46 protein-coding genes, 1 tRNA gene and 1 pseudogene (1 of these 48 running past the window's edge) are annotated in these 57,671 nt (G+C 61.1%); 26 read left to right on the forward strand and 22 right to left on the reverse strand.

Translation table 11 applies throughout. The features are described from left to right. Positions 1-366: 366 nt before the first annotated feature. From ATY76_RS19240 to ATY76_RS19270, 7 genes and pseudogenes are all read right to left on the reverse strand, one after another. A pseudogene (locus ATY76_RS19240) lies at positions 367-3,738 on the reverse strand (AAA domain-containing protein). Between the two features lie 129 nt (positions 3,739-3,867). Next, positions 3,868-5,565: a GNAT family N-acetyltransferase gene (locus ATY76_RS19245; RefSeq protein WP_190233697.1), complete on the reverse strand. Its 1,698-nt coding sequence runs from the start codon at positions 5,563-5,565 to the stop codon at positions 3,868-3,870. Between the two features lie 159 nt (positions 5,566-5,724). Further along, the gene (locus tag ATY76_RS19250) at positions 5,725-6,216 is read right to left on the reverse strand and encodes a hypothetical protein (protein ID WP_088676339.1); all 492 of its coding nucleotides are present in this window, start codon (positions 6,214-6,216) and stop codon (positions 5,725-5,727) included. Positions 6,217-6,329: 113 nt separating this feature from the next. Further along, positions 6,330-7,679, reverse strand: a complete 1,350-nt coding sequence (locus ATY76_RS19255) for an HlyD family type I secretion periplasmic adaptor subunit (protein WP_088676340.1) — start codon at positions 7,677-7,679, stop codon at positions 6,330-6,332. A 5-nt stretch (positions 7,680-7,684) separates the two neighbouring features. Then, entirely contained in the window at positions 7,685-9,979 is a 2,295-nt protein-coding gene (locus ATY76_RS19260) for a type I secretion system permease/ATPase (RefSeq protein ID WP_088676935.1), read from the reverse strand. A 27-nt stretch (positions 9,980-10,006) separates the two neighbouring features. Next, complete coding sequence (locus tag ATY76_RS19265) at positions 10,007-12,028, reverse strand: hypothetical protein (protein ID WP_088676341.1); 2,022 nt, start codon at positions 12,026-12,028, stop codon at positions 10,007-10,009. 144 nt (positions 12,029-12,172) lie between these two features. Beyond that, complete coding sequence (locus tag ATY76_RS19270) at positions 12,173-13,093, reverse strand: fibrinogen-binding protein (protein ID WP_088676342.1); 921 nt, start codon at positions 13,091-13,093, stop codon at positions 12,173-12,175. Positions 13,094-13,929: 836 nt separating this feature from the next. Between ATY76_RS19270 and ATY76_RS19275 the strand changes: the two genes are divergently transcribed. Beyond that, a complete protein-coding gene (locus tag ATY76_RS19275; RefSeq protein WP_088676343.1) occupies positions 13,930-14,712 on the forward strand; it encodes a response regulator transcription factor in 783 nt (260 codons plus the stop codon). An 82-nt stretch (positions 14,713-14,794) separates the two neighbouring features. Here the strand turns inward: ATY76_RS19275 and ATY76_RS19280 are convergent, their stop codons facing one another. Next, entirely contained in the window at positions 14,795-15,109 is a 315-nt protein-coding gene (locus tag ATY76_RS19280; RefSeq protein ID WP_088676936.1) for a hypothetical protein, read from the reverse strand. Positions 15,110-15,475: 366 nt separating this feature from the next. Here ATY76_RS19280 and ATY76_RS19285 point away from each other — a divergent pair, with 366 nt between their 5' ends. The 5 genes from ATY76_RS19285 to ATY76_RS19305 are packed head-to-tail and all read left to right on the forward strand — an operon-like array spanning position 15,476 to position 20,882. Then, positions 15,476-16,498: a UDP-glucuronic acid decarboxylase family protein gene (locus tag ATY76_RS19285; RefSeq protein WP_088676344.1), complete on the forward strand. Its 1,023-nt coding sequence runs from the start codon at positions 15,476-15,478 to the stop codon at positions 16,496-16,498. A 1-nt stretch (position 16,499) separates the two neighbouring features. Then, positions 16,500-17,483: a UDP-glucose 4-epimerase GalE gene (gene galE / locus ATY76_RS19290; protein ID WP_088676345.1), complete on the forward strand. Its 984-nt coding sequence runs from the start codon at positions 16,500-16,502 to the stop codon at positions 17,481-17,483. Further along, positions 17,480-19,348 carry a cellulose synthase catalytic subunit gene (locus ATY76_RS19295; protein ID WP_088676346.1) on the forward strand — a complete coding sequence of 623 codons (1,869 nt, stop codon included), beginning with the start codon at positions 17,480-17,482 and terminating at the stop codon, positions 19,346-19,348. Before galE ends, ATY76_RS19295 begins: the two co-directional genes overlap by 4 nt. Positions 19,349-19,385: 37 nt before the next feature. After that, a complete protein-coding gene (locus tag ATY76_RS19300) occupies positions 19,386-19,910 on the forward strand; it encodes a DUF995 domain-containing protein (protein ID WP_088676347.1) in 525 nt (174 codons plus the stop codon). Positions 19,911-19,913: 3 nt separating this feature from the next. After that, entirely contained in the window at positions 19,914-20,882 is a 969-nt protein-coding gene (locus ATY76_RS19305) for a glycosyl hydrolase (protein ID WP_088676348.1), read from the forward strand. Positions 20,883-20,970: 88 nt separating this feature from the next. Here ATY76_RS19305 and ATY76_RS19310 read toward each other — a convergent pair whose 3' ends face one another. Further along, the gene (locus tag ATY76_RS19310; protein WP_088676349.1) at positions 20,971-22,257 is read right to left on the reverse strand and encodes an ABC transporter substrate-binding protein; all 1,287 of its coding nucleotides are present in this window, start codon (positions 22,255-22,257) and stop codon (positions 20,971-20,973) included. A gap of 146 nt (positions 22,258-22,403) precedes the next feature. Between ATY76_RS19310 and ATY76_RS19315 the strand changes: the two genes are divergently transcribed. The 3 genes from ATY76_RS19315 to ATY76_RS19325 are packed head-to-tail and all read left to right on the forward strand — an operon-like array spanning position 22,404 to position 26,303. Next, on the forward strand, positions 22,404-23,450 hold the full coding sequence (locus ATY76_RS19315; RefSeq protein WP_088676350.1) for a LacI family DNA-binding transcriptional regulator: 1,047 nt from the start codon (positions 22,404-22,406) through the stop codon (positions 23,448-23,450). Then, positions 23,440-25,296, forward strand: coding sequence for a DUF2264 domain-containing protein (locus ATY76_RS19320; protein WP_088676937.1), 1,857 nt, complete (start codon positions 23,440-23,442; stop codon positions 25,294-25,296). Before ATY76_RS19315 ends, ATY76_RS19320 begins: the two co-directional genes overlap by 11 nt. Further along, a complete protein-coding gene (locus ATY76_RS19325) occupies positions 25,293-26,303 on the forward strand; it encodes a hydroxyacid dehydrogenase (protein WP_088676351.1) in 1,011 nt (336 codons plus the stop codon). Before ATY76_RS19320 ends, ATY76_RS19325 begins: the two co-directional genes overlap by 4 nt. A 25-nt stretch (positions 26,304-26,328) precedes the next feature. Here ATY76_RS19325 and ATY76_RS19330 read toward each other — a convergent pair whose 3' ends face one another. The 5 genes from ATY76_RS19330 to ATY76_RS19350 all read right to left on the reverse strand — a co-directional run bounded on the left by ATY76_RS19330 (position 26,329) and on the right by ATY76_RS19350 (position 31,634). Continuing rightward, positions 26,329-27,606: a Gfo/Idh/MocA family oxidoreductase gene (locus ATY76_RS19330; RefSeq protein ID WP_088676352.1), complete on the reverse strand. Its 1,278-nt coding sequence runs from the start codon at positions 27,604-27,606 to the stop codon at positions 26,329-26,331. A 42-nt stretch (positions 27,607-27,648) separates the two neighbouring features. Beyond that, a complete protein-coding gene (locus ATY76_RS19335) occupies positions 27,649-28,479 on the reverse strand; it encodes a sugar phosphate isomerase/epimerase family protein (RefSeq protein ID WP_088676353.1) in 831 nt (276 codons plus the stop codon). Positions 28,480-28,509: 30 nt separating this feature from the next. After that, a complete protein-coding gene (locus ATY76_RS19340; RefSeq protein WP_088676354.1) occupies positions 28,510-29,673 on the reverse strand; it encodes a dihydrodipicolinate synthase family protein in 1,164 nt (387 codons plus the stop codon). 3 nt (positions 29,674-29,676) lie between these two features. Beyond that, positions 29,677-30,825 (reverse strand): Gfo/Idh/MocA family oxidoreductase, encoded by a 1,149-nt coding sequence (locus ATY76_RS19345; RefSeq protein WP_088676355.1) that lies wholly within the window; start codon positions 30,823-30,825, stop codon positions 29,677-29,679. A 131-nt stretch (positions 30,826-30,956) separates the two neighbouring features. Next, complete coding sequence (locus ATY76_RS19350) at positions 30,957-31,634, reverse strand: TetR/AcrR family transcriptional regulator (protein WP_088676356.1); 678 nt, start codon at positions 31,632-31,634, stop codon at positions 30,957-30,959. Positions 31,635-31,898: 264 nt separating this feature from the next. Between ATY76_RS19350 and ATY76_RS19355 the strand changes: the two genes are divergently transcribed. From ATY76_RS19355 to ATY76_RS19385, 7 genes are all read left to right on the forward strand, one after another. After that, positions 31,899-33,185, forward strand: a complete 1,287-nt coding sequence (locus tag ATY76_RS19355) for an ABC transporter substrate-binding protein (protein ID WP_088676357.1) — start codon at positions 31,899-31,901, stop codon at positions 33,183-33,185. A 6-nt stretch (positions 33,186-33,191) separates the two neighbouring features. Beyond that, the gene (locus ATY76_RS19360) at positions 33,192-34,151 is read left to right on the forward strand and encodes a sugar ABC transporter permease (RefSeq protein ID WP_088676358.1); all 960 of its coding nucleotides are present in this window, start codon (positions 33,192-33,194) and stop codon (positions 34,149-34,151) included. A gap of 1 nt (position 34,152) precedes the next feature. Then, positions 34,153-35,031: a carbohydrate ABC transporter permease gene (locus ATY76_RS19365; protein ID WP_176539009.1), complete on the forward strand. Its 879-nt coding sequence runs from the start codon at positions 34,153-34,155 to the stop codon at positions 35,029-35,031. Next, on the forward strand, positions 35,031-36,128 hold the full coding sequence (locus tag ATY76_RS19370) for a Gfo/Idh/MocA family oxidoreductase (protein ID WP_190233698.1): 1,098 nt from the start codon (positions 35,031-35,033) through the stop codon (positions 36,126-36,128). Before ATY76_RS19365 ends, ATY76_RS19370 begins: the two co-directional genes overlap by 1 nt. A gap of 48 nt (positions 36,129-36,176) precedes the next feature. Continuing rightward, entirely contained in the window at positions 36,177-37,253 is a 1,077-nt protein-coding gene (gene ugpC, locus ATY76_RS19375; RefSeq protein WP_088676361.1) for a sn-glycerol-3-phosphate ABC transporter ATP-binding protein UgpC, read from the forward strand. Between the two features lie 94 nt (positions 37,254-37,347). Continuing rightward, positions 37,348-38,223 (forward strand): choline kinase family protein, encoded by an 876-nt coding sequence (locus tag ATY76_RS19380; protein ID WP_088676362.1) that lies wholly within the window; start codon positions 37,348-37,350, stop codon positions 38,221-38,223. After that, complete coding sequence (locus tag ATY76_RS19385; protein WP_088676363.1) at positions 38,224-40,674, forward strand: FAD-dependent oxidoreductase; 2,451 nt, start codon at positions 38,224-38,226, stop codon at positions 40,672-40,674. Positions 40,675-40,884: 210 nt separating this feature from the next. On the opposite strand, the gene ATY76_RS19390 is transcribed toward ATY76_RS19385, so the two are convergent. Together ATY76_RS19390 and uxaC are read right to left on the reverse strand one after the other, a co-directional pair. After that, positions 40,885-42,342 carry a mannitol dehydrogenase family protein gene (locus ATY76_RS19390; protein WP_088676364.1) on the reverse strand — a complete coding sequence of 486 codons (1,458 nt, stop codon included), beginning with the start codon at positions 42,340-42,342 and terminating at the stop codon, positions 40,885-40,887. Further along, complete coding sequence (gene uxaC, locus ATY76_RS19395) at positions 42,339-43,754, reverse strand: glucuronate isomerase (protein WP_088676365.1); 1,416 nt, start codon at positions 43,752-43,754, stop codon at positions 42,339-42,341. The genes ATY76_RS19390 and uxaC overlap by 4 nt, the downstream gene beginning before the upstream one ends. A 182-nt stretch (positions 43,755-43,936) precedes the next feature. Here uxaC and ATY76_RS19400 point away from each other — a divergent pair, with 182 nt between their 5' ends. The 3 genes from ATY76_RS19400 to ATY76_RS19410 all read left to right on the forward strand — a co-directional run bounded on the left by ATY76_RS19400 (position 43,937) and on the right by ATY76_RS19410 (position 46,743). After that, positions 43,937-44,146, forward strand: coding sequence for a SlyX family protein (locus ATY76_RS19400; RefSeq protein ID WP_088676366.1), 210 nt, complete (start codon positions 43,937-43,939; stop codon positions 44,144-44,146). 202 nt (positions 44,147-44,348) lie between these two features. Then, positions 44,349-44,975: a ribonuclease D gene (locus ATY76_RS19405; protein WP_088676367.1), complete on the forward strand. Its 627-nt coding sequence runs from the start codon at positions 44,349-44,351 to the stop codon at positions 44,973-44,975. 223 nt (positions 44,976-45,198) lie between these two features. Next, positions 45,199-46,743 (forward strand): hypothetical protein, encoded by a 1,545-nt coding sequence (locus ATY76_RS19410; RefSeq protein ID WP_088676368.1) that lies wholly within the window; start codon positions 45,199-45,201, stop codon positions 46,741-46,743. A gap of 77 nt (positions 46,744-46,820) precedes the next feature. Here ATY76_RS19410 and rpsA read toward each other — a convergent pair whose 3' ends face one another. Together rpsA and cmk are read right to left on the reverse strand one after the other, a co-directional pair. Next, complete coding sequence (gene rpsA / locus ATY76_RS19415; RefSeq protein ID WP_088676369.1) at positions 46,821-48,524, reverse strand: 30S ribosomal protein S1; 1,704 nt, start codon at positions 48,522-48,524, stop codon at positions 46,821-46,823. Positions 48,525-48,700: 176 nt separating this feature from the next. Continuing rightward, entirely contained in the window at positions 48,701-49,348 is a 648-nt protein-coding gene (gene cmk / locus ATY76_RS19420; RefSeq protein WP_088676938.1) for a (d)CMP kinase, read from the reverse strand. A 423-nt stretch (positions 49,349-49,771) separates the two neighbouring features. Here cmk and ATY76_RS19425 point away from each other — a divergent pair, with 423 nt between their 5' ends. From ATY76_RS19425 to ATY76_RS19435, 3 genes are all read left to right on the forward strand, one after another. Continuing rightward, positions 49,772-50,152, forward strand: a complete 381-nt coding sequence (locus ATY76_RS19425; RefSeq protein WP_088676939.1) for a TIGR02300 family protein — start codon at positions 49,772-49,774, stop codon at positions 50,150-50,152. Positions 50,153-50,302: 150 nt separating this feature from the next. Beyond that, positions 50,303-50,378, forward strand: a tRNA-Ala gene (locus tag ATY76_RS19430). A gap of 101 nt (positions 50,379-50,479) precedes the next feature. Further along, on the forward strand, positions 50,480-50,773 hold the full coding sequence (locus tag ATY76_RS19435; RefSeq protein WP_088676370.1) for a GIY-YIG nuclease family protein: 294 nt from the start codon (positions 50,480-50,482) through the stop codon (positions 50,771-50,773). Positions 50,774-50,905: 132 nt separating this feature from the next. On the opposite strand, the gene ATY76_RS19440 is transcribed toward ATY76_RS19435, so the two are convergent. Further along, positions 50,906-52,699: a hypothetical protein gene (locus ATY76_RS19440; protein ID WP_088676371.1), complete on the reverse strand. Its 1,794-nt coding sequence runs from the start codon at positions 52,697-52,699 to the stop codon at positions 50,906-50,908. A 258-nt stretch (positions 52,700-52,957) separates the two neighbouring features. Between ATY76_RS19440 and ATY76_RS19445 the strand changes: the two genes are divergently transcribed. Then, positions 52,958-53,425: a hypothetical protein gene (locus tag ATY76_RS19445; RefSeq protein WP_088676372.1), complete on the forward strand. Its 468-nt coding sequence runs from the start codon at positions 52,958-52,960 to the stop codon at positions 53,423-53,425. 31 nt (positions 53,426-53,456) lie between these two features. Then, positions 53,457-53,960, forward strand: a complete 504-nt coding sequence (locus tag ATY76_RS19450; RefSeq protein WP_088676373.1) for a CYTH domain-containing protein — start codon at positions 53,457-53,459, stop codon at positions 53,958-53,960. Between the two features lie 59 nt (positions 53,961-54,019). Here ATY76_RS19450 and ATY76_RS19455 read toward each other — a convergent pair whose 3' ends face one another. Genes ATY76_RS19455 through ATY76_RS19465 form a run of 3 tightly spaced genes read right to left on the reverse strand, consistent with a single transcriptional unit; the run spans position 54,020 to position 56,724 of the window. Continuing rightward, complete coding sequence (locus tag ATY76_RS19455; RefSeq protein WP_088676374.1) at positions 54,020-54,961, reverse strand: DUF2950 family protein; 942 nt, start codon at positions 54,959-54,961, stop codon at positions 54,020-54,022. A gap of 29 nt (positions 54,962-54,990) precedes the next feature. Further along, positions 54,991-56,367: a DUF3300 domain-containing protein gene (locus tag ATY76_RS19460; protein WP_088676375.1), complete on the reverse strand. Its 1,377-nt coding sequence runs from the start codon at positions 56,365-56,367 to the stop codon at positions 54,991-54,993. A 42-nt stretch (positions 56,368-56,409) separates the two neighbouring features. Further along, positions 56,410-56,724 (reverse strand): hypothetical protein, encoded by a 315-nt coding sequence (locus tag ATY76_RS19465; RefSeq protein WP_088676376.1) that lies wholly within the window; start codon positions 56,722-56,724, stop codon positions 56,410-56,412. 271 nt (positions 56,725-56,995) lie between these two features. Here ATY76_RS19465 and ATY76_RS19470 point away from each other — a divergent pair, with 271 nt between their 5' ends. Further along, the gene (locus ATY76_RS19470) at positions 56,996-57,343 is read left to right on the forward strand and encodes a DUF3302 domain-containing protein (RefSeq protein ID WP_088676377.1); all 348 of its coding nucleotides are present in this window, start codon (positions 56,996-56,998) and stop codon (positions 57,341-57,343) included. Continuing rightward, positions 57,343-57,671, forward strand: partial view of an HlyD family secretion protein gene (locus ATY76_RS19475; RefSeq protein ID WP_088676378.1) — the 5' portion only. It continues 829 nt past the right edge of the window; the window shows 329 of its 1,158 coding nt (coding positions 1-329); its start codon is at positions 57,343-57,345; its stop codon lies off the right edge, out of view. Before ATY76_RS19470 ends, ATY76_RS19475 begins: the two co-directional genes overlap by 1 nt.

Raw genomic sequence — 57,671 nt, forward strand, 5'->3', positions numbered from 1 at the left:
ATCTTCCCGAAATACCAAGACCAGTGATCGCGGGCGCGAAGACTTCATCTTCGCTGGCGATGGTAGCTCCTCGTCCTGCGGACCATAACCTCAAGGCCGAAGGTTCAAATCCTGCCCCCGCAACCAAACAAATAGCCCGCCTCGTGCGGGCTTTTTGTTTGGTAACGGGTCGAGGAGTTAACGCCTCCTCAGGGGCCCCAAGGAGGCAAAGCCGACGAAGCGGCACAGAAAACCTCCAAATCCTGAACCAGAAACCAATCTAGAACAAAAAGAACTTTAAAGCCCGCGCCAAGCGGGCTTTTGGCGTTCTTGAACGCTGAATCGGTTTTGGATCAGGATCCCGTCTTGAAGAGCGAGTTCAACACCTCAATCCAATCCATTCCGGGCGAGGAATTCCGCCACCTTGATAGTATCCAGGGCACTCGCTGTCTCCCTGAAGTAAGGCAGCGCCTCCCAGAGGCTGCGATCGCCGACGACATAAAAGCGGCGTTTGGCGCGCGTCAGCGCAACGTTCAGCAGATTCGGCTTCGAAGCGGCCCAGCTGGCCGCCCCCCGGTGGTCGGCGTCGGCGCCGAGCACCATGAAGACGATGTCTTCTTCCTTGCCCTGGAACGTATGCACCGTGCCTATGCGCTCCTGCAGCCACTTCGACAGTTTTAGTGGCGAGCGGCTGTTGCCGTCCGGATCGATCCACGCTGCACGGGCCAGGGCCTGCTTCAGGCTGTTTTTGATCTCCTTGAACGGCGAGATGATATAAAGATCCGGAAGAGCGTCGTCGCGGCGATAGGTGGCGGTGAGGATATCGACGATGAAGTCCGTCTGTTCCTGAACGTTTTGTTTGCCTGATACCCTGCCCTTGACGTCGATCCAGGCGCTGTCGCCGTAAAATGGCGATGTATCGCCGGCCGGCCGGCGCTCTTTGAGCCCGAAGACCATCTTGTTCTGATAGGCGATCCGGTTGGCAAGGCTGAACATCGGATCGATGCAGCGCCGATGCACCCTGAGAGGGCTGCCGATCCAGAGCCCGTCCGCTTCCTCGCCAGGGATGATCGTTCCATAGCGGTTGGCGGCATCGGCGAGCATCTGCACGGACGTCCTGTTCGGCGAATATTCCCCGGTCGCCGTATGAGGCGAAAGAGCCGCGGCGGCGGTGATGAGCGCGCTCGGAAGCGTGAAGACCGGTTCGATCTGCTGGGGATCGCCGATCACCATGGCGCGGCGTGCCCGCGACAAGGCTCCGACCGCCGCCTGCGGCACCGCCTGACCGGCTTCATCGATGAAGACTCAGCCGATTGAAGCGGCGCCGAGTCCGCGGAACTGCCGGGCGAAGGATGCGAAGGTGGTCGAGACGACCGGAACGATCATGAAGAGGCTCTGCCAGATCGGCGCGATATGTCCGCCATCGACGGGAATGTTGTTGGATAGCAGCTTGCTGATCGCGACGATGTTTCCGCCAAAACCCCCGCCCTTCCTGCCAACCTCCGCAAGCCATGCCTCGTGCAGCGTCAAGGCCGCTTCGAACAATGCCGAACGCAGGCCGGCCAGTTCGTCCTGATGCCACAGCCCGTCGATCTGAAACCGATCGGTCTCAAGATCGGCGAGGCGCTGGGGCAGAGCGGGATGGCCGAGAGCTTCTCCCAGGCGACCGAGCTCTTCTCTCTTCCTGAACCAGATCTCACGTTGCGATCGCAGCGTCTGCTCGGCCTGTTCTTGCTTCCGCAACGCCTTTTCCCATGCAGGCCGATGATTTCGGGCAAGTTGGCTTTCGCACGCGGCGAGGGCCTTGCGCAGTTCCAGCTGCCTGCGGGCATTGCCGACGACATTCTGCCGATGCAGCCGGGCAGGTCCGGTCGACAGCAACCTCTCCCACCACGCCGGGGCACTGCGGTCGAGCAGCTGTTCCTCCTCCTTCAGCTGGGACAATCCGTCCTTGGCCTCGCGCATTTCGGCTGCGAGCCCGTCGCATCGCTCCTGTGCCGGTCGAATTTCGGCTGCGGCGGCTTCGACCGCCATAAGCGCCTTGCGGCAGAATGCATCCTGCGAAACGAATGCGATTTCGCCATAAAGAGCGCCGTAGCGTTCAAATTGGCCGATCTTGTCGCGAACCGCGCTATCGGCGGTACGAAACGCCGCCGATGCTTCGGTGAATGCCGGTCCGTCATAGCTCTTCAGCCATTCCCAGATGGTTTGCGGCTTTTCGGCGCCGGACCAGCCGGGCCTTGGCCCGTCGGCGATTTCCATAAAGGCGAAACGTTCCTTGAAAGCCCTGCGATTCCGCGAGTTGCCGAGCGCACAGGCGATCAGCCCCCATGGGCGGTCATCCTCGGAAAGTTTGAGGGCGGAGCCATTGTCCTTCTGGCAGGCGATTTTGTGCGCGACCGTCTGTAGATACCGGAACGAAGAACTCTTCGCGATCGAGCTTCGCTTCGGAAGATCGCGGGAGATATTTTCGACGGCGGCGTTATTGGACGAGGCGACGACCATTTCGAATCCCGCAAGGGCCGGGATCAGCGTCGATATCGAAGCGGTACTCCGGTCTGTGAAGATGACGCGGCGCGGCGGTCCGTCGAAGGCGTCGCGCGCCGTCTTCAAGGAAGCGAGGACACGGGCGCGCCGAACGATATTATCCGCAAACATATCACGCAGCAGCGTCGTCTTCCCCGTGCCGGGCGGGCCGTTGACCGAGAAGAGGCCGGTTTCCGATAGCTCGCCGATCGCCGAATTGATCGCGAACTGCTGCATCAGGCTCATCGCATGATGAGGCTCGCTCAGCCGTCGTCCGCGGTTGAGATTGCCGGGATGCAGAGCGCGGACAATGGCGCGGCGCCCCTCCTCCGAATAGAGGTCGATCCGCTTCTCCTGCGCAACCGGCGCGAGATAACGCCGGAGCGGCTCAGGGATATCGCCCTGTTTGACGCTCGCCATCGCTTGCTCGATGTCCTCGATGAAGAAGCTGTTCAGGATACCGATCTCTTCCTCAGCGCTTGCAATCTCCTCCTCCTCGGCGGCATCCAGCGCATTGCTGTCCTGCGGCGCCGGCAAGGCGATCACTTCGGGTTTTTCCAGCTTGTCCCGGTAGCGTATTTCGACGGCGGCGATGGGCTTTTCCTGCTGCGCTGCAAAGCCAGTCCAATCGCAGAGCATTTGATGGAGCGTCAGGATCTCGCCGGCCTCGATCGGCTGATCGGGCATGTCTTCGGAAGAGGAACTCAGCCGGCGCTGGGCTCGAAAGTTTTGAAGCAGCTCCAGGAGCTGCCGCTTGCCGTCGGCAAAGGCTTCGGAGCTGAGCGAGGAAAGGCCGGATTTCCGCACCCGCCCCAAAGCCCAGGGAAGCGTGGAAATGCAGAATGTTTCGAAAATCGGCTGGCCGGCCGGGTTGAGCTGCAGGCTGGCAAAGCAGGTGTCCCCATCGAGATCGCTGCGTTCGGCGTCCTCATATTCGCTGATATCGTCTGCAACGCTGTCGAAGTATCTGCGCGCTCCGGCAATCTCGGATTTGCTGAAAACGCCGAGGAACAGGGTAAAGCCCGCAATCTGCTTTTCCTCTGGGATCACCGGACGCCTGAGCGCTGCGCCGTCATCCTCGAGCGTGCCGGCATGCAGCCAGAAAACGCTCTTGCCTTCGCTGGAGACGATACGACTGGAGAGATCGTAGGGAATGAAGAATTCGATCTTGTGCCAGAAATCGAGAATGGCCAGAAGCCGTTCCTTTTCGGCGCCATCAATATTCACCGGCATCGCTTCTCGCTGAGCAGTTGCAAAAATAGGCTCACGCCCCTTTTAACAACGATCGCAGCGCAAAATCAAAGACCATGGGAAAATGCGTCCGTAACTGCCCGAGCGCAGCTAGGCAACAGACGAACTTCTTCAATGCAGGCGCGGCCGGCGCTTTTCGGTGAAATGGCGACCTCGATTCCAGCGCACGATGGATTGCGGCAGGATATCCGTCTTCTGCGTGGCGGGCTCGGCGGCCGCGCGAATGCGTTCGAGCGCAGCGCTCGCCTTGGCGGCGTAGTCGAGGGCGGTCGGGTCGTCCGAATGCACCTCGCAGATCGCAGCCAAGACCGTTTCCGCTTCCTCCAGCCGTTTGTCGGCAGCCAGGGCGATCCCGCGCTTGTAATGCGCCTCGACGAGATGCGGTCCCGTCTCGACGATCTGCCGGAACGTCTCTGCGGCCTGGTCGTATTGATGCAGGGCAAGCTGCGTGTCGCCAAGCCGCATCCGGATCGGCGTCGGATCGGACGCCCGCTCGACGAGCGCCTTGTAGGCGCTCAGCGCCTCCGTCAGCCTGCCCCGGTCGAACAGCAGGTTGGCAATCCCGAATTCCGCTCCGGCATGGCCGGGAGAGGATTGCAGCACTTGGTTGAAGGCGATCTCCGCCTTGCCTCGGGCTCCGTTGCGATACATCTCAAGCGCCTGCCCGTAGACGAAACGGATGCTGCGCGGGTTGAGCACGCCGTGCAGGTTCAGGCCGTTGCGGGTGCGGAACAGGGTGCAGCTGATCCGTCTTTCCTCCGCGCCGAACATATATTTATAGGGTTCGTTTCCGCGCAGGAAGTCATAGGTCTTGAAGCCGCCTTCAATCGCTCGCCGGATGCAGTAGCCGTGCAGGATGAGACCGGGGGACGGCGTCTTCCAGTTTTCGTCGCGTCCGGTGATGTAAAACAGGATGACCTTCTTCTGCCGGTCGACGATATTTGCCAGCGCACCGAGCGGCTGGTCGCCATGCCAGAGGACCGGCACGTCGAGATTGCCGCTGTTGAAGCAGTCCATCAGCATTTCGCGCGTGGTGATGATCAGCCGCTCGGTCCGCTCGGCGCCTTTGCGGGCGCTCCATTTGATCCGCCAGAGATTGAAGAGGATGTCGAGATCCCGGTCGATGGTTTCAGCGGTCGCCACCGTGATCCGATAGATATCGTCCCCTTCGATCTTGCGTAGGAACCGCCGCAGCTTCTGGCGCGTCTGGCTGCTCATGCGCTGCTCGAGATAGTCGTCGAAGCTTGCCGGCAGGCAAACGACGGGGCAGATCGTGTTGTCGATATTCTCGCTGTTCTTGGGCGAACTGTCGCGGAAGGTCACCTCCGGCCCCTGCAGCGCCTGGATCATCTTCTCGCGCCGGCCGGCAGGGCCGCTGAAATATTCGAGTTTCAGCTCGGTCCAGTTCTGATGTTTGAGGAATGAGGCAAAGCCGGCAATGGCATGATGCTCGTAATCCGGCCGGGCGATGAAGCCGGTATAATCGGCCGAAAAATTCCCGGCCATTATAATCTCGTCGTAGAAGAGCCCCGTCTTCTCGTTCAGATGCGTGATGAGCCGCAGCGGAAAGAATGCGACATAGGGTGCGTCAGGCTCGCGCTCGCGCAGCGCCAGGATGAACCAGCGGCGCCGGCGCGAGAGATAATTCTTGAGCCAGGTCCAGGAAAGGAAATGCTGCGCATCGGGATCGTCCATGAAGACCTGATCCCAATTGTCGCGTATCGCCTCGAAACCGGCGATGGTGTCGATGATATCTATGCGCAAGCTGCCCCCTCCCAATACCGCATACGACACTCGGGAAGGTTTCATTCTAGTGGGAAACACCGATCTTCAAATAAACCCTCCGGGTGATTTGCATCGCTCAAATAGGATTATTCCTTAGCCGGCGCATAAACCGGAAATCCGGAACTTGGGTCGGGGAAGATCACCTGCGGAATCAAGGCGATAACGGATCTGCGCATACCGTCTTCAAAGGTCTCCCGATAACCGCGTGCTCGCATGAATGAAGGCCCAGAGCGCCCGGCTGATGGCGACGATTTCGGCGATCGACTTTTCCAGAAGTTCGATCTCGCGCTCGTCCATCTGCTCGATCTTGCCGTAGCGGATCTCCTTGTCGTCCTCGACGAGCCGCATCAGCTGCGTGCTCGATATGTCTCCCCGCTCGTCGAAGGAATAGATGCAGTGATTGTATTTGTTGCGCGTCTTGGATTCCTTCTTCAGCCGCGACATGGCCGAAAGGATCGTTTTTCGGTCGCCTGGGGAGGTCGAAGCGAGCTTGGCAAGCCGCTCGACCAGATCTATCCGGGCGCGCGTCGTATTGAGCGTCAGAAACACGACGATGGCCGCATCCTTCTCGACCTTGAGAAGATGGGCGATGATATAGATCAGCAGGCTTTCGGTGTTCGTCCAGACATAGTTCAGGCGGCCGACCCGCAACAGGACATCGGACATCGCCGCCATGCTCGACCTTTCTCCCCGTAGGGGGACGACCCATCCCGACAGGGATGCTGCCGCCATTATATCAGAACCGCCGATGGTCCGTGAGATTTTCGGACCGCTCGGGTGAAGCACGGTCAGCGTTCCTTGAAAGCCCGGGACATGCTGTCGGTGATGGGTTTGCTCAGATATTCGAAGAAGGTGCGTTCCGAGGTCTGGATCAGCACTTCGGCCGGCATGCCGGGAACGGGATGGAAATTATGCACCCGCGCAATCTCGGAATCCGGTATTTCGACGCGCACGATATAGACGTCCTTGACCGACATCCCCGCATTCTCCTCGATCGAATCGGCCGAGACGTAGAACACCTTGCCTTCCAGAACCGGCGTCGTGCGCCGGTTGAGCGCCGTCAGGCGGATCGAGGCGGTTTCGCCTTCGCGCAACTGATCGATGGAAGTGCGCAGTACCTGTGCTTCCAAGATCAGCGGCACATGCGCCGGCAGGATTTCCATGATCGGCTTGCCTGTGGTGATGACGCCGCCGGCGGTATGGAAATAGGAGCGCACCACCGTGCCGGATACCGGCGAGCGGATAATGGTGCGCTCGAGCACGCCGGCGGCTTCGCGCATCTGCTCGCGTACGCTGTCCAGATCGGATTCGGCGGTTTCGAGCGCATCGAGTGCGGCCTGCTTGTTGGAGTTGACGGCGATGACGGCTTCCTGGCGGAATTTGGCGATCTCAGCCTCGCTCTCGTTGATCTCGCCGTTGAGACGCGAAATGTCGCCCATCGCATCGGCGATCGCCCGCTCGATCGCCAAGAGATCCGTCTTGCGCATATAGCCGACCTTGACCAGCCGGGCCTTGGCATCGCGTTCCTCGGTCAGCAGCGCCAGCTGCCTTTCGAAGGATTCCCGCTGGCCCTTATAGCCTTCGAAGCGATATTCCAGCGACTTGATGTTCTTCTCGATCAGGTTGAGCTGCTCTTCGAGCTTGATCTGCTTGCTGTGAAAGACGACGTTCTGGCTCTGGATGATTGCGTAGATATCGGGATCGCTCGATTCCTTCATGACGATGTCGGGAATGTGGAACTGCTTGATACCCTGCGCTTCGGCGCGCAGACGCGCGACGACAGCCTCGAGGCGCAGGCGGCGGAGCTGCAGCATCCGCTCGTTCGAGTGCGATGCGGTCGGATCGAGGGTCAGCAGGATATCGCCTTCCCTAACCGTGTCGCCTTCGCTGACGCGCATCTCCTTGATGATGCCGCCCTCCAGATGCTGGACGATCTTGTTGTTGCCGGTCGCGACGAAGCTTCCCTGCGCGATGATCGCCGAGGCGAGCGGCGCGGTCGCGGCCCAGAAGCCGAAACCTCCGAACGAGGTGAAGAGAACCGTCAGGCCGACGATGCTGTGCAGGCGGATCGAACGCGGCACGTCGCTATACCATTCGAGCTGCGACGAACCTGCCGTCTCCTGTTTTTTCCGTCCCATATCGTTCATCCCTCGATGCGCGGCACCGGCTGGCCGTTATTGCTGTTGTTTTTGGAAAGCGCCTGCAGCACCTCGATCCGTTCGCCGAACATGGCGACCGTCCCGTCCTTGAGCACGAGGATCTTGTCGACGCATTGGAGAAGGGCGGGGCGCTGGGTGATCGTCACGCTGGTGATGCCCTGCTTCTTGGCATGGAGCAGCGCCTTGGCAAGCGCTGCCTCGCCCTGGGTATCGAGGTTTGAGTTCGGCTCGTCGAGAACGACGAATTTCGGGTTGCCGAAGAAGGCGCGCGCCAGCGCGATACGCTGCTTCTGGCCGCCGGAAAGCGGAGCGCCGTCGGCCGCAACCATGGTCTCGTAGCCCTGCGGGAAGCTGGCGATGAGCTCGTGCACGTCGGCAAGCACGGCGGCCTCGTAGATCTGGTGGTCTTCGACGTCGTCGCGCATGCGGCAGATATTCGCCTTGATCGTTCCGGGGAAGAGCTGCACGTCCTGTGGCAGATAGCCGATGCTTTCGCCGAATTGACGCTGGTCCCAGTTGCGCAGGTCCATCAGGTCCAGGCGCACATTCCCCGATGTCGGGACGATGGAGCCGACGAGCATCTTGCCGAGCGTCGTCTTGCCGGAACCGGAATTGCCGATGATCGCCAGCGATTCCCCCTTCTTGAGCGAAAAGGAGATGCCGTTGAGAATGACCTTCTTCTGCGGCGGCGGCACGAAGAGAATGCGTTCGACATCGAGCCGGCCTTCGGGATTGGGAAGCCGCAGGCGTGGGAAGTTCAACGGCGAGTTCAGCAGCAGGCTTTTGATTCTGGCATAGGCGGCGGCCGATTTGTTGAACTGGTGCCAGCCTTCGATCGCGCCCTCGATCGGCGCCAGCGCCCGTCCCGAGATGATCGAGGCCGCGATGACCATGCCGCCGGTCAGTTCGCCGGAGAGCGACAGATGCGCGCCCCAACCGAGCAATGTCACCTGCGTCACCATGCGGCAGGCCTTCGAGATGCCGGAAAAGATGATGTTGCGATCCTGCGCTTCGACCTGCGATTTCAGCGATCCCGCCGTCTCCCGGCCCCACATCTTCACCGCCTCGGGGATCATCGCCATGGCATTGATGATCTGCGAATTGCGCGACATGGAATCGAGATGGAAATTCGCGCGGCTGAGATAGCCGTTGGATTCGGCGAATTGCCGGGCGGTGAACTTCTGGTTCAGATAGGCGATGAGGAAAAGCACCGCGCAGCAGGTCAAGATGATGATGCCGAGATGCGGGTGGACGAAATAGACGACGACCACGAAAAACGGCATCAGCGGCGCGTCGAGAAAGGCGATCAGCGTGCCGGACGTCACGAATCCGCGCAGCAGCTGCAGATCCTGCAGCGTCTGGTAGTCCTTGCCGCTGCCATGGAGCGATGCTCTTGCCGCGGCGCTGAGGATCGGCGCGCCGAGCTGCACTTCGAGCTCCACGGCGGTGCGCATCAGGATGAAGCGCCGCACGGAATCCATGAAGGCCTGCAGCAATACGGCGCCGAGCACGGCGACCGAGAGCATGACGAGAGTATCGATGGATCGGCTGGTCAACACCCGGTCGGATATCTGGAAGAGATAAAGCGGGATCGCCAGCAGCAGCACGTTGATGGCGATCGTGAACGTCATCACGATCGCCATGTTCTTTCGGACTGCCGCGATGCCGCGCGCGAGGCTGGCGGCGAAATTCACAGGCTCGCTGCGCTTGTGAAATCCGCCGCCACTGCCTCCTCCCCCGCCGCCCCCGCCGAGATCGGTATCCTTGCCGTTTCCGCCGCCCCCCGCCCGGACGCGTCGGTCGTTTTTGCCGACAGGGCCGCTCTCGCCTTCGATGGTTTTGCCGAACGGCATCGCCGGGCTCGATTTGAGCTCGGTATTCTCTCTCGGCAGTTCGGGTGCCGCTCTCGCTTCATTCTGTGACTGGGCGCGTGCTTCCAGCGGTTCCGCCGCCGGCGTCTGTACTGCCGGAGCGGGGCGCGCCGTTTCCACAGCCGATGCTGCCGGCGCCACGGTCTTTTGCGGGATGGACGTCTGCGCCGTGCCTGGCTGTTCGCTATCGGCTGTCTCGCCTGCCGCAATTTCTGCCGTCTTTTTGCTGCGGTCGGCCGGCGGAGAGCCGGCACCGCTCAGCCTGCGGAGATTCTCGACCGCCTCATTGATCGCGGAGAGACACAGGTCGGTCTTCGCCTCGTCCGAAGGAGCAGCGGAGGGAATATTGCCGGACCTCAGATCCAACGCGCTGCCCGTCGCAAAGACTTGTTTCGAAATCTGATTCATCATCATTCCTTCGCAATACTCTTAAGGTCAGGCGACCATGGCCTGCATGACGTCGGCCGGGTGCGCCGACGACCATGAGAGGTCATTGCCTGCATTGATCACTGCATCGTCGGAACTCGACGGATCGTCGTCGTCGAGGAAGGCGATGACTTCGTTGGCGAGCCTGTCGTCGATCGGTTGTGGCTGCGTCGTGTCATGCTCCACCAGCCCGCCTTGAATGAGGATGGCGTCCGAATAGAGCTGCCCCGCCAGGTAGGTCGTCTGGCCGAAACTGTCGTAGTCGACGATCTCGGCGATGTTGACGAGTGCATTGCTGCCTGTGTCGATCGTAATCGTTGCATCGGGACTGTTGTGGAGAATCGTCGACGCCGCCTGAGTGACATCGTCGGAATCGCCGAGAATGCTCACCTGCTTGATAATGGTCATGTCATAGAGATTGCCGGTGATGTAGAGCACGTTGAGCCCGGCATATCCCTGGAAGTTGGCATCGAACGGCAATCCTTCCGGCATGTTTGGATCGCGGTCGTCGATCGCCTTCTGCGCCTCGTACATGTAGTCGGGCATGACCTCGAACGGCGCTCCCGTTCCGACATTGTGGATCGAGGCGAAATTCCAGATGAGGTTGTTGCCCGTCTGTATGTCGGCGCCCGGATCGAGGTCGTCCTCCGCCCGCACCCAGTCATTGTCGTAAAGCAGCGAGATCTGCGTGATGCTGTTGATGTCGAGCACATTGCCGCCGATGATCACCAGATCGTATTGCAGACCCATCTGGAAAAAGGAGGAGAAGTTGATCGCGGTATTGCCGCCGGTCAGAACCGTGGCTTCCGACCCGGAGGTGGTGACCGTCATCGTATCGTTGTCGGTGACGAACTGATATTGCTCGATCCACTGCACGAAGGAGACGTCGCCGTCGATGACGCTGACGCGCCAGCTGTTCGGGAAGGTCGGATCGGCAGGATCGGGCTCGGCATGGTTCGACGGTTCGAAGGTGCTCTGTTCGAAGACGGCGATATTCTTGGCGATCGTTCCCGCTTCGTCGGCCGAATGGCCGGATAAGTGCAGCGCCGCGTCGATGTCGTCATTGTCGGTGTAGACGAAGGCCTGGGAGACCGCGTCGATCTGGTGATAGTTGCCCATCACCGCAGACACTGAAGCAATGACGCCGGTATTGATCACCGAAGCGATGTTGACGAGGACGTTCGCGCCGGCCGTCACGTCAAGGCTGTTGCCGGCAGGGTCGTTCTGCTCGACGGACGAATTGCTGTCGTCGGGCTCCTCCTCGGGCTTGGCGAGACCGCGGTCGGGCAAGAAATCGTCGAGGACGGGTATTTCGGTCTCGATCTTACCGTTGATGTAGACGGCGCCGTTGACGTCGGGATCGACGGTGACGAAATCATGCGTCGCGTCTGAATCGAGCGAGGTCACATCATTGTTCTTGGCATTCTCAATATAAGTTTGGAGATCCTCGGCGATCTTCAGAGCGCCCTCATAGGTATCGGTCCGGTGAAGACTCGCAAAAGGCGTGAATATCTCGGCCTCGCTACTGAAATCCGCAAGCCGCTCGATGACGAAACTGGTGTCTCGCGCAGCATGGACGCCGTCTGTCATGTCGAGATAGTCGTCGTCGTAAAGCACGTTGACCTGCAGGACGTGGCTGATCGACGAGCCAGGCCCGGCATGGACGGTCAGCTCCGGCTCGTCGGACAGCTCGATATCGTCGGGCGAGCCGAAATGCGGTAAGGGAATATCCTTTGCGGCAATCGCCGCCAGCTTCTCGAGGCTCTCTTCGAAGACGCGGCCCACATGGCGCGAGGGACTAAAATCGACATCGTAGCTGCCGCTCTTGTAGGCGATGCCGGGATCGTAATCCTTGAGCTGGAAAACCGAAGAGAAGGCAGTCGTAAAAGCCTCCTGATCCGGCAGAGCCGGCCCATCCACGTCGGGACCCTGTCCCTCGGCATGTCTGATACGCGCCCTCATCTCATCGGTGGTCATCTCGAAGAGACCGATGAAATGCGCAATGATCTCCGAAATCTTCTCGATATGCATGGTTCGGCCCTCCCATTCGTGATGACGATCGGCCTTGGGGCGCCTCCTCGCTGGAGCCGCGGTGTGGTCGTCAAAACGTTCTCAAGCAGTCAAGCTGCACCGGCTGGAGCCGGTGCAGCTGGTCTTGGTCTTTGGAGGTCAATGTCAGGTGCCGGTGTCCTCGCCCACGTCGGAGACATGAGAATTGCCGCCGATGACGCTGGAGTCGACCGTATTGCTGAGCAGATTCGCACCCTGAACGAGCTCGAGGTGGAAGCCGGAATTGGCAAGGATTGCCGAAGCATCGGCTGCGCTCGAGCCGCTGGCGTCGTCGCCGGCGTCGAGATCCCAGCGCCTGCCGTCCATCTCCATGCCTTCCGCACTGTCGGCGGTGCCGCCATTGGAATTCAGATTGTTATTGGCTCCGGCGTTGTCCATTCTGACGTTCCAGGCATCGTCCTGGTCGGCCAGATGGTTTGCCTGCACGGCGCTGAAGCCGCTGTCGTTGCCTGCGCCGCCGAGCGAGTTGTTGAGGATGCTGTCGACGTCCAGGGTGAAGGAGAAATCGTCGCCGATGTTGAAGGTGAGGTCGCCTCCGGCAATGCCGAGATTGTCGAAGTCCTTGACGTCTTCGAGAACGGCAAAGTCCGTATCCGTCTTGTTGAAGCTGTCGGAGGTGTTGTAGCTGTCGCTGACCGTCTTGGTGTCCGTATCCGTGATGGTCTTGGTATCGGTATCCGTGATGGTTTTGGTATCAGTGTCCGTGATAGTCTTGGTATCGGTGTCCGTTATAGTCTTCGTGTCGGTGTCCGTGATGGTCTTCGTGTCTGTGTCGGTGATCGTCTTGGTGTCGTCGTCGCTGTCGTAGCTCCAGTCGTAGTCGTTGTCGCGGTTGTCGCCGTTGTTGGCGGAAATATCGGCCGTCACGGCGACATCGACGCTGTTGTCCTGGTTGTCGCGATTGTCGCCATTGGCAACGCCGACATAGCCAGTGGAGCCGTCGTCGACTTCCGTTGAATTGACGGCGCTGTTGGCAAAGCCGTCGGCGAGCGCCCCGATCTTGTCATGCTTATAGACGTCAGCCATTGCAGTTCTCCAGAAAAACCGGAGCAGCTTTTCGAAATCCCTCTCATCTCAAATGGGATTTTGCTCGCGCTCGCTCCGATACGGTTAAAATCGGCAGATGGAGTCGATACTAATCATCTGCGGTTTCGTCACGATTTGTTGTTCAAATCGGTATTGGGAACGTACGCACTCAGTACAAGGCCGCACATATCCAGTCCAATATCCAAGAGCGGATATGGAGTTTTCATGCTTGCTTTTTGTTGACTTCCCTCAGAGAAGGCCGAGTAAAGAAAAAGACATGACGATACCTGGCTCTTCCATGTCGCCTCTTGGAGACGATCACAGATTGCTGGAAAAACTACGGTTTCGATAGATATCAATTCGGGCTAAGGCAGGACATATGGTGCCTGATGATCCAGTCGTCCTTCAGCCGCTTGGGGGGCGCTCCATGACCGGCCGTGGGTACTCTGAACCGAGAAGAACCCGGAGTTGTAGCGGTCGCGGCCCGGCGAGGAGCGATCTCAAGTGTCTTCCATCTCGATTTAAATCTCGTCCGATATGACGGAATCATGATAAAATGTACTGAAATACTACATCCTGCCGATTACTCTTTAAGAGGCCGGATGTAGCCCTTAAGTATCTGTTCTAGTAGAAATGCAACCGATACATTGTATTTCGATGGTTTCACTCCCAAAAACTAATTAGTTTGGGCCATTTCCTTCCTTCTCAATCCGTATTAACATAATTAAGAAATGTCTAAAAAATAAGGCGGTGACGTCCGGGTCTGACATTTCATAATATTGAGTACCCGCCATCGCTGAACGTCTGAGTAAAGTGTAACGCTAGGGGAGGCGTATATGTTCATGACAGGCTCAGGAATGGAGAATGCGGACCAGGGGAGGAAGTTAGGTCCTTCAGGAGATACTATCGCAGTGGTCGCCAAGGCAGATCTGTTTTCAGAATGCATGGTGGAGGCACTGTCAAAGAAATTTCCGAACTGTGAAGTGGCAAGCATATCGAGTACAAAACCGGTATTGGAAAAAGATACCAGCGATATGAAGCTGGTTTTATTCTACCATATACCCGGTCCCGAACTGCACGAAGCGCTGCAGGCCCTCCGCGAAAACCACCCGGAAACCTCGATCGGTCTCGTCGTCGAGGCAATCGATATGCTCGAACCCTATGTCAGCCGGCTGGTGGAAGCAAGGATCATCGACGGTGTCTTGCCGCTCAACCTCCGGCTCGATGTTTTCATGGCCGCGGTGGATCTCTTGATGAAGGGCGGCGAGCATTTTCCGTCAGCGCTTCTCAATCGTCTGACCAACAAGAACGCTCAGCTGGAGCCTTCTCTCTATCAGACGAAATCGGTCGATGCGGCGCGCAGCAATGCGCTCAAGCTGCGGCGCGACAGCATCTCCGCTTTGACGACCCGGGAAGTTCAGATCCTGGATCTCATATGCAAGGGAACGCAGAATAAGATCATCGCCGACAAGCTGCATCTTTCGGAAAACACCGTGAAGGTTCACGTCCGCAACATCTATAAGAAGATGAACGTCCGCAACCGCACGGAAGCAGCGTCCCGCTTCTTCAACGAGCATCCCGTCGGCGAAGACGACATGTCGGCCCGCTGGCGCAACTGATGCAATGCCTGGCAGCGCCGCACGCTTTCAGGCGGCGCGAAAGATGTGAGGCATTTAAAGCCGTAAGGAACTTGCGGCAGGCTCAGATCGAAGGACGCGCAAAGCAGCGCGACTTCTGTCCGAAGCCGCTTGGCGAACAGATATAGGGCGCCGAGCCGTGATAGGTTGCGGCCGTCGCCGCAGCCGGGCGGGCGGGCCGGTCGGCGGGATAGGCATAGGCCTTCGGAGCGCGCGGCGCTTCGGCCACGACGATCGCCTTTTTCGCGACCACGGCGACATCGTCGTCGACGGCCGAGCATGACATCGGTCCGATCGCAAGAAGGGCCGTTCCCCATACGCAAACCGCCAAGCGGAGGCGCCGGCTTTTCAGTCGCGCTTCATCCTGATTTTTCAACATGGCAAATCCCTCGCACATGGCGCTTCCGGATGCAAGACCGGCCGCCCCCTCACGCTCCTTCGGATCTTGGCTTCATTGAGTGAAGCTGGAGATGAGGCTCGAAGAGCTTATAGCAGAAGATGGTTCTGGATGATTAATCATTTGTTACTTGTAAGAATAGTTGCGTAATTATTTTGGATACTTGCAATTTTTGAAGTTGACCGCGGCGGCAAACGTCTTATCATTTTAATAGTAAATCAGTTATCCGAAGAATAGCTCAAAAGTTATTCATTTTTGGATAGTCAGTAAAATGAATATCCAGGGCGGATAAGGGAGATATGGGTGCATAACAAATCAAAAGACTAAATACATGGGAAGGAGTTTGTAATGCGTAGTTTCGTTCCCAGCGAAGGCTATTCTGAAATATCGAAGGTATCGGCGCCGCAGGGGGTGCGTACGGTGCTTGTGAATGGCGGGGCCGGCTTTCTCGGTTCACACCTCTGCGAGAGACTTCTGCGCCGCGGCCACCGCGTCATATGCCTCGACAATTTTTCCACCGGTCGCCGTTCGAATGTCGATCATCTTCTGTCGAACGCCCGCTTCCACATCGTCGATCACGATGTTCGCCAGCCCTTCGATATCGAAGCGTCGCTCATCTTCAACTTCGCCTCTCCCGCCTCCCCGCCCGATTATCAGCGGGATCCGGTCGGCACGCTGCTCACCAATGTGCTCGGTGCCGTCAATACCCTGGATTGCGCGCGCAAGACAGGCGCAACGGTCGTTCAGTCTTCGACCTCCGAGGTCTACGGCGACCCGAACCAGAGCCCGCAGCTTGAATCCTATTGCGGCAACGTCAATCCGATCGGGCCGCGCGGCTGCTACGATGAAGGCAAGCGCAGTGCCGAAACCCTGTTTTTCGATTATCACAGGACCTACGGCGTCGACATCAAGGTCGGCCGCATCTTCAACACCTATGGGCCGCGCATGCGTCTGGATGACGGCCGGGTGGTCTCCAACTTCATCGTCCAGGCCCTGCGCAATGACGACCTGACGATCTATGGCGATGGCGAGCAGACCCGCTCCTTCTGCTATGTCGACGATCTCGTCGAAGGTTTCCTTCGGTTTTCGGCCGCCGGCAGCGCATGCATCGGCCCGATCAATCTCGGCAATCCGCTCGAGATCACCGTTCGCCGGCTGGCGGAAATCATCCTGGAGCTGACGAATTCTCGCTCCCGGATCGTCCACCTGCCGAGGGTCACCGACGATCCGCGCCAGCGGCGGCCGGATATTTCCAAGGCCATGACCGAACTGGACTGGCAGCCCCTGGTCGGTCTCGAAACCGGCCTGGCGCGCACCGTCGATTATTTCGACGGCGTGCTTGCCGGCGAGGAAAAGGCGGAGGCGATATGAGATGCCCCGCTACATTCTGGTTACCGGCGGCGCCGGTTTCATAGGCAGTCATATCTGCAAAGCACTGTCGCGCGCCGGCATGGTGCCGGTTACCTACGACAATCTCTCGACGGGGCATGCCGACAGCGTCCGCTGGGGCCCGCTCATTCGGGGCGAGCTCGCCGATGCCGCGGCGCTGCGGCGGACGATGGCGGAATTTTCCCCGGACTGCGTCATTCATTGCGGTGCCAACGCCTATGTCGGCGAATCCGTCGACATGCCGAGGAAATATTACCGCAACAATGTCGTCGGCAGCCTCACGCTGCTCGAGGCCTGCCTCGATCAGGATATCGAGCGGATCGTCTTTTCGAGCAGCTGCGCCACCTATGGCGTTCCCGACTCGCTGCCGATATGCGAGGAAAGCCTGCAGCATCCGGTCAATCCCTATGGGCGCACCAAGCTGATCTTCGAGATGGCGCTCGAGGATTTCGCCGCCGCCTATGGCATCCGCTTCGCAGCGCTGCGTTATTTCAACGCGGCCGGAGCCGATCCGGACGGCGAACTCGCCGAACGTCATTTCCCGGAAACCCATCTCATTCCTCGCGCCCTTCTCGCGGCCGCCGGCAAGCTGGAAAGGCTCGATATATTCGGCACCGACTATGCGACGGAGGACGGAACCTGTGTCCGGGACTATGTCCATGTCAGCGATCTCGCCCAGGCGCATCTTGCCGCTGTCAATCATCTGATGGCGGACGGCGGCTCGCTCAGCGTCAATCTCGGCTCCGGCCGCGGCACATCGGTCCGTGAGATTCTCGAAGCGATCCGCCGTACGACCGGCCGGGAAGTTCCCGTCCGTTATCGCTCGCGGCGCATTGGCGATCCGCCGATCCTCTTTGCCAATACCGCAAAGGCGCAGATGGAACTCGGCTTCACCCCGGCCCTTTCGGATATCGACACGATCATCCGCACCGCCGGCCCCACCTTCGGACTGGAGGTGAGGGCATGAGCGATGCGCTGCACATGGGCCATGGCATCAGGATGGCCAAGGCCGTCGCCACTTATATGTTCGATCCTGTTTTCGCAGGTTGGAAACGCGCTGTTTACGGCTTCGGCATCCTCTGCTGGCTGGCCTCGCTCGGTTTTTTCTGGATCTGGTGGTGCCAGTCCGCCCATATCATTTCCTGGGCGGCCTTCGTGGTCATCACCGCCGTCCTTGCCTGGATCACGCTGGTGCCGGCCTATTTCATCCTGATCTTCCTCGATGCGAGGACGGTCAGCCCGCTGGCGCGGCTGCCGCAGGGGCGAGTGGCGATGGTCGTCACCAAGGCGCCGTCCGAGCCCTTCGCCGTCGTTCGAGCGACACTTCAGGCGATGCTCAATCAGGTCGGCGTCGATTTCGACGTCTGGCTGGCCGACGAGGACCCTTCGGAAGAAACCAGGCGCTGGTGCGCGGAGCACGGCGTGCGGATCTCCACCCGGAAAGGGGTGGCGGACTATCACCGCACGACCTGGCCGCGCCGGACGCGCTGCAAGGAAGGCAACCTTGCCTATTTCTACGATCATTTCGGCTATGAGCGCTACGATTTCGTCGCCCAGTTCGATGCCGATCACGTGCCGACCCCGACCTATCTCCGGGAAATCCTGCGTCCCTTCGCCGATCCGGAGATCGGCTATGTCTCGGCACCCAGCATCTGCGATGCCAATGCCGATTTAAGCTGGGCGGCGCGCGGCAGGCTCTATGCCGAGGCAAGCCTGCACGGTTCGCTGCAGACCGGCTACAACAACGGCTGGGCGCCTCTCTGCATCGGCTCTCATTATGCGGTCCGCACCGCCGCCCTCCGTCAGATCGGTGGCCTCGGCCCGGAACTTGCCGAAGATCATTCGACGACCTTGATGATGAATGCCGGCGGCTGGCGCGGCGTGCATGCCGTCGATGCGATCGCCCATGGCGACGGCCCGGCGAATTTCGCCGATCTCGTCGTGCAGGAATTCCAGTGGTCGCGCAGCCTCGTCACCATCCTGCTGCAATATTCCCGCCGCTACGTCGCCCTTTTGCCCTGGCAACTGAAATTCCAGTTCGTCTTCTCGCAGCTCTGGTATCCACTCTTCTCCGCCTTCATGGCCGTGATGTTCCTGCTGCCGGTGGCCGCCTTGCTGACGGGCCATATCTTCGTCGACGTGACCTATCCGGATTTCCTGTTGCACTTCGCGCCGATGTCGATCGTGCTGATGCTGTTTGCCTTCTTTTGGCGCGCGACGGGAACCTTCAGGCCGTATAATGCGAAACTCTTCGGCTGGGAGGGGCTGGCCTTCATCTTCCTGCGCTGGCCCTGGTCGCTTGCCGGCAGCCTTGCCGCCGTTCGCGATCATATCTCCGGCTCCTTCGTCGATTTCCGCATCACGCCGAAAGGAAAGCAGCAGCAGCACTCCTTGCCGCTGCGCGTCATCGCCCCTTATCTCGGGCTCGCCGGCCTTTGCGCCGCCGCCATGGCGCTCGCCACCGAGGCCGCTGCCGCCCAGGGCTTTTACATCTTCGCCGCGATGAACCTCTCGATCTACCTGGCGCTGACGGTGCTGATCGTCGTCCGCCACGCGATCGAAAACGATCTGTCGATGCTGCCGCAATCGCGCGGGCTGTGGTTCGCCACCGCCATGGGACTTGCGATCTGCATCACCGGCGGCATGCAGGCCGGCAATCATGGCCTGCGCAGCCTCGAGGCCCTTTCCCATGGCCAGACGATCGTCAGCTTCAGCCAATCGCAATTTACTGTAGCCGGCGCCGGCCTCGGTGGCGGCAAGACCAGGATCGTGAAGTTCCGCCTCAAATGGAATGGGTTCGGAAACACGGGACGTGCCGAACAGGGTGTGTGAGCCGGCGGAACCGGCGAGTGTCGAGAAGGAGAATGTAATGCGTATCGGATCGAGACTACACGGAGCTGCTCTTGCGCTCAGCCTGTGCCTGCCGCTGGCGGCACAAGGCGCCGAGACCGCCGAAAAGAAGAACGCGCCGACGCCGCTCAGCGCCTTTGAACTCTATCGGATCTATGGCGACAAGACCTGGGTCTGGAATACCGGCGGCGGCCGTTTCTTCGACGACGGCCGGCGGTTCGTCGCCTGGGTGAACGACAAGGGCAAGCAGTCCTTCGCCGAAGGCAGATGGGTGGTCGACGATCTCGGCCAGCTGTGCATGCGCGCCACCTGGACCAATGCTGAAGGTGCAGCCCGCGCCAGCACCTGTTTCGGCCACCGCAAGATCGGCAACACGATCTATCAGCGGCGCCAGCCGGACGGCAACTGGTACATCTTCCGCCATGCATCGGTGCGGGAGGACGACGAGTTCGGCAAGCTCGTTTCCACGGACACGGTCAGCGCGAAAGCGCGCGACCTGAAGCAGGACCTGCTGAACCAGGAAGTAGCCCGAAAAGGAGGGTGAGCCATGAAGAAGCTGATCAAAAAAAACCTCTCGACCGTCGCGATGGCGCTGCTGTTGCTGTCGGTCGCGGATCTGCCCGGTCGAAGCGAGGTGCAATATGCGGGCATTGCCCCGAACCCGGCGGCGAGCGTGCGAACGATCCTCGATAAGCGCCCCGTCCTTCATGCCGAGGGCATAAAGTTCGGCGCCTACGATCCGCACGGAGACTTCGGGGCACAGACGAACGTCTCGACCGAAGCCCTGTTCCTGCCGTGGGAAGACGTCGACCTGGAGACGCTGCGCGTCGCCGACGCTTATGCGCTGGCGAGAGGCCGCAACTTGCTGATAACGGTGGAGCCGTGGTCCTGGGACGTGGATTGGCGACTGACCTCCGCCCAGCTTCGCGCCAAGGTCCTGCGCGGCGACTATGATGTCAACATGCGGGCGATCGCGCAGATGATAACCCAGCTGAAAAGCCCGGTGATCGTCCGCTGGGGACAGGAGATGGAAGACAAGTCGGGCCGGTTTTCCTGGGCCGGCTGGAGCCCGCAGGACTATATCACGGCCTATAAGCGGATGATGGACATCGTTCGCGAGGAGGCGCCCGGCACCAAGGTAATGTGGTCGCCGAAGGGCGAGCCGGGCCTGCAGGACTACTACCCCGGCGACGATTATGTCGATCTCGTCGGGCTCTCGGTCTTCGGGCTGGAGCGCTACGACGAGCTTGCCCACAACGGCCACCGGACATTCTCCGAGGCACTGAAGCCGGGCTACGATCTCGTCGCCGGCTACGGTAAGCCCATCTGGGTAGCCGAGCTCGGCTATGAGGGGAGCGACGGCTACATGAAGCCCTGGATGGAAACCGTCACGCTGAAGCAGAGCGCCTTCCCGAACCTGGAGGAAGTGGTCTATTTCAACGATCGGGATGTGAATCCCTGGCCGTTCGATCTCGGCCGGCCGGATTGGCGCGTGGTCCAGAACGCCAGCAATTAGAGCTAAGCAGGCGCAAATGCTCTAGCCAAAAGCAAGAGAGAGGCCCGCCGGGGTTTTGCGGGCCTCTCTTCTCATGTCAGGCAAGCGATCATCCCTTGAGCGTTGCCTTACCCTCTTCGACGAGCCGGGTCGCCGCATCGGCGGGCGATGTCCGTTCGAAGGCGAGTTCGTCGCAGATCGGGCGCAGCACGCGCTGGTCGAACTGGGTTGCGCCCATCGGCACCGGCGGCGGATATTCACCCACCTGATCCTTGAGGAAATTGACGTATTTGACCGTTTCCTGCTCCGTCGGATTGAGCTGCGGCAGGATGGCCTCACGCACGGTCGGCGACATCGGTACGCCGCGCTCGACACCAAGGATCTTGCCGGCTTCGACATCGTTGACGAAGAAGTCGATGAATTTCGCGGCCGCTTCGCCGTTCTTCGTCGTGGCGCCGACACTCCAGATCAGGGCGGGACGGTAATAGTGGCCCGACGGCCCGCCCTTCTTTTCCCGCGGCAGCATGGTGATGCCGAGCTTGTTCTTGATGATCAGCTGATAGCCGACCATCTGATTGGAATAGGCCATGCCGATCACCGACTTGCCGATACCAAGCGCATTGGTGTCGATGGTGTTCTGATCGAGCGTCTGGACGTCGGCGGCAACGGTGCCGCCCGCCTTGCGCAGCGTCTCCCAGTATTCGAACCATTCTCTGGCATCGTCGGCCGTAAAGCCGAGCCCGACGCTTTCTTTGGCAAAGAGGCTCTTGCCGCGCTGGCGCAGCCAGGCGTCGAACACATAGGCGTAGCGTGCCGCATAGGGGCCGCCGGCCTTGCCGGAAGCCTTGGTAAGTTCCACGGCGAGCTTGGCATATTCATCCCAGGTAAGATCGGCCGTCGGCAGCGGGATGCCTGCCTTTTCGAATTCGACCGAGTCGAAGAACATGGAGAAAGAGTTGAGGCCGAGGCCGACACCATAGAGCTTGCCGTCGATGGTGGTCAGTTTCAGCATGTCGGCGCCGAAGGACTGGACCTTCAGCGTCGAGGGCACGAATTCGTCGAGCGGCATGCAGGCGCCGCGCTTGGAATAATCCGAGATGGTTCCCGGTTCGAGCTGGAAGATGTCGGCGATCGAGCGGCCGGCCATCTGCGTGGCGAGCTTCGTCCAGTAGCCGTCGCCGGAAAGCGATTCACCGACGATCGTGACGCCTGATGTCTTCGACTGGTAGAGCTTGGCGACGTCGAGCGTCCGCTTGGCGCGGTCATTGGACCCCCACCACATGGCGCGCAGGGACGCGTCCTCGGCAAAGGCCGGAAAGGCGCTGCCCGCGCCGAAGGCGAGACCGGCGGCAGCACCCGCTGACCCCATCAGGAATGAACGGCGATTGACCTGCATGATATCCTCCTTGTTCCCAATATGCCCTCTGCCATCCTCCAACGGCGTGCCGGGGCATTTCGGCCAAAAGAGTACGCAAAAATATTTCTATTGCAAGAAATAATCAATATCTTGCAAATTTGCATTATTTGCATAATGTTTGCCATATGAACGAACAGAAAACCAGAAGGCCGCGTCAGGCCGACATCGCCACGCTGGCCGGCGTTTCCGTCTCGACGGTGTCGCGCGTCCTCGCCAATGAACCCGGCATCAGCGACACCGTCCGCCGTCATATCCTGAAGGTGGCGGCCGAGCACGGCTATCCTGTCAAGTCGGCCGCTGAAGCCGTTTCCGGCGGGCTGGCGCTGATTGCCAGCGACGGCGTCACCGGTGGGCTCAGTGTGTTCTACGAGGCGATCGTCGAGGGCCTGCGCGCCGGCGCCGCCGAAGCGGGCATGCCCTTCGAGGTCCGGCTGGTCCGCGAGGATCGCGCCGTACCGGATGCCGTGCGCGATTACATGCAGACGGCCGGCGCCGAAGGTCTCTTTCTCGTCGGCATCGATCCGAACGAGATGCTGCGGGACTGGCTGGAAGCCAGCATGACGCCGACAGTTCTCGTCAACGGCACCGATCCCCGAATGCGTTTTGATGGTGTTTCTCCGGCTAACTTCTTCGGCGCTTATGAGGCGACAAGCCGGCTGACCAAGGCCGGCCATCGCCGCATCCTCCATCTGACCGCCTCGCACCGCCACACGATCCGCGAGCGCATTCGGGGTTTCGAAGCGGCGATCGCCGCCGTGCCCGGCGCCGAGGGCCGCCTCGTGCCCTTGGTCCTCCAGGGAAGCCCCAGCCGTGAGTCGCATGAGCGCACGGCCGCCATCCTTGCCGAGGACGCCGGCTTCACCGCCGCTTTCTGCATGAACGACTTCATCGCCGTCGGCGTACTCGAGGCCGCCACCGAGGCTGGCCTGCGTGTGCCGGAGGACTTCGCGATCGTCGGCTTCGACGATCTGCCCTGCGCTCTGATGACCAATCCGCGGCTTTCCACCATGCGCGTCGACCGCGCCGCTCTCGGGCGCGAGGCCGTCTCGCTGATGCTGTCCCGGTTCCGCAACAGAAAGGGTGCGGCGCGCCACATCTGCCAGGCGGTCGTTCCCGTTGCCGGAGGAACCGTTCCGAATGCCGAACCCGTGAGAGATGCCGATGACCTATGATCCCGCCAGCGCCAACCCGCTTGCCGGCAATCCGCTGGAAACCCGCGCCGATATGAGCCGGGCGCTGCTTGATCTCTTCGACCCGCTGCTTGCCTGTTTCTCCAGGGGCAATGCCCGCGTCAGGCTGAGCGGCGCTGCCGCCCATTTCGACCGGACGGCGGCCGATCTCGAAGGTTTCGCCCGGCCGCTCTGGGGACTGGCGCCGCTCGGCGCCGGCGGGGGTGACTTCGCCCATTGGCATCGTTTTGCCGAAGGCCTCGCAAACGGCACTGACCCCGCCCATCCCGAATATTGGGGAACGGTCAACGGCCGCGACCAGCGCATGGTCGAGCTCGCCGCTCTCGGTTTTGCCCTGGCGCTGGTGCCGGAAAAGATCTGGGAGCCGCTCGATGCGCGCGCCCGCAGCAATGTCGTCGCCTATCTCAAACATGCCAGGCAGTTCAATTATGCCGACAACAACTGGAAATTCTTCCGGATTTTCGTCGACATCGCCCTCGATCGCGTTGGCGCTGATTTCGACCGCAGCCTGACGCGGCAATATCTGGAGGAACTGGAGGGTTTCTATATCGGCGACGGCTGGTATCGCGACGGAAACGTGCGCCGCATCGACCACTACATTCCCTTCGCCATGCATTTTTACGGGCTGATCTATTCGAAGCTGGTCGACGACGATTACGCCAAGCGCTACCGAGAGCGCGCCATCCTCTTTGCCCGGGATTTCCGTCACTGGTTTGCCGCCGACGGCGCGACGATCCCCTTCGGCCGCAGCCTGACCTACCGTTTTGCCTGCGCCGGCTTCTGGTCGGCGCTCGCCTTCGCCGATGTCGAGGCGCTGCCCTGGGGCGAGGTCAAGCATCTCTGCCTGCAGCATCTGCGCTGGTGGAAGGACAAGCCAATCGCCGACCGCGACGGCGTGCTGTCGATCGGCTTCGGCTATCCGAACCTCTTGATGTCGGAGAGCTACAATTCCGCCGGCTCGCCCTATTGGGCGCTCAAGGCCTTCCTGCCGCTGGCGATCGCCGAGGATCATCCCTTCTGGACCGCTGAGGAAAAGGCGCCAGAGCAGACGTCAGCAGTTATTTCGCAGCGCCATCCCGGCATGGTGATCATGCGGGCGGGCGGCGATGTCGTGGCACTGTCCTCCGGCCAGGAAAATCTGCAGATGCGTTTCGGCACGGAAAAATACGCGAAATTCGCCTATTCCACCCGTTATGGCTTCAGCGTCGAATCCGACGAACGCGGTTTTGCGCTCGCCGCCTTCGATTCGATGCTGGCTTTCAGCGAAGACGGCCTGCACTACCGCGTCCGCGAGACGAATGAGGAAGCGAGGCTCGCGGGGGATGTGCTTTATGCGAAATGGTCACCTTTCCCCGATGTCAGCGTCGAAAGCTGGCTGGCGCCCGCGGCCCCCTGGCATATCCGCCTCCACCGGATCAGGGCGGCCCGGCCGCTGAGGGTCGCCGAAGGCGGCTTTGCCATCGCCCGCCGGGATTTCGAGCTGGACAGGCTGTCGGCTTCGGATGGCGCTGCCTATGTGATCGGCGAAGCCGATTTCAGCGGCATTCTCGACCTGGGATCGTCGGTCAAACGTGCCGGGCTCGCGCAGAAGGCCCAGCCCAATACCAATGTCATCGTCGCCAAGACCATCGTGCCGCAGCTGCGGGGCCAGATACCAGCCGGCGAGACCATCCTTGTGACGGCGGTGCTGGCGCTCGACGATCCCGCCGCCGTCGCCTCCGCCTGGGCGCAGCCGCCGAAAGCGCCCGATATTGCGGCGCTGGAGGCGCTGGTGCGGGAAAAGGGCGTGACCGTCAGCGCCATCGAAGCGCCGGGCCAGATGCCATGAGCCGCCCGGCCATCGTCCTTGCCATGGAGCCGTCGCGCACGGAGCATGTCCTGCCCGATGAGATCCTGCGCCGGCTCTCCACGATCGGCCGCCTGCTGGATTCCGAGCCGCTGCAGCACTTCGAGGACGAACGCGCTAGGCGCTTGCTGGCCGAAGCCGAAATCCTGGTCACAGGCTGGGGCGCACCTTATGTCGGGCCCGAGATTCCCGCTGCCGCGCCGCGTCTTCGCCTCATCGTCCATGCGGCGGGCACGGTGAAGGGCATCATCGACGAGGCCATCTTCGAAGCCGGCATAGCGGTCAGCCACGCGGCCGAGGCCAATGCCGTGCCGGTTGCCGAATTCACACTTGCCGCGATCCTCTTCGCCGGCAAGCGCGCCTTCCGGTTCCGCGATCTCTATGTCGCCGACCGCCACCGCGATCGAACCTACCCGCTGCAGCGCGAAGCGATCGGCAACTATGGCCGCACCCTCGGCATCGTCGGCGCCTCGCGCATCGGCCGGCGGGTAATCGAGCTGTTGAAACCCTTTAACTACAGGCTGCTGCTGTTCGATCCCATGGTCGATGCCGCCGGGGCAGCCGGACTGGGGGCGGAGAAGGTCGATCTCGACGAGTTGATGCGGCGCGCGGATATCGTTTCCCTGCACGCGCCGTCGCTGCCCTCGACGCAGCATATGATCGATGCATCAAGACTATCGCTGATGAAGGACGGGGCGACGCTCATCAACACCGCGCGCGGCATTCTTATCGATGAGGTGGCCCTGCTTTCGGAGCTGAAGACCGGCCGCATCGATGCCGTCATCGATGTCACCGATCCGGAAATTCCGGAGACGGGTTCGGCCTTTTACGACCTGCCGAACGTTTTCCTGACCCCGCACATTGCCGGCGCCATCGGCCTGGAACGGGCGCGTCTCGGCGAGATGGCGGCGGATGAGATCGAGCGTTTTGCGACCGGCCGGCCGCTGCTCTACCAGATCCGCCGGCAGGATCTCGAAAACATCGCCTGAGGCATCCCTGATAGAGCGGCACGCGTCAGCGCGGTGTCCTCAATGAATTGGGCGAGCCGTCATTGGCAAGCTCCGGCATCAGCTCGGCGATCTCGACCACCTTGCCGGTGCGCGAACTCGTCAGCGCGGCAATGCCGCAGAGCACGGACATGGCGCCCGCCCGCGTGCCGGCGCGTTGGCCGAGCCGGTCTTCCATACCGGGCTTGAAGATCATGTTGCGCATCCGATCGTCGCCGCCGTAATGCCCGCCGGTGAAATGCGGCACGACGATCCGCTCCACGGCTTGCTTGCCGTTCGGGAAATTGCGGATGAGCAGAATCGTATCCTCCTTCGGCTCTTCCCAGGGCTGGGCCTCATACTGGCGAATTTCGATGCGGCCCTTGGTGCCGTTGAAAGCCAGGTGATGGCCTTCGATCGGCTGGAAGGTGTTCAGCGAGTAGGAGACATGGACGTTGTTGCGGTAGCGGATGGAAACCACCATCGTGTCGGGAATGTCGATGTCTTCGCGGAAGACGCAGCCGTCGCGGAAATAGCCGTCGATCTTCGAAGGATCCTCGTAGAGCTGATCGAGGAAGGGATCCTTTTCGAGATCGAGATAGTAGTCGCATTCATGCGCGTGCGGACAGAGCTTGCAGCGGGGTCCGCGGAACGGGCCCTTGCGGCCGTAGTTCTGCAGATCGGCGAAGGAGGTGACGGCCTCGGGATCGCTGTCGAGATACCAGTTCAGAAGATCGAAATGGTGGGTGGCCTTGTGAACGAACAGGCTGCCGGAATTTTCCGTATAGGCATGCCAGCGGCGGAAGTAGTCGGCGCCGTGCTTGGTGTTGAGATACCAGTGGAAATCGACGGAGGTCACCCGGCCGATCTCGCCGGCATTGAGCAGTTCCTTGATCCTGGCGGCCGTCGGCGCATAGCGATAGTTGAAGGAGACGTCGACGCGGCGGCCGGTGCGCTTCTCGGCATCGAGAATCCGGCGAATCTTCTCGATCGAGGTGGTCATCGGCTTTTCGGTGATCACGTCGATGCCGGATTCCAGCGCCCGCACGATGATATCGTCATGCGTATGGTCGGGCGTGCAGACGATGGCCAGATCCGGCTTCTGCTCGGCGAGCATGGAATCGATGTTCTCATAAAGCGGTGCGTTGCTGCCGATCATGTTGCGGGCGCGCTCGCCGCGCAGCGAGTTCTTCTCGACGATAGCTGTGAGGTCGACATGTTCGCGCCAGCCGGTAAGCAGGTCCTTGCCCCACATGGTGGTGCCGCGGTTTCCGGTGCCGATCAGGGCAAAACGGCGTTTCTCCATCGAATGATTCTCCTGCACGCGTGATGAAACGAATATTGAAAATTAGATCTGGCAGCAGCTTCGGAAGCGCTCGACGCAGGTGGCGATCACCTCGTCGGCCGGGCGTTTCCACCAGGTCTCGGCCGAAAAGATCTCCACTTCCTGCGCGCCGAAGAAACCGGCCGCGTCGATCATCCGTCTTATGCCTTTGAGGTCGATCACGCCATCGCCCATCATGCCGCGGTCGAGCAGCATATCCTTCGTCGGCACCAGCCAGTCGCAGATGTGATGGGCGAAGATGCGTTTCATGCGTCCGGCGCGGGCGATCTGGTTGGCGAGGTCGGGATCCCACCAGACATGGTAGACGTCGATCGCGACGCCGACATCCTCGCCGAGCGGTTCGCACATGTCGAGCGCCTGAGCGAGCGTGTTCACGCAGGAGCGGTCGGCGGCATACATCGGATGCAGCGGCTCGATGGCGAGTTTCACGCCTGATGCCTGCGCATGCGGCAGCACGGCGGCGATGCCATCGAACACCATCTGTCGGGCCGCGACGATATCCCTCGACGCGCCCGGCAACCCGCCGACGACGAGCACGAGGCAATCGGCGGAAAAGGCGGCCGCCTCGTCGATGGCGCGCCTGTTGTCGTCGAGGTTCTTCTGCCAGTCGGCCTCGGTTGCCGCGGGAAAGAAGCCGCCGCGGCAAAGACCGGTCAGCTTGATGCCGTTGGATTTGACGATCCTGACCGCCTCGTCGAGACCGGCCTTGGCGACCTGGTCGCGCCACGGCGCGATCGAGGTGATGCCGTGCTTCAGGCAGATATCGACGGCTTCGGCAAAGCCGCATTGCTCGCGGATCGTCGCCAGATTGATCGAAAGTCCCTCGACCTGCATCTCATTCTCCTCCCATTGCCATGCTGGCGCTCAGTGAACGCCGTGGACGGCCAGCACTTGTTTCATGCGCGCCGTTGCGAGTTCCGGATCGGCCAGCACCCGCGCCTTGTCGGCCAGGCGGAAGAGTTCGGCCAGATGCGTGAGCGAGCGCGTGCTCTGCTGGCCGCCGACCATGACGAAATGGTCCTGCAGGCCGTTGAGGTAGGCGAGGAAGACGACGCCGGTCTTGTAGAAGCGGGTCGGCGCCTTGAAGATGTGCCGCGACAGCGGCACCGTCGGCTCGAGCAGATCGAAGAATTCGTGATTGCTCTTGCGGCCGAGTGCGTCGAGCGCAGCCGACGCTGCCGGCGCGATTGCATCGAAGATGCCGAGCAGCGCATCGGAATGCCCCTCTTCGTCGCCGGCGATCAGCTCCGCATAATTGAAATCGTCGCCGGTATACATGCGCACACCCTTCGGCAACTGCCGGCGCATGGTCACTTCCTTCTCCTTGGAAAGCAGCGAGATCTTGATGCCGTCGACCTTGGCGGCATTGGCTTCGATCACCTCAAGGCAGGTTTCCATCGCTTTCAGATGGTCGCCATTGCCCCAGTAACCCTGAAGCGCCGGGTCGAACATCTCTCCCAGCCAGTGGATGATGACCGGTTCCTTGACCTGGCGGAGGATGCGGTCATAGACCCTGACATAATCGTCCGGCCCCTTGGCGGCGACGGCAAGCGCCCGGCTCGCCATCAGGATGATGCGGCCGCCGGCCGCCTCCACCGTTTCGATCTGCTCTTCATAGGCCTTGATGATGGTGTCGACGGTCACGTCAGGACCGGGCGACAGGTGGTCGGTGCCGGCGCCGCAGGCGATCAGCGCATCCTTGCGCCCGGCCGCCTCGCCGAGCGCCCGGCGGATGAGGTCACGCGCCTCCGGCCAGCCGAGGCCCATGCCGCGCTGCGCCGTGTCCATCGCTTCGGCAACCCCGAGGCCGAGATCCCAGAGCCGGTGGCGGAAGGCGAGCGTCCGCTCCCAATCGATTGCCGGCGTCAGCCAGGGATCGTTGTCGGCAAGCGGATCGGCGACGACATGCGCCGCTGCAAAGGCGATGCGCGGAAAACTCTTGGCGTCGCGCTTTTTCAATTCGATGGGCGTGCCGGTCAGCGTGTAGGGGACGATCTTGCCGTCGAGGGGGAGATTGATCGTCGTCACGGCTCAGAACTCCAGTGCGGGAACGTCGAGCCAGCGGCGCTCGGCCCAGGATTTCAGCCCGAGCTCGGCCAACTGCACGCCCTTGGCGCCGGCCTCCAGGCCGTAGGGCCACGGCGCATCTTCGACGACGTGGCGGATGAACATTTCCCACTGCGCCTTGAAGCCGTTGTCGAAGGCCTGCGTGTCCGGAACTTCGTCCCAGGTCTTGTAGAAATCGATCGTCTGCGGCTGGTCGGGGTTCCAGACCGGCTTCGGCGTGTTGACGCGGTGCTGGCTCCAGCATTTCGTCAGCCCGGCGACGGCCGAACCATGCGTGCCGTCGACCTGGAAGGTGACGAGATCGTCGCGGCGCACGCGCACCGCCCAGGAGGAATTGACCTGCGCGATCACACCGCCTTCGAGTTCGAAGGTCGCATAGGCTGCATCATCGGTGTCGCAGTCATAAGGCCTGCCCTGTTCGTCAATGCGCTGCGGAATATGCGTGGCGCCGAGGCAGGAGACGGCTTTCACCTCGCCGAACAGATTGTCGAGCACGTAGCGCCAGTGGCAGAGCATGTCGAGGATGATGCCGCCGCCGTCGCCCTTGCGGTAGTTCCAGGAGGGGCGCTGGGCCGGCACGCCCCAATCGCCCTCGAAGACCCAATAGCCGAATTCGCCGCGCACCGAGAGGATCTTGCCGAAGAAGCCGGAATCCTTCAGCAGCGCCAGCTTGCGCAGGCCGGGCAGGAAGAGCTTGTCCTGAACGACGCCGTGCTTGAGCCCGGAGCGGCGCGCCTTGCGGGCAAGATCGATCGCCACCTGCAGATCGTCGGAAATCGGCTTTTCGCAATAGACGTGCTTGCCGGCGTCGAGTGCCTTGGACAGAAGCTCGGCGCGCATCAGCGTCGTGCCGGCGTCGAAGAAGACGGTGTCGTCAGGGTTGGCGAGCGCGGCATCGAGATCGGTCGACCAGCGCTGGATGTTATGCTTCTTTGCCAGCTCTTCCATCTTGGCGCCGTTGCGGCCGACGATGATCGGGTCGATCTCCAGTTTCTCGCCCGATTTCAGCGTGATCCCGCCCTGGTCGCGGAAGGCCAGGATCGAGCGCACCAAGTGCTGGTTGTAACCCATGCGGCCGGTGACGCCGTGCAAGATGATACCCAAGCGTGCCATTTTTTCCTCCCTGCAATTTTTTGCGGCGGGAGCGGGCGTCCTGGCCCGGCCCTCCCAAGCCGGTAACTAAACGGTTACTTGATGGCAGAAGAGCGGCGAGCCTGTCAATAGTCAAATCCTGCTTTCGCTATTCAGCGCTTGATCGAGGCGAGGGTGACGTGGACGATATGGCTTTCCCAGGCGTTGAGATTGGCCGGCTCGATCAGGTCACGGCCGAAGATCGTCGAGAGCGTGTACTGGTTGGAAAGGTAGAAATAGCCGAGCGAGGCGATTGTCAGGTAGACATGCAGCGGATCGGCGGTCTCGATGAAGACGCCCTGCTTCTTTCCCCGCTCGAGCACTTGGGAAAGCTCGCCGATCAGATGCGAATGCAATTCCTTGAGCCGGATGGACTGGCGCAGCCAGCGGGCACGATGCAGGTTTTCCGTGCCGAGCAGGCTCAGGAATTCCGGATGCTGGAGGAAGTAGCGCCAGGTGAAGAGCGCAAGCTCGCTGATGCCTTCCTCCGGGCTGCGGTCGCCGATATGGAGCGCCCGCTCGGCGGTACGGATGCCGACATAGGCTTCCTCGAGCACCTTGAGGTAAAGCTGCTCCTTGTCGCCGAAATAATGATAGAGCATGCGCTTGTTGGTGCCGGCCCGTTCGGCGATGGCGTCGACGCGGGCGCCGCCCATGCCGTTTTCGGCGAATTCCCGGGTCGCCGCTTCAAGGATCGCCGCGCGTGTCCGCTCCGGATCGCGCTGGGCCGTCCGTTCCGTAGACGGCCGCCGCGCCTGTTTCTTTCCGCTATTTCCCCCGCCGTCGTTCATCGCTCCACCCCTGTCTTCACATGTTGCGCTCATAAGCCTTCGGTGCGAAATTGTAAAAACCGAATTTGGAAGGGCTGCCCGCTGGAACAGAATGCTTGGAGCATGATGTCGCCCGAACCCGCTGACGCATTTCGCCACCATGCTCTGACCGACACCGCTTGACAGGCTTGCCGCTTTGCTCGTAGCTTGTAACCAATTAGTTATTTGCGCAAGCAAAACTAGTTTGGAAGCGTGTGGAGGCGCTTCCCTTTGGAGGAGGAAAAAATGACTCTGCGTGTAAACAGACGTAATTTCGTGGCCGGAGGCGCAGCCCTTCTGTCGCTCTCGGCGCTTGGAACCAGCGCTTTTGCACAGGAACAGCGCTTGCGCCTCCTGTGGTGGGGCTCGCAGCCGCGCGCCGACCGCACCAACAAGGTGTCCCAGCTCTATCAGACGAAGAATGCCGGCACGTCGATCACCGGCGAATTCCTCGGCTGGGGCGATTACTGGCCGCGCCTTGCGACCCAGGTCGCCGGCCGCAATGCGCCTGACGTCATCCAGATGGACTACCGCTATATCGTTCAGTACGCGCGTCGCGGCGCGCTTGCGCCGCTCGAATCCTATATGCCGGCCAAGCTCAATCTCGACGATTTCGATAAGGCCCAGATCGAGGGCGGCAGCGTCGACGGCCATCTTTATGGCGTCAGCCTTGGCGCGAATTCCGCCGCCACGGTGCTGAACACCACCGCCTTCAAGGAGGCCGGGGTCGATCTGCCGACGCAGGCGACCACCTGGGACGAGTTCGCCCGCATGGGCGCCGAGATCACCAAGGCCGGCAAGCGCAAAGGCATGTTCGGCCTCGCCGACGGCAGCGGCGGCGAGCCTCTGTTCGAAAACTGGCTGCGTCAGCGCGGCAAGGCGCTTTATACCGCCGACGGCAAGATCGGCTTCGACGTCGACGACGCATCGGAATGGTACGATATGTGGGCGAAGTTCCGTGAGGCCGGCGCCTGCGTTCCCGCGGATATCCAGGCTCTCGACAAGAACGATATCGAAACCAACACGGTGTCGCTCGGCAAATCTGCGGCCGGTTTTGCCCATTCCAACCAGTTCGTTGCCTATCAGGCCATGAACAAGGACAAGCTGGCGCTCACCAACTATATGCGCATCAAGGCGGATTCGAAGGGCGGCCACTATCGCAAGCCTTCGATGTTCTTCTCTGTTTCGGCCCAGTCGAAAGCGATCGATCTGGCCGTGGACTACATCAACTTCTTCGTCAAGAATCCCGAGGCAGTGCTGCTCTTGGATGTCGAACGCGGCATTCCGGAATCGGCCGCCATGCGCGAGGTCGTCGCGGCGAAGCTCGATGACAACGGCAAGGTTGCATTGGCCTATGTCAGCGGCCTCGGCGATCTTGCCGGCAAATTGCCGCCGCCGCCGCCGGCCGGTGCCGGTGAAGGCGAGTTGATGCTGCGAAACATCGCCGAACAGGTCGGTTTCGGACAGTTGTCTCCCGCCGACGGCGGCAAGCAGCTCGTCACCGAAATTACGCAGATTCTCGCACGAGGCTGATCCCGTATGAGCAATGCGATGCGCACGCCCGCAGGGGCCATAAATGTGGAAAGATATCAGGGGGCCGTGGCCGAGGGACGCTTCCGGCGTCTCTGGAATGCCAATGCCCCCGGCTATCTCTTCCTCCTGCCATGGCTTGTCGGCTTTTTCGGGCTGACGCTCGGGCCGGCCCTGATTTCGCTCTACCTCTCCTTCACCGACTTCGACATGCTGCAGTCGCCGCGGTGGGTGGGAATGGCGAATTACGTGCGCATCGCTACGGCGGATCCGAAATTCTCGGCCGCCATGCACGTCACCCTGACTTATGTTGTCTTCTCGGTGCCGTTCAAACTGACCTTCGCCTTGCTGATCGCCATGGCGCTGAACCGCGGCCTGCGCGGCCTGACCTTCTATCGCGCCATCTTCTACCTCCCTTCCTTGTTGGGCGGCAGCGTGGCGATCGCCGTGCTCTGGCGCCAGCTTTTCGCCAGCGATGGTCTCGTCAATGCCGCGCTCTCGCAGTTCGGCATCGAAGGTCCGAGCTGGATTTCGCATCCGAACTATTCGATTTACACGCTGGTGGCTCTGTCGGTCTGGCAGTTTGGCTCGCCGATGATTATTTTCCTCGCCGGCCTGCGCCAGATTCCCCAGGATATGTATGAGGCCGCAAGCCTCGACGGCGCCTCGAAATTCCGCCAATTCTACAAGATCACCCTGCCGCTTCTGACGCCGGTGATCTTCTTCAACGCCGTCGTCCAGACCATTGATGCCTTCAAGGCATTCACGCCCGCCTTCATCATCTCAGGCGGCACGGGCGGTCCGATCAACTCGACGCTGTTCTACACGCTCTACCTCTATCAGGAAGCCTTCGGCAATTTCCGCATGGGCTATGCCTCGGCGCTCGCCTGGATCCTGGTGCTGATCATCGCCGTTTTCACCGCTTTCTCTTTCCTGACCTCGCGTTATTGGGTGCACTACGATGACTGAGATGACCGCTTCCGTCACCGCGGCCAGGCCGCCATCGGATATCACCAAACGCAGCCTGCCGGCGTCGCTCATCATCCACGCCCTGCTGATCGCCGCATCGCTTCTGATGGTCTATCCGCTGTTGTGGATGGTTTCGGCATCGGTCAGGCCGGAAACCGAGATATTCTCGTCGACCTCGCTCATTCCGTCGTCGATCGATTTCTCCTCCTATGCGCGCGGCTGGGTCGGCCTCGATGTCAGCTTCGGCCGGTTCTTCTGGAATTCGCTCGTCATTTCGCTGCTTGTTGTGACGGGCAATGTCATCGCCTGTTCGCTGACGGCCTACGCCTTCGCCCGGCTGCGTTTCGCCGGCCGGAACTTCTGGTTCGCGATCATGCTCGGCACGCTGATGATCCCCTATCACGTGACGCTGATCCCGCAATATGTGCTCTTTCTCAACCTCGGCTGGGTCAACACCATCCTGCCGCTCGTCGTGCCGAAGTTCCTGGCAAGCGACGCCTTCTTCATCTTCCTGATGGTGCAGTTCTTCCGCGGCATCCCGCGCGAACTCGACGAAGCCGCCATGATGGACGGCTGCAGCGCCTGGCGCATCTATTGGAAGATCATGCTGCCGCTCTCGCTGCCGGTGCTGGCGACCGCAGCGATCTTCTCCTTCATCTGGACCTGGGACGATTTCTTCGGCCCGCTGATCTACCTGAACGACATGAACACCTACACGATCCAGCTCGGCCTGCGCACCTTCGTCGATTCCACCAGCGCATCGGATTGGGGCGGACTCTTCGCCATGTCGACTTTGACTCTCGTGCCGGTGTTCTTCTTCTTCCTATTCTTCCAGCGCCTGCTGATCGAAGGCATCGCCACGACCGGCATGAAACGCTGATGGCGGCAATGGGAAAGAGTGACATGAGCATCAAGACGGTCGCGATCGTCGGCTGCGGTATCGGCCGCTCCCACATCGTCGAAGGTTACCTGCCGCATGCCGACAAGTTCAGGGTCGCGGCGATCTGCGATCTGAACGTTGAGCGGCTGGCTGCGGTCGGCGACGAATTCGGCATCGAGCGCCGCACCACCTCCTTTGCGGAGCTGCTCGCCGACGATACGATCGATATCATCGATATCTGCACCCCTCCCGGCGTGCACCTAGAGCAGGTGGTCGCAGCGCTCGCCGCCGGCAAGCACGTCGTTTGCGAAAAGCCGCTGACCGGCTCGCTCGCCGGCGTCGATACGATCATGGAAGCGGAAAAGAACGCCAAGGGCGTTCTCATGCCGATCTTCCAGTACCGCTACGGCGACGGCATCCAGAAGGCCAAACGGATCATCGATGCCGGCATTGCCGGCAAGCCCTATACGGCCTCGGTCGAAACCTTCTGGCTGCGCAAGCCGGAATATTATGCAGTGCCCTGGCGCGGCAAATGGGCGACCGAACTCGGTGGCGTGCTCGTCACCCATGCGCTGCATCTGCACGATATGCTGATGCATCTGATGGGCCCGGCGGCAAGGGTCTTTGGCCGCGTCGCCACCCGCGTCAACGATATCGAGGTCGAGGACTGCGCCTCCGCCAGCCTGCTGATGGAAAATGGCGCCTTCGTCTCGCTGTCCTGCACCTTGGGTTCGCAGGAGCAGATCAGCCGGCTGAGGCTGCATTTCGAAAACGTCACCTTCGAAAGCACGCACGAGCCCTACACGCCGGGCAAGGATCCCTGGAAGATCATCGCCGCCAACGACGACATCAAGCAGAAGATCGACCGCGTAGTCGGCGATTGGCAGCCGGTCGCGCCGCGTTTCACCACGCAGATGGGCCAGTTTCATGCCTTCCTCAGCGGCGAGGGACCGTTGCCGGTGACGACCAGGGATGCGCGCCGCGCGCTGGAACTCGTCACCGCCATCTACCAGTCCTCCGACAGCGGCGCCGAAGTGCCGCTGCCGGTCGGTCCCGACAGTCCGAAATACGCCGATTGGCGCGCAAGAACCAGGTAACGGCCAAGTAACCGGCCAAAGTAACCGGCAACAGAGGGTTTTGAGACGATGGCAACCAGTGTCGTTCTTCAGAAGGTCGAGAAGCGCTACGGCGCCTTCGATGTGATCCACGGCATCGACCTGACGATCGATCCCGGCGAATTCGTCGTTTTCGTCGGCCCCTCGGGCTGCGGCAAGTCGACCCTTCTGCGGATGATCGCCGGCCTCGAGGAAATTTCGGCCGGGGCGCTGCTGCTCGACAGCGAACGCATGAACGAGGTGGCGCCCGCCAAGCGCGGCATCGCCATGGTCTTCCAGTCCTATGCGCTCTATCCCCACATGTCGGTCTATAAGAACCTCGCCTTCGGCCTGGAGACGGCAGGCTACAAGAAGGCCGAGATCCAGCCGAAGGTCAAACGCGCCGCCGAAATCCTGCAGATCGAGAAGCTGCTTGAGCGCAAGCCGAAGGCGCTCTCCGGCGGTCAGCGCCAGCGCGTGGCGATCGGGCGCGCCATCGTGCGCGAGCCGCGCATCTTCCTGTTCGATGAACCGCTGTCGAACCTCGATGCCGAACTGCGCGTGCAGATGCGCGTCGAGATCTCCCGCCTGCACCGCCAGCTCGGCAACACGATGATCTACGTCACCCACGACCAGGTCGAGGCCATGACGATGGCCGACAAGATCGTGGTGCTGAATTCCGGCCGCATCGAGCAGGTCGGCGCACCGCTTGATCTCTATAACAACCCCGCCAATCGCTTCGTCGCCGGCTTCATCGGCAGCCCTAAGATGAATTTCCTGAAGGCCCGCATCGAGCAGTTGGGCGAAGCCGAAACCAGCATCAATGTCTGCGGTAATTCCGTGCACCTGCCGCGCCGCCTGAAAGGCGAGTCCGGCCAGGACGTCACCTTCGGCATCCGCCCCGAGCATCTTTCCCTTTCCGGCGGCGCCATCGCGCTCTCCACCGTCAATGTCGACCTCGTCGAGAATCTCGGCGGCGCCACCATGCTCTACGCCACAACCCCGGACGGCCAGCTTCTGACCATCGCGCTTGACGGCCAGCAGAAGGTGGAGCGCGGCACCAATGTGACGACCTTTTTCGATCCGGCCCGCTGCCACGTCTTCGATGCCTCGGGCAAGACGATCTGACCAAGTGGCGCTACGCGCGTGCGAAAGAGCGCGCGCAACTTGACAGCCGATCCTCCTCTGTCCCATCATTTCGAGGTGGGCGAGGGGGATAAGCATGACGCCTGAAGATCGGATTCATGCACTCGGCATCTGGCAGGGCCCGATCGAAATCTCGCCGATATCAGGCGGCATCACCAACAGAAACTATCTGGTCAGCGATGCCGTCGCGCGTTGCGTGGTGAGGCTCGGCACCGATATCCCGATCCATCACATCATCAGGCAGAATGAGCTCGCCGCAAGCCGCGCGGCTCATGCCGCCGGCATCTCGCCCGCCGTCATCCACCATTCGCCGGGCGTTCTGGTGCTCGACTATATCGAGGCGCGGGCGCTTTCGCCGGAGGATATCAGGGCGCCTGACATGCTCGCCCGTGTCGTGCCGCTGGTGCGAGCCTGCCATCGCGACATCGCCCGGCATTTCCGCGGCCCGGCGATGATCTTCTGGGTCTTCCATGTCATCCGCGATTATGCGGCCAGCCTGAAGGCAACGGGAAGCATCCATCTTCCGCTGCTGCCGAAGCTGATCACTAGCGCCGAGACACTGGAACAAGCGGCCGGCCCGTTCGAAATCGCCTTCGGCCACAACGACCTGCTGGCCGCAAACTTCCTCGATGACGGCAAGCGGCTCTGGCTCATCGACTGGGACTATGCCGGCTTCAACACGCCGCTCTTCGATCTCGGAGGGTTGGCCTCCAACAACGAGTTCTCGCAGGCAGCCGAGAAAATGATGCTGGAGAGCTATTTCGACCGGCCGCTCACCGATGAGCTCAGCCGCCGCTACGGCGCGATGAAATGCGCTTCGCTGCTGCGCGAGACGCTCTGGAGCATGATTTCGGAAATCCATTCCACCATCGATTTCGACTACGCCGCCTATACTGCCGAAAATCTCGCGCGCTTCGAGCGCGCCTATCAAGCCTTTGAACAGGATCGATAAATGACGAGAGAATTACCGAAGAAGGCAAAGGCCGTGGTCATCGGCGGCGGCATCATCGGCTGCTCGACGGCCTATCATCTCGGCAAGCTCGGCTGGACGGATACCGTCCTGCTTGAGCGCAAGAAGCTGACCTCGGGTACCACTTTCCATGCCGCCGGCCTCGTCGGCCAGCTGCGCACCAGTGCCAATATCACCCAGCTGCTCGGCTATTCCGTCGATCTCTACAAGCGCCTGGAGGAGGAAACCGGCCTCGGCACCGGCTGGAAGATGAATGGCGGCCTGCGCCTTGCCTGCAACGAGGAGCGCTGGACCGAGGTCCGGCGCCAGGCGACCACCGCCCAATCCTTCGGCCTCGAAATGCAATTGCTGACGCCGCAGGAAGCCTTCGATCTCTGGCCGCTGATGACGATCGACGATCTCGTCGGCGCCGCCTTTCTTCCGACCGACGGCCAGGCCAATCCCTCCGACATCACTCAGGCGTTGGCGAAAGGCGCCCGCATGTCGGGCGTCTCGATCTTCGAGGATACCGAGGTTCTCGACCTGGAAATCGACAAGGGCAAGATCCGCGCCGTCGTCACGGGGCAAGGCCGCATCGAATGCGAGCGCGTCGTCGTCTGCGCCGGCCAATGGACGCGCGCCTTTGCCGCCCGCTTCGGCGTCAACGTGCCGCTGGTCTCGGTCGAGCATCAATATATCATCACCGAATCCTTCGGCGTGCCCTCCAACCTGCCGACGCTACGCGATCCCGATCGCCTGACTTATTACAAGGAGGAGGTCGGCGGCATCGTCATGGGCGGCTATGAACCGAACCCGATTGCCTGGGCGGAGAAAGGCATCCCCGAAGGTTTCCACTACACGCTGCTGGACAGCAATTTCGAGCATTTCGAGCAGATCATGGAACAGGCGCTCGGCCGCGTTCCGGCGCTGGAAAATGTCGGCGTCAAACAGCTGCTGAACGGTCCGGAAAGCTTTACGCCGGACGGTAACTTCATTCTCGGCGAAGCGCCGGAGCTGAAGAATTTCTTCGTCGGCGCCGGTTTCAACGCCTTTGGCATCGCCTCGGCCGGCGGCGCCGGCATGGCGCTCGCCGAATGGGTGACGAAGGGCGAACCGCCCTACGATCTCTGGCCGGTCGACATCCGCCGCTTCGGCCGTCCGCATTTCGATACCGACTGGGTCCGCACCCGCACGCTCGAAGCCTATGGCAAACACTACACCATGGCTTGGCCCTTCGAAGAGCATTCGAGCGGGCGGCCCTGCCGCAAGTCGCCCCTTTATGACCGGCTGAAGGCGCAGGGAGCCTGCTTCGGCGAAAAGCTCGGCTGGGAGCGGCCGAACTGGTTCGCCGATCTCTTCGCCAACGAGGAGCCGCGGGATGTCTATACCTACGGCAGACAGAACTGGTTCGAGGCCGTCGGCCGCGAGCATAAGGCGGTGCGCGAGGCGGCCGTCATCTTCGACCAGACCTCCTTCGCCAAATTCGTGCTGAAGGGCATGGACGCCGAGCAGGCCCTCTCCTGGATCGCCGCCAACGATGTCGCAAGGCCCGTGGGATCGCTCATCTACACGCAGATGCTGAACGATAAGGGCGGCATCGAATGCGACCTGACCGTCGCCCGCATCGCCGAGGACGAATATTACATCGTCACCGGCACCGGTTTCGCCACGCATGATTTTGACTGGATCGCACGCAATATTCCGGCGGAGATGCATGCCGAGCTGGTCGACGTTACCTCGGCCTATTCCGTTCTGTCGCTGATGGGACCGAATTCGCGCGCAGTGCTCGAAAAAGTGACGAGCAGCGACGTCTCGAACGCGGCCTTCCCCTTCGGCCAGGTCAGGACCATCGGCATATCGGGCTGCCCAGTGCGGGCGCTACGCATCACCTATGTCGGGGAGCTCGGCTATGAACTGCATGTCCCAGTCGAATATGCGACGACGGTCTATGACGCGCTGATGGCATCAGGCGGCGAGTTCGGTCTCGTCAATGCCGGCTACCGCGCCATCGAGAGCTGCCGTCTGGAAAAGGGCTATCGCGCCTGGGGCTCCGATATCGGCCCCGACCATACGCCCATCGAGGCCGGCCTCGGCTGGGCGGTGAAGATCAGAAAGAACATTCCCTTCCGCGGCCGCGAGGCGATCGAACGGCAGCTTTCGGGCGGGGTGAAGAAACGCCTCGCCTGCTTCGTTCCCGACGATCCCGACGTGGTGCTGCTCGGCCGCGAAACCATCTATCGCGACGGCAAACGCGTCGGCTGGCTATCGAGCGGCGGCTTCGGCTACACGCTGGGCAAGCCGATCGGCTACGGCTACATCCGCAACGCCGACGGCGTCACCGAGGATTTCGTCCTCTCCGGCAGCTATGAGCTCGATGTCGCGAGGGAACGCATTCCCTGCACGGTGACGCTGTCGCCGCTCTATGATCCCGATATGGTGCGGGTGAAGGCTTGACTATGCGGTGTGGCTGAGCGGGCGACCCAGAACTCCCTCATTCCTGTGCTCGTCACAGGAATCCAGCTACCGCGCGTCGGCGCGGTGAATGACCCGTTTACATTGTGAGGGAAGGAGTCTTTCGCGCTCAAGGACTTGAGCGCGCTGGATCCCTGTGACAGGCACAGGGATGAGGGCAGGAGACAGATCGCCCTGGAATGATCCCAACGCTCAAAACAACGGCAGCCGATCGTCCTGGATCAGGATCTCCAGCTTGTCCGACACATCCTGCGTCCACGCTCGATGTTCCGTCAAAGCCTTCGGGAAAAGTCCGGGGAGGGTGAAAAGCGCCGCCGAAATCGCCAGGCCTGTGCGGGGAACATCGGCGATTAGCGCGGTGATCTCTGCCGCGCGCGGGTCGCGCAGCTCGTAGCGTTCGCCGTTGCCATGCTCGCCGATCGCATAACGCATCCAGGCCGCGACGGCGATCGCATAGGTCTCCGCCCGGTCGCCATGCGCCAGCGCTTCGCATCCAGGTTCCAGCAGCCGCTGCGGCAGTTTCTGCGTGCCGTCCATGGCGATCTGATAGGTGCGATGCGCAATCGCCTTGTTTGCAAAGCGTGCTATCAACTCATTGGCATATTTATCGAGATCAATTCCCGGCACCGCATCGAGCGTTCGCGCCGCCGCATGCATGTGGCGGTAGGCGAGCGCCGCCAGGCCGGCATCGTCCATGACGTCGCGAATGAATTCATAGCCGCCGATATAACCGAGATAGGCGAGCAGCGAATGGGCTCCGTTGAGCATCCGGAGCTTCATCTTTTCGTAGGCCGAGACTTCCTCGACCATCAGCGCGCCGTGCACTTTTTCCCAGGCCGGCCGGCCATTGGCGAAGTGGTCTTCGATGACCCATTGCGTAAAGGGCTCGGTCTCGATCGCCGCCATATCGCTGCGTCCGGTCAGCCGCTCGGCATCGGCATAGGTCGCCTCGGTGCTTGCGGGCGTGATCCGGTCGACCATCGTCGAGGGGAAGGGCACATTCGTCTCGATCCAGCGATGCAGATCGGCGTCGATGCGGGAGGTGAATTCCAGCACGAGGCGCTTCAGCACCGCGCCGTTGCTCGGCAGGTTGTCGCAGCTCAGCGGCGTAAAGGGCGCGATGCCCTTCTGCCGGCGGCGCGCCAGACCTTCGACGAGATAGCCGATGACGCCGCGCGGCGCATGCCGGTTGGCGAGGTCGGCGACGATATCGGGATGTTTCAGATCGAGGCCGCCCGTGGCCGGATCGAAGCCATAAGCCTTTTCCGTCACCGTCATGCTGACGATGCGGATATCGGGATCTTCGAGCCGCGCCAGCAGGCCGGCGGGATCGCGCGGCGCCACATGCGCCTTCAGGATCGAGCCGATCACATGCGCCGTGGTGCCTGACGTATCGCGGATCAGGACCGTATAGAGCCCGTTCTGCGCGCTGAGATTGTCCGCGACATCAGGTGTGCGCAGGCTCGCCACCTCGATGCCCCAGTCGCCGCCCGCAGCCGCGAGCGCGCCATCCGTGAAGGGTGCGAAATGGGCGCGGAAGAAGGCGCCCGGGCCGAGATGCAGGATACCGGCCTTTAGGGCATTCCTGTCATAGGCAGGAAGCTTCGCCGTCGGCGCAAGGCCGGTCACGTTCTGCAGTCTATCGCTCACAGCTTATAGGCCTTCTTTGCGTTGTCATAGGAGAGTTCGCGCGCGACGATCTCGGCGTCCTTCCTGGAAATTCGGTGCTCGGCCGCGAGCCCGGCGAGGAAGCGGCAGACTTCGCGGCGCCAGACGTCGTGCCGCGCCGGGATCGACAGCAGCGCGCGCGTGTCGTCGTTGAAACCCGCCATATTGGCGAAGCCAGCCGTCTCCACCACCTGGTCGAGATAGCGGCGGATGCCGAGCGGGCTGTCATGGAACCACCAGGGCGGCCCGATCATCAGGCAGGGCCAATGGCCGGCCATCGGTGCGAGTTCCCGCGCATAGGTCGTCTCGTCGAGCGTGAAGAGCAGCACGCGCAAGCCAGGCGCGTGGCCGTATTTCGAAAGCAGCGCATTGAGGCCGCCGACCCAGTCGGTGCGCGTCGGAATATCGGCGCCCATATTGGGGCCGCGGGTCGCAAAGAGCCCGCTGTCGGTATTGCGCCTCGAACCGGCATGGATCTGCATCACCATGCCGTCCTCCGCCGAAAGCGCAGCCATCTCGGTCATCATCTGGCCGCGGAAAAGCTCCGCGTCGGCAGGCGAGAGCGGTCCCTTCAGCGCCTTGTCGAGCAGCGCCTGTTTTTCCGCAAGCGGAAGGTCGGCGGTGAAGGCGCTCGGCACGCCGTGATCGGTGGCGGTGGCGCCGAACTGGCGGAAATAGGCACGCCGGCGCCGATGCGCCTCGATCAGCCCGTCCCAGCGTGTTACGTCGGCACCGGTGATCTCTCCGAGCTTTATGAGGTTGTCGCGGAAGCCGACCGCATCAGGATCGGTGACGCTATCCGGTCGGTAGGTGGTGCGGACCTTGCCGATCCAGCCGTCCGCCGCCATTTTCTGATGGTGCGCCAACGGATCGAGTGCGCCTTCCGTCGTCGCGATCGTTTCGATCCCGAATCGCTGGTGCAACGCCCGCGGGCGGAATTCCGGACGGGCGAGCTGCGCGTTGATGTGATCGTAGAGCGTATCGGCATTATCAGGTGTCAGCGGCTCAGTGCAGCCGAGCACGGCCGACATCGCGTGATCGACCCAGAGGCTCGACGGCGTTCCGCGGAAGAGATGGTAGTGCTTGGCAAAGGTCCGCCAGATCGCGCGGCCCTCGGCCACCGGCTCGCCGTCGAGGCGCGGCACGCCGAGCTCGTCCAATGCGACGCCGACGCTGTGCAGCATGCGGAAGAGATAGTGATCGGGAATGACCAGCAGCGAAGCCGCATCTTCGAAAGGCTTGTCGTCGGCAAACCAGGCCGGTTCGGTGTGCCCGTGCGGGCTGACGATCGGAAGACCGCGCACCGTCTCATAGAGGTCGCGCGCAATGGTCCGTGTTGCCGGGTCGGCCGGAAAGAGCCGGTCCGGATGAAGAAAGCCGTTTCCTACATCCATCAGTATTCCTCCCTGATGGATAAAGGGCCTACCCCACAACATCAGACACGGCAAGGTCTTTTAGTAACCAAACGGTTCCGTTTTGCGCACGGCTGTATTGGCCGTCGAAAACATTGACGAAGCGACCTATTTCCGCTTTGGGGAGAACCATCTGTTCTGCCGGTTTCGGCAAAGGAGGATCGATGTCCGACGAGACGAACCGCATCACCCGGCTGGAGGAAATGCTGACCCATCAGGCAAAGACGATCGAGGAACTGTCCGATCAGCTTGGCGAGCAATGGAAGATCGTGGAGCAGATGCGCACCAAGCTCGACCGGCTGACCGAACGTTTCCTGTCGCTCGAGGAACAGTCGCTGGAAGCGCCCGCGATCACCCGCCCGCCGCATTATTGACGGCACGCGGCCTGCCGGGCGCCCCCGAAGGGAAAGCGGTTTCGCAATGTGCGCCTTTGCGCTATAGCGCTACTGCATGATTATCTCTAATCGGAAGCGTTTTAGGGATTGAATTGTGCAGCAATTCAAAGCGCTGCAGCGTCCTTTACGCCTCTGAAAAGAGGCGGCGCTGTAGGTAGGCATTCGAACGAAAGACAGTCCCATGGCGGCCACCATACGTTATCACGAAGGCGATATTTCCGCGGCCGATGCCGCCCGCTATACCGGCGCGATCGCGATCGATACCGAAACGCTTGGCCTGGTGCCGCGCCGCGACCGGCTTTGCGTCGTCCAGCTGTCGCCGGGTGACGGCACCGCCGACGTCATCCGCATCGCCGCCGGCCAGAAGGAGGCCCCCAATCTCGTCGCTTTGCTCGAAGATCCCACTCATCAGAAGATCTTCCATTACGGCCGCTTCGATATTGCCGTGCTCTTCCACACCTTCGGCGTCACGACTACGCCGGTCTTCTGCACCAAGATCGCTTCGCGGCTCTGCCGGACCTATACGGATCGCCACGGGCTGAAGGACAATCTCAAGGAGATGCTCGAGGTCGATATCTCCAAGGCGCAGCAATCTTCCGATTGGGCGGCCGAGACGCTGTCGCCGGCGCAGCTCGAATACGCCGCTTCCGACGTGCTTTATCTGCATGCCCTGCGCGACAAGCTGACCGAACGGCTGATCCGCGACGGCCGTTTCGACCATGCCACGGCCTGCTTCGCATTCTTGCCGACCCGCGCCAAGCTCGATCTGCTCGGCTGGGAAGAAGCCGATATCTTCGCGCATAGCTAAGCGAATGGCCTGTCTGGGTTCTGACGATCGCCGCGGATGGCTATCTGCGGTCGTTAGCGTTTCGTTAAGATCTCTTTATTAAAATTCACGTTAATTTTTATGCATTCGATGACGCCGGAATTGCGTCATGCGGACGGGAGGATCTGCTGGGATGCAAGGGGCCGGATGAGCGCGGTCCTTTCATAGAGCCTGCTTTCATCGTCACTTTACGAAAGGGCATGCCATGTTGTCTCCCGTTCGTGCAGCGTCCAATGCAAGCTTTTCGTCCCAAGGTCAGACTGCGGCAGTCGTCGCGGGCGGTCTCGGCCGGTCGGTGATCGCGCCCGCGCCCGTCAACGCCGTTGAAGCTACGGACCTCAATTCCGCCATCGCCGGCAAGCTCAATATCCTGCTTCTCGCCGCGCGCGAGCGCATGGTCGAAGCCCTGTTCGATGTCATCGATGCGGCCGGTCGCTCGATTTCGCTGGATCGCCGCGAGGATGAGACCAATCTTGCTTTTGCTTCCCGGCTTGCCGACGCCATACGGCGGCTGCCGGCGGCCAAGATCGACGAGGTCGAGCGCCAGCTGACCGCGCAGGGCCACAGCCTGCCGCTGCGGTTGATCGCCGAAGCGCTGAAGAACCCGACAGGGCCGGAAGCCGCCCGGATCATCGCCTATCTCGAAATCGTCCGCTATAAGGATCGCGATCTCGCCGCCCGTGCTGTTCTGCGCTCCTACGGCCAGAACGACGCTTCGCCGATGCGCGCCGAAGCCCGTCCTGAAATAAAGCTGCACGAGAACAGTTTGCCGGCCGTCATGCGCCAGCCCGCAGAAAAGGCGCCGGTGCCGGCTGATCTACTGACCGAGACCGAACCACGCGCGACTGCCGAAGAAGCGGTCATCGCCGAAGCCGTGGAAGCTGCCGATCCGGAAACGCCGCAGACGGAAAGTCGGGCTCAGCCCGCTCCGGCGGCGGCAAAGGACGTTGCCCCGGAAAAATCCAAAGCGCAGGAGAACGAAGCAAGCCAACCCTTGCCGGCGCAGACGACCGAGGCCGATGACGCGCCGGAAACGGCGGAAGCACTTCCCGCCCAGCCTCGCGCGGCGTCGGAAAAGCTCGATCCCGTCATTCCGAGGAATTGGCCGGGAATCGTCGCCTCGATGACCGAAGAAGTGGCCGAGATGATCGCCACCATCATCCGCGAGCAGGATATCGAACCCGTGGAGGAAGATGGCCTCGTCGAGGCGGCCGTGGAGATCGACGCGATTCTCGATGAAGCCGTCATCAGCGATGCCACCGAGACCTTGACGAGGCAGCCGGCCGAATTCGCCACGCCTGATACGCGCCAGTCCGCCGTACTTCGCCCGCCGCAGATGGATTTGGAGATAGCGGCCGCGGCCGCCCGCCAGCCGAAAGAGATCGCCGCGCAGCCGGAATTGCTGCCGATGCCCGCGCCGGCCGAGGTTTCCTATCTGCCGCTGCAGGCAAGAATGCCGGATGGCCTTCCCTATGCCCAGCTGCCCTATCAATTCGCCAAGGATACGCCGGAAAACGAGACGGCCGGCGAAACGCACCACCAGCATCAGCACCACCACGGCGATGCTCCCGAGGATGAGCAGCAGGCGCAGGGCGGCGGCGAGGATGCCGAGGCCGATGCCGAAGAGACCGAGGCTCAACCGGCACGCAGGACGCCGAGAATGGTCGATTCCGATCCGACGCCGCATTCCGCCGGCGCGGCCGCCGATCCCGTCTACGCGCTCTATCAGCGCATGGTCGGCTGGGAATAGCAGGTTTCATTGCTTGAAAACAAAGAACCCGCCGGATCGCTCCGGCGGGTTCTTCAATTCAAAGGCAGATGCGAGGCTTATTCGCCGCCGCGGTTCTTCAGAGCCGCGCCGAGAATGTCGCCGAGCGAAGCGCCGGAGTCGGACGAACCGAACTGAGCGACGGCTTCCTTCTCTTCCGCAATCTCCAGAGCCTTGATGGACAGCATGATCTTGCGGTCCTTCTTGGAGAAGTTGGTGACGCGGGCGTCGACGACCTGGCCGACCGAGAAGCGCTCAGGACGCTGCTCGTCGCGGTCGCGGGCGAGGTCGGCGCGACGGATGAAGGAAGTGATGTCCTCGTGGTTGACGAGCTTCACTTCGATGCCGCCATCGTTGATCGCGATGACTTCGCACGAAACGACTGCATTCTTGCGCAGGTCGCCGGAAGCAGCAGCTTCACCGACAGAGTCCTTGCCGAGCTGCTTGATGCCGAGCGAGATACGCTCCTTCTCGACATCGACGTCGAGAACGACGGCCTTGACGACGTCACCCTTGTTGAACTCCTCGATGACCTGTTCGCCCGGACGGTTCCAGTCGAGGTCGGAGAGGTGCACCATGCCGTCGACATCGCCGTCGAGGCCGATGAACAGGCCGAATTCGGTCTTGTTCTTGACTTCGCCTTCGACTTCAGTGCCGGCCGGATGGCTGCGGGCGAATGCTGCCCACGGGTTTTCCAGCGTCTGCTTGAGGCCGAGCGAGATACGGCGCTTGGACGGATCGACTTCGAGAACGACGACTTCGACTTCCTGGCTCGTGGACAGGATCTTGCCGGGGTGAACGTTCTTCTTGGTCCAGGACATTTCCGAAATGTGGATCAGGCCTTCGATGCCCGGCTCCAGCTCGACGAACGCACCGTAGTCGGTGATATTCGTGACGGTACCGGAGATCTTCTTGCCTTCCGGATACTTGGCCTGGATGCCATCCCACGGATCGCTCTCGAGCTGCTTCATGCCGAGTGAGATGCGGTGGGTTTCCTGGTTGATGCGGATGATCTGAACCTTGACCTGCTGGCCGATGTTCAGGATTTCCGACGGATGGTTCACGCGGCGCCATGCCATGTCGGTGACGTGCAGCAGGCCGTCGATGCCGCCGAGGTCGACGAACGCACCGTAATCGGTGATGTTCTTGACGACGCCGTCGACAACCTGGCCTTCTTCGAGGTTCTGAACGATTTCAGAACGCTGCTCGGCACGGGATTCTTCCAGAACCGTACGGCGCGAAACCACGATGTTGCCGCGGCGCTTGTCCATCTTGAGGATTTCGAAGGGCTGCGGGTTGTGCATCAGCGGGGTGACGTCGCGGATCGGGCGGATATCGACCTGCGAACGCGGCAGGAAGGCGATCGCGCCGTCGAGGTCGACCGTGAAGCCGCCCTTGACCTGATTGAAGATCACGCCTTCGACGCGCTCGCCGGCTTCGAACTTGGCTTCGAGCTTGATCCAGCTTTCTTCGCGGCGAGCCTTCTCGCGCGACAGAACGGCTTCGCCAAGCGCGTTTTCGATGCGCTCGACATAGACTTCGACTTCGTCGCCGACCTTCAGCGAACCGTCCTTGGCGCGCGCGCCGAATTCCTTGAGCGCGATGCGGCCTTCAACCTTGAGGCCGACGTCGACAACGGCGACGTCCTTTTCGATGCCGGTGACGATGCCCTTGGTGACATAGCCTTCGGCCAGGTCGTTCTTGGCAAAGGACTCTTCGAGAAGAGCCGCGAAATCCTCGCGGGAGGGGGTAGCTACTGACATAAAATCTCCTGCGTGTCCTGGAACTGGAGCGGACACGTATGCGCCGGTTGGTTTGCGTTGAATGGGCCTGAACCCAGTCCGCCCTCTTTCACGAAGGCAATCCGGCGCTCGGACGGAATTTCAGGCTGCTGTCTTAAAAGCGACGTGTGGCTCTTGGCACGCAATATCGCTTGAATTTAGGCATTTCGGCTCAAGACCGCATCGATGATCGATTGAGCGGCTTGAAACGCGGCCTCTATACTCATTTCCGACGTATCAAGCAAGTGCGCATCGACCGCTGGTTTCAAAGGGCTGTCGGCCCGTCCCATGTCGCGTTCGTCGCGTCGCTTGACGTCCTCGAAGATCGCATCGAAATCCGCCGTCGCCCCCTTGCCGAGAATCTCGTCGTAGCGGCGTTTCGCGCGCACCTCCGGCGATGCCGTCACATAGAGTTTCACCGGCGCATCCGGGCATACCACCGTGCCGATATCGCGCCCGTCGAGCACCGTTCCCGGCGTCCTTGCCGCAAAACGGCGCTGCGCTTCGACCAGCGCCCGCCGCACCGCCGGCATGACGGCGATCTTCGAGGCGGCTTCGCCGATCTCGTGCTTGGAAAGCATATCGCGATCCAGGCCGGCCAATTCAACCTCCCGCGCGATCTTTTCGGCCACCGCCTCGTTATCAAGCGGCAGGCCGGCGTCGAGCAGCGCCTTGGCCGTGGCGCGATAGGTCAGGCCGGTATCGAGATGATGGAAGCCGTATTGCTCAGCGATGCGGCGCGACAGCGTTCCCTTGCCGGCCGCCGCCGGTCCGTCGATGGCGATAGTGAAAGTCTTGGGCGTCATGCGATCCATCCTGGGGAAGCGGGCCGTTTCGGCGAACGATCTCGGTTTCGAGCATATGCGGACCGATTTTCGCCGGCAATGCATATGCTGCCCCGCAAGAGGGGCGAATTTACGGGCGGCGGCGGGCCTCGGCGCGGAGATGTGCTTGGCGTAATCCTCTGTAAACGCGTAGCATTCCCTTCGCTGCCTCGTCCTTTTCGGCGATAATCTTCGCCCGCTTCCGCGGCCGCCGCGGCTGGTTACCATAGACGTTGCGGCCGGTCATCCGCCGGCGCGATAAAAGCCTGCGGCGCCGATGATAAAGTTTGGCTTTGACATGGGAAGCCGCAGCGATTAAGGGGACCGGCTTATAAATTCCGATGGAAAGCCGGCTTGAACGGCATTTGCCGAATCTTGCATTCGGCCATTCTCACGAGGCTTATAGTGGCGAAAGCGGAACTTGGAACCAAGCGTACCGATCCGGAAACCGGCAAGAAATTCTACGATCTGAACCGGGATCCGATCGTCTCCCCTTATACCGGCAAGTCCTACCCTCTCTCCTTCTTCGAGGAAACCTCGGCAGCCGCCGACGTTGCCGAGGAAGACGAGGTAGCGGAAGTCGATACCGAAAACACCGAAGTCGAACTGGTTTCGCTGGAAGATGCTGATGACGGCGCGGGCGGCGACGATATCCCCGATATGGGCGACGACGATGTCGAAATCGAAGGCGATGACGACGACACCTTCCTTGAAGCCGACGAAGACGACGATGACGACGACATGAGCGACATCATCGGCGTGACCGGCGACGAAGACGAAGTCTGACGACCGCATTTCGGCCCGGACGATAAAAAATCTCCCGGGTCGATTTTTTAGGCTTGCCATCTGCGAAAACCGCAAGTAATAAGCCGCCACTCCAGAGGAAACGCCCTCCGGAGCATCCCAGGACCGGCTCAAAACCGGACCACCCTTGATGGGGCTATAGCTCAGCTGGGAGAGCGCTTGCATGGCATGCAAGAGGTCAGCGGTTCGATCCCGCTTAGCTCCACCACGCTTCGCCCTTATGGGCTTCGCGCGGCGCAGCCGCGAGAAACCATTAGGCCGAAGCAGTGCCCGGCATAGCCCGAAGGGCGGCGACGGGCTGAAATATTGATGTGGTATGTTTATATTCTCCGCAGCGTCGATTTTCCCGATCAGGAATATACCGGGTCTACCGCAGACCTAAGACAGCGCTTTGCCGCTCATAATGCCGGAAAATCCACCCACACCGCCAAGTTCGCACCGTGGAGTTTGCTCTGGTACTGCGCCTTTCCCGACAAATACAAAGCTCTTGAATTCGAAACCTATCTGAAATCGCATTCCGGCAGGGCGTTTGCCGGCAAGAGGTTGGTCCAGCCGAATCTCGATCCAACTCGCCACGCCAAGCGGAAGATCGATTCCGAATAAGCGCTGGTACGTGCGAAAGCCGAATAGCTGGAGCATGTGCTATGCTTGGCGTATTCACAGAGAAAAAGCTTTAGGCGCCCTGAGTGAACTCCTGCAGGCCGCTCCCCTGACGCCACATCCACACCACCACCATCACTCCCTCTGCGCTTCACCCTCCTGCACCGACACCCCGGCGGCCTCCATCCCCGCAAAGAACCGCTCCTGATCCTCCACCCGCGCCAGCCGCTTGATCACTTCGCGTCTGACGTTGGGGATCAATGCGGGTGCCTTACTGTTGATCCAATCGAGCTGTTCCTCCCCCTCCTGCGTTTTCCCACGGGCGCCGAGGATGGAGAGCAGGACCAGGCGATGCATCGGATTGTAATTGAGGTCCGACATGCGCGACCATAGTTCCGCGGCCTGTGTATCGCCGCGCATGAAGGCGCAGAGCGCCATTCCGACCTCGTAATAGCCGCGAGGCCCGGCATTCTTGCCGACGGCCTCCGAAATCAGCGTACAGCCTTTATCCCACTCCCCCGACATCGACAGGCGCAGGCCGTATTCGCCTGCCACCTCGGTATCGTTCGGATTGCTGGCATAGGCGGCAGCGCCGGCAACGAGCGCGCTAGCCGGATCATCGCTGAAAAACTGGGCAAGCATCAGCGCCTGGAGCGCGCGCGCATTCTTCGGGTCGAGCCGCACGGCGCGTTCGGCAAGCTCCTTTGCGACGCCGAGTGTTGCGGCCGTCGATTTCAGCTGAAGCTGGTATGAAAAGCGGAACTCGTCGAGATGAATCAACGAAAGCAGGGCGACGATATTCGAATCGGCCGGCGTTTTTTCCACGGCCTGCTGCAGGCAGGATTTCGCCACCGTCTGGGCCTGTACGGTCATTTCGCTGCGGTAGCTGTAGTAGGACAGGATGCATGAGAAAGCATCGGCCTTGCCGGCGATCGTGGCGGTATCGCTCTGGAATATGACGCCGAACGGGCGCGCGACCGCCGTCGCGATATCGCCGGCAAGGATTGCCTGCGTTTTCGGCGTGCCCTGCACCGTCATGTCGGCATCATAATTGCTGGCCCAGATCACCGCCGCATCCGACCGCCGTACGAGCCTTGCCGTCGAGTGCAGCTTGCTGCCCTCGAGCCTCACGCTTCCCTGGAGAGCGTAAAGCGCTTCCGGCGAAGCTTCGCCGTTTTTGTTCCGCGGCATCGCGGTCACGACGACAATGTCGTCGAAGCGGACCAGCTTTTCGATGATTTCATCCGTCATGACGCGGGAGATGTCGGATCCAAGCCTTCCCCCGGAGCCGCTGTCGAAACGCTCGACGATGATGGTGGGGCGATGGTCGGCTGCCGATGCCGTCTCGCGTTCCAGGCCCGGCGATCTCATCTGCTGAAACATGATGGCCGCCGCGGCGACGATAATCACCGCACCCGCGGCCAGCAGCCGATATCGCGGCCGCGGCAAGCGCCGGTTCATTTTGTCCCGGCCGACCGGATCCTCCGCCACTTCGGCCCGTTCGGCGTCATCTCCTGGCAATCCCGACCGATCGGACTGATCGAGCGGCAGCATGTCCATGGGCTCGGCGCCCCTGACTGCTTCGAAAACCGGCGCGTAGCCGCCTTTGGGAATTGTGATGATGATCCGGTCGGCGCTGCCGTCTGTCAGGTAGTAATGTTCGAGCTCCCGTCGCAGCCGGCCTGCTTCGATACGGACGCATGGATCCTGTTGGGCATCGAAGTTCGCATCCCTGCCGAAAACGGCCTGGGCGATGGTAAAGGCTTTCAGGTAGTCACGGCGGCCTGCAAGCGTTTCCGTAACGACGAATTCAAGAAATCTTCTTGCCCGTTCGGGAAGGCGAAACTCCCGGCTCGAAAGAATGCGCTCGAGTTGCTGCTGCACCTCTTCCTGCGAAGGGGCCTGCCTGTCAATGCCTGCACTTTGCATCGGTTTCCCCCGGATTCCGATTGCGGACAAGCCGCTGCACGCTATCCCACCATAGTCTCGGCTTGGCGTGGCGGCAATGCCGCCCAAGGAATTGCCTGATCGACCTTAAACAAATCCGGCCAATTGAATAAGCGGCGCAAGTCACAACTTGCGGAACGCTGGCGTAGGATACCGTATTCTACCAGAGAGGACATGTATCTTACTGCCCTAGTCTCCCTGCTCGCTCTATCATTCCCCTGTATTATGGAGGAAGCTGCGATGACGTCACCTGAGACCTCTACTCCCCATTCCATGACCAGCGCGGAGGAATTGCGCAAACGTGCTCTGGAGCTTCAGCTCCTCGAGATGGAGCGCAGCGAAAAGATCAAGGCGCGCGAAGCAAAGAAACACGCGGATTTCGTCGAGGACTTTTTCCGCAAGCAGATCGGTGAAACGGAACGCACCGTCATCAAGCGGCTGGTCATGAAGGCGGCCGCGGACGGTAAATATGAAGCGCTGATCTACAGCTTTCCATCGAGTTTCTGCACGGATAGCGGCCGGGCCATCAATAATGGTCTGCCCGGGTGGCAGAAGACGCTGCAGGGAAAGGCAAAGGAACTTCTCGAACTCTTCGAGGAGGTTGCCAAACCGCAGGGTTATGGGCTGAAGGCTATGATCATCAACTTCCCGGAAGGCATGCCAGGGGACGTCGGCTTCTTCCTCACCTGGGAGCCGCCTGTCGATTGACCGACAGAAGCGGGAACGAAGGAATATCACCGTGAAAGCGACCGAGATCGAGCGCAAGTTCCTCGTGCGCAACGATAGCTGGCGCGATTGCGCCGTCATCTCACAGGTGTTGCAGCAAGCTTACCTGTCGTACGATGAAAACTCCGTGCGTGTCCGTTTAATTGACGGCCGTTCCGCCTGCCTGACGATCAAATTCCGCACTGCGGGGCTCGCCAAAGACGAATATGAATACGAGATTCCTGTCGAGGAGGCGCGAGACCTGCTTCTTCATGCGACCGGTCATGTCATTGAAAAGACCCGCTACCGCGTCCTTCATGACGGCAGAAACTGGGATGTCGACGTCTTTGCCGGAGCCTATGAGGGATTGACGCTCGCCGAGATCGAGATGGCAAGCGAAGACGATCGGCCCGACCTGCCGCAATGGCTCGGGCATGAAGTCACGGGCATCAAACGCTACTCCAATCGCGCCATGGCTGCTGCCCTGTGTGAGCCGCATGAGGCGCGAACGGCTGGAACAATTTCAGGAAAAGTCTGAACGGCTTTCCGTCTGGAACGGTCCAGCGCTTTCGCAAGATACCGAACCGCCCGAATATCCTATTCGCTGACGATGGTCCAATTGGCGTCTGGGTTGAATTCCTTAATCGCGGCGGCGCGCTGTTCCGTCTGCGGTCCGAGATCACGCTGGTAGATCACGCTCATCCCGTTGACGATAAATGTTTGCACGCCGGTGACGCGGTATGTGACTGGCCAGGCGATGAGCGCAAAACCGCCCGTCATGTAGCCGTTGATCACGTAGCTTTGCTTGCCGCCGAGAACGTTGTCGCCCTGGGCGGTCAGGATGCGATAGCGGTATCCGAAATAACCTTCGCCGCGCTTGGCGGCGCCGAAGGCGGCCGTCTCGACCAGGCCGCTTGCCGGGCTTTCCTCGGGATAGACATTGGGATCCCAGTAGAGACCGTCCAGCTTGCCCGGGCTGCTGATCAATCTTTTTGCGAACTCGTAAATGCCGTCGCCATCGCGGTCGGCGGAAACATAGTCATACTGCGCCGCCACATATTCATGCATGGTGTCGATCGTCGCGAGTTCGTTTTCGCCGATGCGGCGATTGACGATCTCCTCAAGGCCGCGTTGCGTATCGAAGGACCATTTGCCGTCCTTGTTTTCCGTCAACGGAAACGGCAGCGGCCAGAGCCGATCGCCTATTAACACGATCTTTGCCCCTTCGGCGTCTTTCAGGCTCATCCGGCGCCCGGCGCCCTCCCGGATCAGGCCATAAGCGATCATTGCCTCGTTGCTGGCGCGCAGCCTGTCCGCGTTCAGGCCAAGCACATCGGCGAGATCCCCGATATTATCGGAGCCGAGCACCGATTTCAGCCGATCGAGCGCCGCAGCCGGGCTTTCGAACTGCGGTGAAGGCGTTGCCGCCTTGTATTCGGCGAGATCCGTCTGTCGTCCTTGCGAGAGCGCCGGCGTTGCTTGCGCCGCGCAAAGCGCTGTGGCGAGCATGAGCGGGATTACGATTGATTGAGGTCTCATGACGTAACTCCATGGGCTCGTAATGGGTGTCATCGCCGTCCCCTGCCGCCACCGCCGCCGCCGCGGCCGCCGCCGCGCGACGGCATCGGGCGCGAGTGATGAACGGGACGCGCTGACTGGCGGTGAGCGCCCATGCTTTGCGCCCCTCGTTTCGAAGCGACGGCCTGCTGGCGGCCGGATTGAACATTGCCGAGCGCGCTTGGCTGGCGTCCGCGATTGTCGGGCCTGGCGGCCATCTGCGGTTTGCTGGGTCTGTTGGCGGATTTCTGCGTCGGTTTAGCCGGGCGATTGGCGGATTTTTGCGGACGATTTTCCGGCCGGGACACGTTCTGGCGATTGGCGGCCGTCGGCTTGTTCGCCTGCGGTTTGGCCTTCAGCCCCTGCACCGTTCCTTTTCTGATATCGTCCGCGCGCGCCGCCGTGCCGCGATTGCCCGGCCTCTGCGCCGCCTTCATGTCCGCAGCCTTGTTGCGTAGCTGATTGCGATTGTCGGCTTGAAGCCCCGACTTGATCGCCGACCGGTCCAGCTTGGCAAGCTGATCCTTGCCGATGCTGAGCTTGCTGCGGTCGACATTCGCCCAGTCGACGTCATTCCACTTCATTTTTCCGTTGAAGTTGCGATTGTTTAGGCAATTGTTGCAATCGATGTCGATATCGCCGTCCCAGCGACCGCCCCACACGCCCCAGTCGTCCCAATTGACGATGGCCGCCCAGGTGAGCCCGGTGACGGCGGCGGCAAAGAACCCCGCGCCCGGATAGTAATAGTTGTCGTAATAGTCCGGATAATAGGAGATCGGCTCTGCGGCGTAGTCCGGCTCATAGAGCATTTCCGGCGGATATTGCGGGATATAGATCTTCTCGGGATCGGTCGGCCGGATGATGACGTTGTCGTTTTCGGTGACGACGGTCACCTTGTCATCCGTCTTGATGATGTTTTTCGCCACCGCCTCGTCGCGAAGCTGCTGAATGGCGATCAAGACGTCCTTCTGCTGATTGGCGAGCGCATCGGCGAGCGACTGGGTCCAATCGAGATCCTCGCTCATCATCTTGACAATGTCAGGGTAGTTGAGCAGCGAAACAACGCTGCCGTCCCAATCGCTTTTGGGCTTGAGATCGGCGTTTTTCTTTTTCGCGTCCAGAAAACGCTGGGCTTCGATGATCTGCAGGGGAAAGAGCGATGCTGCCGAAATTGCAGCCACCAGCTCGTCCGGATAGAGCGCGATCCGCGCCACCAGCACCTCGAGTTCATCTTCCGAAAGAAGGGTCGCCGCAGCTTGTTCTGTGCCCGTTTGGGCAGGCGCGGCAGCCGGGGCGGGAGCCTGCGCTCGCGTGGGAAAGGCCGGCTGCAGCGCGATGATCGCCAGAGCCGACAATCCACCCAGCAGTTTGCGGGACATTGCTTTCATCGCACGTCGACCTCCCCTGATTCAGTTGCATGACGGATGTGTTCACGGAGACTTGGGACCGGCGGCAGGCGACCGCCGGAGCATCACGATTTTCGATTGCGATATCGCCTCCCGCATCTCTTTCAACAGCGCTTCGACCAGGCCCGCATATTCCAGCCGCCGCGCCTCCCGTACCGGGAGAGGCAATTGCTCGACATGCGCCAAAGCCTCGGCTGCGGCAGCAAGATCCTCGCACATGCTGCGAAATGCCTCGCTGACATAGAAAAGGCGCTGCACCAGCCGCGCCTGGTCGGAAAAATAAGCCTCGGCCGTCTCAAGGGCGGATAAATAAGTCGATGTGCCTTCTCCCGACGCCATTTCCGCCCCCGCCGCCGAACTGCGCTAAGCAGATGAGAGAAATTATATAACAGTCGAACCGGCTGCAGACGTAAAATACGCGATCTTACGATGCGGTTCGCTGATCTCGCATCTCTCCCCGCCGCACAGGCAATTTCATCCGTCGGATCATCGGCGAACGCCTCGATAGAGATTACGCGATGCTACGGGCCTTTGCACCGAAACGGGCCTACTATTCCATTCTCGCTTGCGATCAATGGCTCGGCTGGATCAAGCCGGAAGGAGAGGGGTCGTGTTTCTCGACTATTTTGCCTTGGGTGTGCTGGTGTTCGTCGTCGTCACGCTCTTCTATGCGGTGATTGCCATTCACGACATTCCGCATCTGATGGCCAAGGCGCGCAATCACCCCCATCAGGACGCTATCCATGTTGCCGGATGGGTCAGCCTCTTCACGCTGCATGCGATCTGGCCGTTCCTGTTCATCTGGGCAACGATTTACCGCGAAGACCGCGGCTGGGGCATCCGGCAGGACGGAAAGCTTTCGGCGGAAGCCGAAGCGAATGCGGAAATTGCCCGTCTCCATGCCCGGATCGCCGAGCTCGAGGCGCAAACCTCGGAGCCGCAGAGGGAGAACGCCTGATGGATCTGCTCCTCATACTGACCTATGCCGCGATCTGCTGGACGATCTTCAAGATATTCAGGATTCCGGTGAACCAATGGACGCTCGCGACGGCCGTTCTCGGCGGGATCTTCCTGATCTCCGCCCTCCTGCTTCTGATGAGCTACAATCATCCCTATTCGAGCGACGGGCGCATCTATTTCACCTCGGCTCCGGTCATTCCCGTTGTCGGAGGCCAGGTCGTCGAGGTTCCGGTGACGCCCAACGTGCCGTTGAAGAAGGGCGACATCCTCTTTCGCATCGATCCTCGTCCATACCAGTTTTCGGTCGATCAGAAAAAAGCCGCGCT

This window comes from Rhizobium sp. R339, assembly GCF_002211395.1.
Classification (GTDB): Bacteria; Pseudomonadota; Alphaproteobacteria; order Rhizobiales; family Rhizobiaceae; genus Rhizobium.

Coding starts and splice junctions, on each gene's coding strand:
- ATY76_RS19245 (WP_190233697.1), bottom strand. CDS start 5,565: ATGAAACCTTCCCGAGTGTCGTATGCGGTATTGGGAGGGGGCAGCTTG.
- ATY76_RS19250 (WP_088676339.1), bottom strand. CDS start 6,216: ATGGCGGCGATGTCCGATGTCCTGTTGCGGGTCGGCCGCCTGAACTAT.
- ATY76_RS19255 (WP_088676340.1), bottom strand. CDS start 7,679: ATGGGACGGAAAAAACAGGAGACGGCAGGTTCGTCGCAGCTCGAATGG.
- ATY76_RS19260 (WP_088676935.1), bottom strand. CDS start 9,979: ATGAATCAGATTTCGAAACAAGTCTTTGCGACGGGCAGCGCGTTGGAT.
- ATY76_RS19265 (WP_088676341.1), bottom strand. CDS start 12,028: ATGCATATCGAGAAGATTTCGGAGATCATTGCGCATTTCATCGGTCTC.
- ATY76_RS19270 (WP_088676342.1), bottom strand. CDS start 13,093: ATGGCTGACGTCTATAAGCATGACAAGATCGGGGCGCTCGCCGACGGC.
- ATY76_RS19275 (WP_088676343.1), top strand. CDS start 13,930: ATGTTCATGACAGGCTCAGGAATGGAGAATGCGGACCAGGGGAGGAAG.
- ATY76_RS19280 (WP_088676936.1), bottom strand. CDS start 15,109: ATGTTGAAAAATCAGGATGAAGCGCGACTGAAAAGCCGGCGCCTCCGC.
- ATY76_RS19285 (WP_088676344.1), top strand. CDS start 15,476: ATGCGTAGTTTCGTTCCCAGCGAAGGCTATTCTGAAATATCGAAGGTA.
- galE (WP_088676345.1), top strand. CDS start 16,500: ATGCCCCGCTACATTCTGGTTACCGGCGGCGCCGGTTTCATAGGCAGT.
- ATY76_RS19295 (WP_088676346.1), top strand. CDS start 17,480: ATGAGCGATGCGCTGCACATGGGCCATGGCATCAGGATGGCCAAGGCC.
- ATY76_RS19300 (WP_088676347.1), top strand. CDS start 19,386: ATGCGTATCGGATCGAGACTACACGGAGCTGCTCTTGCGCTCAGCCTG.
- ATY76_RS19305 (WP_088676348.1), top strand. CDS start 19,914: ATGAAGAAGCTGATCAAAAAAAACCTCTCGACCGTCGCGATGGCGCTG.
- ATY76_RS19310 (WP_088676349.1), bottom strand. CDS start 22,257: ATGCAGGTCAATCGCCGTTCATTCCTGATGGGGTCAGCGGGTGCTGCC.
- ATY76_RS19315 (WP_088676350.1), top strand. CDS start 22,404: ATGAACGAACAGAAAACCAGAAGGCCGCGTCAGGCCGACATCGCCACG.
- ATY76_RS19320 (WP_088676937.1), top strand. CDS start 23,440: ATGACCTATGATCCCGCCAGCGCCAACCCGCTTGCCGGCAATCCGCTG.
- ATY76_RS19325 (WP_088676351.1), top strand. CDS start 25,293: ATGAGCCGCCCGGCCATCGTCCTTGCCATGGAGCCGTCGCGCACGGAG.
- ATY76_RS19330 (WP_088676352.1), bottom strand. CDS start 27,606: ATGGAGAAACGCCGTTTTGCCCTGATCGGCACCGGAAACCGCGGCACC.
- ATY76_RS19335 (WP_088676353.1), bottom strand. CDS start 28,479: ATGCAGGTCGAGGGACTTTCGATCAATCTGGCGACGATCCGCGAGCAA.
- ATY76_RS19345 (WP_088676355.1), bottom strand. CDS start 30,825: ATGGCACGCTTGGGTATCATCTTGCACGGCGTCACCGGCCGCATGGGT.
- ATY76_RS19350 (WP_088676356.1), bottom strand. CDS start 31,634: ATGAACGACGGCGGGGGAAATAGCGGAAAGAAACAGGCGCGGCGGCCG.
- ATY76_RS19355 (WP_088676357.1), top strand. CDS start 31,899: ATGACTCTGCGTGTAAACAGACGTAATTTCGTGGCCGGAGGCGCAGCC.
- ATY76_RS19360 (WP_088676358.1), top strand. CDS start 33,192: ATGAGCAATGCGATGCGCACGCCCGCAGGGGCCATAAATGTGGAAAGA.
- ATY76_RS19365 (WP_176539009.1), top strand. CDS start 34,153: ATGACCGCTTCCGTCACCGCGGCCAGGCCGCCATCGGATATCACCAAA.
- ATY76_RS19370 (WP_190233698.1), top strand. CDS start 35,031: ATGGCGGCAATGGGAAAGAGTGACATGAGCATCAAGACGGTCGCGATC.
- ugpC (WP_088676361.1), top strand. CDS start 36,177: ATGGCAACCAGTGTCGTTCTTCAGAAGGTCGAGAAGCGCTACGGCGCC.
- ATY76_RS19380 (WP_088676362.1), top strand. CDS start 37,348: ATGACGCCTGAAGATCGGATTCATGCACTCGGCATCTGGCAGGGCCCG.
- ATY76_RS19385 (WP_088676363.1), top strand. CDS start 38,224: ATGACGAGAGAATTACCGAAGAAGGCAAAGGCCGTGGTCATCGGCGGC.
- uxaC (WP_088676365.1), bottom strand. CDS start 43,754: ATGGATGTAGGAAACGGCTTTCTTCATCCGGACCGGCTCTTTCCGGCC.
- ATY76_RS19400 (WP_088676366.1), top strand. CDS start 43,937: ATGTCCGACGAGACGAACCGCATCACCCGGCTGGAGGAAATGCTGACC.
- ATY76_RS19405 (WP_088676367.1), top strand. CDS start 44,349: ATGGCGGCCACCATACGTTATCACGAAGGCGATATTTCCGCGGCCGAT.
- ATY76_RS19410 (WP_088676368.1), top strand. CDS start 45,199: ATGTTGTCTCCCGTTCGTGCAGCGTCCAATGCAAGCTTTTCGTCCCAA.
- rpsA (WP_088676369.1), bottom strand. CDS start 48,524: ATGTCAGTAGCTACCCCCTCCCGCGAGGATTTCGCGGCTCTTCTCGAA.
- cmk (WP_088676938.1), bottom strand. CDS start 49,348: ATGACGCCCAAGACTTTCACTATCGCCATCGACGGACCGGCGGCGGCC.
- ATY76_RS19435 (WP_088676370.1), top strand. CDS start 50,480: ATGTGGTATGTTTATATTCTCCGCAGCGTCGATTTTCCCGATCAGGAA.
- ATY76_RS19440 (WP_088676371.1), bottom strand. CDS start 52,699: ATGCAAAGTGCAGGCATTGACAGGCAGGCCCCTTCGCAGGAAGAGGTG.
- ATY76_RS19445 (WP_088676372.1), top strand. CDS start 52,958: ATGACGTCACCTGAGACCTCTACTCCCCATTCCATGACCAGCGCGGAG.
- ATY76_RS19455 (WP_088676374.1), bottom strand. CDS start 54,961: ATGAGACCTCAATCAATCGTAATCCCGCTCATGCTCGCCACAGCGCTT.
- ATY76_RS19460 (WP_088676375.1), bottom strand. CDS start 56,367: ATGAAAGCAATGTCCCGCAAACTGCTGGGTGGATTGTCGGCTCTGGCG.
- ATY76_RS19465 (WP_088676376.1), bottom strand. CDS start 56,724: ATGGCGTCGGGAGAAGGCACATCGACTTATTTATCCGCCCTTGAGACG.